The organism is Vibrio sp. EA2 (assembly GCF_033042495.1).
GTDB lineage: Bacteria > Pseudomonadota > Gammaproteobacteria > Enterobacterales > Vibrionaceae > Vibrio.
Genome location: NZ_JAWLID010000004.1, coordinates 113887 through 171509, shown reverse-complemented (window position 1 = coordinate 171509; position 57623 = coordinate 113887). Strand labels below are relative to the sequence as shown.

General features: G+C 46.3%; 44 protein-coding genes and 2 pseudogenes (1 of these 46 running past the window's edge). 14 read left to right on the top strand and 32 right to left on the bottom strand.

Annotated elements, in window-relative coordinates; translation table 11 throughout:
* From galT to RXX31_RS11630, 9 genes are all read right to left on the bottom strand, one after another.
* A partial coding sequence (gene galT, locus RXX31_RS11670) for a galactose-1-phosphate uridylyltransferase (protein WP_411197980.1) occupies positions 1 to 444 on the bottom strand: 444 nt, incomplete at its 3' end.
* Between the two features lie 14 nt (positions 445 to 458).
* On the bottom strand, positions 459 to 1475 hold the full coding sequence (galE, locus tag RXX31_RS11665; RefSeq protein ID WP_317589523.1) for a UDP-glucose 4-epimerase GalE: 1017 nt from the start codon (positions 1473 to 1475) through the stop codon (positions 459 to 461).
* A gap of 3 nt (positions 1476 to 1478) precedes the next feature.
* A complete protein-coding gene (locus tag RXX31_RS11660) occupies positions 1479 to 3104 on the bottom strand; it encodes a SulP family inorganic anion transporter (protein ID WP_317589521.1) in 1626 nt (541 codons plus the stop codon).
* A gap of 874 nt (positions 3105 to 3978) precedes the next feature.
* Positions 3979 to 5652 (bottom strand): ABC transporter ATP-binding protein, encoded by a 1674-nt coding sequence (locus RXX31_RS11655; protein ID WP_317589519.1) that lies wholly within the window; start codon positions 5650 to 5652, stop codon positions 3979 to 3981.
* Between the two features lie 10 nt (positions 5653 to 5662).
* A complete protein-coding gene (locus tag RXX31_RS11650; RefSeq protein WP_317589518.1) occupies positions 5663 to 6838 on the bottom strand; it encodes an ABC transporter permease in 1176 nt (391 codons plus the stop codon).
* 16 nt (positions 6839 to 6854) lie between these two features.
* Positions 6855 to 7850 (bottom strand): ABC transporter permease, encoded by a 996-nt coding sequence (locus RXX31_RS11645; protein ID WP_317589517.1) that lies wholly within the window; start codon positions 7848 to 7850, stop codon positions 6855 to 6857.
* A 113-nt stretch (positions 7851 to 7963) separates the two neighbouring features.
* Positions 7964 to 9883: an ABC transporter substrate-binding protein gene (locus RXX31_RS11640; RefSeq protein ID WP_317589516.1), complete on the bottom strand. Its 1920-nt coding sequence runs from the start codon at positions 9881 to 9883 to the stop codon at positions 7964 to 7966.
* Positions 9884 to 9950: 67 nt separating this feature from the next.
* Entirely contained in the window at positions 9951 to 11672 is a 1722-nt protein-coding gene (locus tag RXX31_RS11635; RefSeq protein WP_411197978.1) for a DUF2264 domain-containing protein, read from the bottom strand.
* Between the two features lie 348 nt (positions 11673 to 12020).
* Positions 12021 to 13223, bottom strand: a complete 1203-nt coding sequence (locus RXX31_RS11630; protein ID WP_317589514.1) for an anaerobic sulfatase maturase — start codon at positions 13221 to 13223, stop codon at positions 12021 to 12023.
* Positions 13224 to 13358: 135 nt separating this feature from the next.
* Between RXX31_RS11630 and RXX31_RS11625 the strand changes: the two genes are divergently transcribed.
* Together RXX31_RS11625 and RXX31_RS11620 are read left to right on the top strand one after the other, a co-directional pair.
* Positions 13359 to 14855, top strand: a complete 1497-nt coding sequence (locus tag RXX31_RS11625) for a sulfatase (protein WP_317589513.1) — start codon at positions 13359 to 13361, stop codon at positions 14853 to 14855.
* Entirely contained in the window at positions 14852 to 16318 is a 1467-nt protein-coding gene (locus tag RXX31_RS11620; protein ID WP_317589512.1) for an arylsulfatase, read from the top strand. Before RXX31_RS11625 ends, RXX31_RS11620 begins: the two co-directional genes overlap by 4 nt.
* 113 nt (positions 16319 to 16431) lie before the next feature.
* Here RXX31_RS11620 and RXX31_RS11615 read toward each other — a convergent pair whose 3' ends face one another.
* The 15 genes from RXX31_RS11615 to RXX31_RS11545 form a co-directional block, all read right to left on the bottom strand.
* Positions 16432 to 16845 (bottom strand): hypothetical protein, encoded by a 414-nt coding sequence (locus tag RXX31_RS11615; protein ID WP_317589510.1) that lies wholly within the window; start codon positions 16843 to 16845, stop codon positions 16432 to 16434.
* A 37-nt stretch (positions 16846 to 16882) separates the two neighbouring features.
* Positions 16883 to 17197, bottom strand: a complete 315-nt coding sequence (locus RXX31_RS11610; protein WP_317589509.1) for a hypothetical protein — start codon at positions 17195 to 17197, stop codon at positions 16883 to 16885.
* 24 nt (positions 17198 to 17221) lie between these two features.
* Positions 17222 to 17446, bottom strand: coding sequence for a hypothetical protein (locus RXX31_RS11605; protein WP_317589508.1), 225 nt, complete (start codon positions 17444 to 17446; stop codon positions 17222 to 17224).
* An 18-nt stretch (positions 17447 to 17464) separates the two neighbouring features.
* Complete coding sequence (locus RXX31_RS11600; protein ID WP_317589506.1) at positions 17465 to 18505, bottom strand: matrixin family metalloprotease; 1041 nt, start codon at positions 18503 to 18505, stop codon at positions 17465 to 17467.
* Positions 18506 to 18947: 442 nt separating this feature from the next.
* Positions 18948 to 19871: a Fe(3+) dicitrate ABC transporter substrate-binding protein gene (locus tag RXX31_RS11595; RefSeq protein WP_317589505.1), complete on the bottom strand. Its 924-nt coding sequence runs from the start codon at positions 19869 to 19871 to the stop codon at positions 18948 to 18950.
* Between the two features lie 85 nt (positions 19872 to 19956).
* Positions 19957 to 22095, bottom strand: a complete 2139-nt coding sequence (locus RXX31_RS11590; protein ID WP_317589504.1) for a TonB-dependent siderophore receptor — start codon at positions 22093 to 22095, stop codon at positions 19957 to 19959.
* Between the two features lie 102 nt (positions 22096 to 22197).
* Positions 22198 to 24246 carry a TonB-dependent siderophore receptor gene (locus RXX31_RS11585; protein WP_317589503.1) on the bottom strand — a complete coding sequence of 683 codons (2049 nt, stop codon included), beginning with the start codon at positions 24244 to 24246 and terminating at the stop codon, positions 22198 to 22200.
* 276 nt (positions 24247 to 24522) lie between these two features.
* A complete protein-coding gene (gene yjfF, locus RXX31_RS11580; RefSeq protein WP_317589502.1) occupies positions 24523 to 25521 on the bottom strand; it encodes a galactofuranose ABC transporter, permease protein YjfF in 999 nt (332 codons plus the stop codon).
* Complete coding sequence (ytfT, locus tag RXX31_RS11575) at positions 25514 to 26539, bottom strand: galactofuranose ABC transporter, ATP-binding protein YtfT (RefSeq protein WP_317589500.1); 1026 nt, start codon at positions 26537 to 26539, stop codon at positions 25514 to 25516. The genes yjfF and ytfT overlap by 8 nt, the downstream gene beginning before the upstream one ends.
* A gap of 7 nt (positions 26540 to 26546) precedes the next feature.
* Positions 26547 to 28055: a galactofuranose ABC transporter, ATP-binding protein YtfR gene (gene ytfR / locus RXX31_RS11570; RefSeq protein ID WP_317589498.1), complete on the bottom strand. Its 1509-nt coding sequence runs from the start codon at positions 28053 to 28055 to the stop codon at positions 26547 to 26549.
* Between the two features lie 52 nt (positions 28056 to 28107).
* A complete protein-coding gene (gene ytfQ / locus RXX31_RS11565) occupies positions 28108 to 29067 on the bottom strand; it encodes a galactofuranose ABC transporter, galactofuranose-binding protein YtfQ (RefSeq protein ID WP_317589497.1) in 960 nt (319 codons plus the stop codon).
* 388 nt (positions 29068 to 29455) lie between these two features.
* Positions 29456 to 30436, bottom strand: a complete 981-nt coding sequence (locus RXX31_RS11560) for a porin (protein WP_317589496.1) — start codon at positions 30434 to 30436, stop codon at positions 29456 to 29458.
* A gap of 753 nt (positions 30437 to 31189) precedes the next feature.
* Complete coding sequence (gene araH / locus RXX31_RS11555; protein ID WP_014235069.1) at positions 31190 to 32179, bottom strand: L-arabinose ABC transporter permease AraH; 990 nt, start codon at positions 32177 to 32179, stop codon at positions 31190 to 31192.
* A gap of 17 nt (positions 32180 to 32196) precedes the next feature.
* Positions 32197 to 33714 carry an L-arabinose ABC transporter ATP-binding protein AraG gene (araG, locus tag RXX31_RS11550; protein ID WP_317589494.1) on the bottom strand — a complete coding sequence of 506 codons (1518 nt, stop codon included), beginning with the start codon at positions 33712 to 33714 and terminating at the stop codon, positions 32197 to 32199.
* 59 nt (positions 33715 to 33773) lie between these two features.
* Complete coding sequence (locus tag RXX31_RS11545) at positions 33774 to 34772, bottom strand: arabinose ABC transporter substrate-binding protein (protein ID WP_317589492.1); 999 nt, start codon at positions 34770 to 34772, stop codon at positions 33774 to 33776.
* Between the two features lie 381 nt (positions 34773 to 35153).
* Between RXX31_RS11545 and RXX31_RS11540 the strand changes: the two genes are divergently transcribed.
* The 4 genes from RXX31_RS11540 to araC all read left to right on the top strand — a co-directional run bounded on the left by RXX31_RS11540 (position 35154) and on the right by araC (position 40424).
* A complete protein-coding gene (locus RXX31_RS11540) occupies positions 35154 to 36857 on the top strand; it encodes a ribulokinase (protein ID WP_317589490.1) in 1704 nt (567 codons plus the stop codon).
* A complete protein-coding gene (locus tag RXX31_RS11535; protein WP_317589489.1) occupies positions 36850 to 37584 on the top strand; it encodes an L-ribulose-5-phosphate 4-epimerase in 735 nt (244 codons plus the stop codon). The genes RXX31_RS11540 and RXX31_RS11535 overlap by 8 nt, the downstream gene beginning before the upstream one ends.
* 63 nt (positions 37585 to 37647) lie before the next feature.
* Positions 37648 to 39150 (top strand): L-arabinose isomerase, encoded by a 1503-nt coding sequence (araA, locus tag RXX31_RS11530; RefSeq protein ID WP_317589487.1) that lies wholly within the window; start codon positions 37648 to 37650, stop codon positions 39148 to 39150.
* Between the two features lie 437 nt (positions 39151 to 39587).
* The gene (gene araC, locus RXX31_RS11525; protein ID WP_317589485.1) at positions 39588 to 40424 is read left to right on the top strand and encodes an arabinose operon transcriptional regulator AraC; all 837 of its coding nucleotides are present in this window, start codon (positions 39588 to 39590) and stop codon (positions 40422 to 40424) included.
* Between the two features lie 44 nt (positions 40425 to 40468).
* Here the strand turns inward: araC and galM are convergent, their stop codons facing one another.
* Genes galM through RXX31_RS11510 form a run of 3 tightly spaced genes read right to left on the bottom strand, consistent with a single transcriptional unit; the run spans position 40469 to position 43948 of the window.
* A complete protein-coding gene (gene galM / locus RXX31_RS11520) occupies positions 40469 to 41548 on the bottom strand; it encodes a galactose-1-epimerase (protein WP_317589484.1) in 1080 nt (359 codons plus the stop codon).
* A gap of 56 nt (positions 41549 to 41604) precedes the next feature.
* The gene (locus tag RXX31_RS11515) at positions 41605 to 42543 is read right to left on the bottom strand and encodes a glycoside hydrolase family 43 protein (protein WP_317589483.1); all 939 of its coding nucleotides are present in this window, start codon (positions 42541 to 42543) and stop codon (positions 41605 to 41607) included.
* A 10-nt stretch (positions 42544 to 42553) separates the two neighbouring features.
* The gene (locus tag RXX31_RS11510; RefSeq protein WP_317589482.1) at positions 42554 to 43948 is read right to left on the bottom strand and encodes an MFS transporter; all 1395 of its coding nucleotides are present in this window, start codon (positions 43946 to 43948) and stop codon (positions 42554 to 42556) included.
* Between the two features lie 292 nt (positions 43949 to 44240).
* Here RXX31_RS11510 and RXX31_RS11505 point away from each other — a divergent pair, with 292 nt between their 5' ends.
* Positions 44241 to 44486 (top strand): DUF3297 family protein, encoded by a 246-nt coding sequence (locus RXX31_RS11505; protein WP_014235079.1) that lies wholly within the window; start codon positions 44241 to 44243, stop codon positions 44484 to 44486.
* A gap of 163 nt (positions 44487 to 44649) precedes the next feature.
* Here RXX31_RS11505 and RXX31_RS11500 read toward each other — a convergent pair whose 3' ends face one another.
* From RXX31_RS11500 to RXX31_RS11485, 4 genes are all read right to left on the bottom strand, one after another.
* Positions 44650 to 45630 (bottom strand): ABC transporter permease subunit, encoded by a 981-nt coding sequence (locus tag RXX31_RS11500; RefSeq protein ID WP_317589479.1) that lies wholly within the window; start codon positions 45628 to 45630, stop codon positions 44650 to 44652.
* Positions 45630 to 46481, bottom strand: coding sequence for a taurine ABC transporter ATP-binding protein (locus RXX31_RS11495; RefSeq protein WP_014235081.1), 852 nt, complete (start codon positions 46479 to 46481; stop codon positions 45630 to 45632). The genes RXX31_RS11500 and RXX31_RS11495 overlap by 1 nt, the downstream gene beginning before the upstream one ends.
* Before the next feature lie 29 nt (positions 46482 to 46510).
* The gene (gene tauA, locus RXX31_RS11490; protein ID WP_317589478.1) at positions 46511 to 47542 is read right to left on the bottom strand and encodes a taurine ABC transporter substrate-binding protein; all 1032 of its coding nucleotides are present in this window, start codon (positions 47540 to 47542) and stop codon (positions 46511 to 46513) included.
* Between the two features lie 214 nt (positions 47543 to 47756).
* The gene (locus RXX31_RS11485) at positions 47757 to 49172 is read right to left on the bottom strand and encodes an aspartate aminotransferase family protein (RefSeq protein WP_317589477.1); all 1416 of its coding nucleotides are present in this window, start codon (positions 49170 to 49172) and stop codon (positions 47757 to 47759) included.
* 179 nt (positions 49173 to 49351) lie between these two features.
* Between RXX31_RS11485 and RXX31_RS11480 the strand changes: the two genes are divergently transcribed.
* From RXX31_RS11480 to RXX31_RS11455, 6 genes and pseudogenes are all read left to right on the top strand, one after another.
* A complete protein-coding gene (locus RXX31_RS11480; RefSeq protein ID WP_317589476.1) occupies positions 49352 to 50827 on the top strand; it encodes a PLP-dependent aminotransferase family protein in 1476 nt (491 codons plus the stop codon).
* 193 nt (positions 50828 to 51020) lie between these two features.
* A complete protein-coding gene (locus tag RXX31_RS11475; RefSeq protein WP_317589475.1) occupies positions 51021 to 51746 on the top strand; it encodes a TSUP family transporter in 726 nt (241 codons plus the stop codon).
* 19 nt (positions 51747 to 51765) lie between these two features.
* Positions 51766 to 52527 carry an SDR family NAD(P)-dependent oxidoreductase gene (locus RXX31_RS11470; RefSeq protein ID WP_317589474.1) on the top strand — a complete coding sequence of 254 codons (762 nt, stop codon included), beginning with the start codon at positions 51766 to 51768 and terminating at the stop codon, positions 52525 to 52527.
* Positions 52528 to 52785: 258 nt separating this feature from the next.
* Complete coding sequence (locus RXX31_RS11465; RefSeq protein ID WP_317589473.1) at positions 52786 to 53490, top strand: ABC transporter ATP-binding protein; 705 nt, start codon at positions 52786 to 52788, stop codon at positions 53488 to 53490.
* Positions 53477 to 55953, top strand: a pseudogene (locus RXX31_RS11460) (FtsX-like permease family protein). The gene RXX31_RS11465 and the pseudogene RXX31_RS11460 overlap by 14 nt, the downstream one beginning before the upstream one ends.
* Positions 55953 to 57062, top strand: a complete 1110-nt coding sequence (locus RXX31_RS11455) for a lipocalin-like domain-containing protein (protein WP_317589471.1) — start codon at positions 55953 to 55955, stop codon at positions 57060 to 57062. Before RXX31_RS11460 ends, RXX31_RS11455 begins: the two are co-directional and overlap by 1 nt.
* Positions 57063 to 57076: 14 nt before the next feature.
* On the opposite strand, the pseudogene RXX31_RS11450 reads toward RXX31_RS11455, so the two are convergent.
* Positions 57077 to 57289 (bottom strand): annotated as a pseudogene (locus RXX31_RS11450) (organic hydroperoxide resistance protein); the annotation flags it as partial.
* Between the two features lie 247 nt (positions 57290 to 57536).
* Between RXX31_RS11450 and ahpC the strand changes: the two are divergent.
* Positions 57537 to 57623: the 5' portion of an alkyl hydroperoxide reductase subunit C gene (ahpC, locus tag RXX31_RS11445; RefSeq protein WP_014235093.1), read on the top strand. The gene runs 471 nt beyond the window's last position; the window shows 87 of its 558 coding nt (coding positions 1-87); it begins with the start codon at positions 57537 to 57539; its stop codon lies beyond the right edge, outside the window.

Sequence of the window (57623 nt, the reverse complement as noted above, 5' to 3'; positions counted from 1 at the left end):
AGGATAACGCTGGCTCAGTTCTTCCGTTTGTTCTATCCAAGTAGTAATCACATGTCCAATTTCTTCCACGCTCAACTCTGGCAAAGTGCGGCTGTGATCAGGCGAGAAGCAGATCACTCGGCTTTCCCCTTTGGCACTATGAAGTTGAAAAAGAGGATCATCGCTCACTGGTGAATCAGGGGTTTGCTCTGTAAGGGCGGCAAAGTCGTTCTTAAACACGAACGTACCTTGATAATTCGGATTCACATCACCGCTGATTCTAGTATTTGTTGGGCACAAAAAGCATGAGTCATCATAATTCGGCAGGCTTTCAATATTGAGGGTTTCTTGTTGCCCTTGCCACGGTCTTTTCGCGCGATGAGGCGACACCAGCACCCACTCACCCGTAAGAGGATTAAAACGACGGTGAGGATGCTCTGCTACATCAAATGATTGAGACATTATGTTTCCTTAAAGAATTAAGATTGGTAACCATTCGGATTGCGCTGCTGCCAGTTCCAACTGTGCTCAACCATATCCATTAAATCGTGATTCGCGCTCCAACCGAGCTCTTTCTCAGCCTTATCCACTTCGGCAAAACACTGCGCAATATCACCGGCTCTTCGTGGCTCGATGCGCACTGGTAACTCTCGGCCCAGTACCTTATTCATCGCTGCAACCATATCTAATACGCTGACGCCATTACCCGTCCCAAGGTTGTAGACATGCAGCCCACTAACATTGCCTCGCTCTTCCAGTGCCGCCACATGGCCTTCGACGAGATCTTGAACATGAATGTAGTCACGCACGCCAGTGCCATCATGCGTTGGGTAGTCGTTACCGAAAATAGAGAGCGTGTCGCGTCGTCCAATCGCCACTTGAGTAATAAACGGCATCAGGTTATTGGGAATACCAGTTGGGTCTTCACCAATTAAACCGCTAGGATGAGCCCCGATCGGGTTGAAATAACGTAACAGCGTGATGCTCCAGTCTGGATTGGCAGCAGAGAAATCTCTCAAACAACTTTCGACCATATGTTTACTCGTACCATATGGGTTGGTCGTTGCGCCGGTTTGGGCAGTTTCAGAAATAGGAACCGTTAGAGGATCGCCATAGACCGTCGCCGATGAACTGAAGATCAAACGGTAAACATGTGCGGCTCTCATCGCAGCCAACAAATTTAGCGTGCCTGAGACGTTGTTATCATAATACTCAAGCGGTTTAGCCACCGACTCGCCGACTGCTTTAAGCCCGGCGAAATGCATCACGGCACCGATTTTGTGCTGTTCGAAAATGCAATCAAGCGCGAGGCGATCACGAATGTCGCCCTGATAAACAACCAATGGACGCCCAATCAACTTCTCAATACGAACCACAGCCTTAGGGTTACTGTTGCTGAAGTTATCCAGCACAATCGGTTCATGTCCTGCAGCAGCCAGTGCGACACAGGCGTGACTACCGATATAGCCGCAGCCACCCGTCACTAATACTTTCATGAATTACCTCTTACAAATGAGCTTTAACAATGGCGTCAATCGATCGGAAAAATGTTCTTCTCGTACCGACGTTGCACCATTTAATAGTGATGCTTTGGCGTTCGCTTTAAAGCGACAGAAATAGACGCTCCGCCCACTGGTTGACACATAATCATCGAGCATCTGTACACCAAGATGGTCAATGAAGTTGATCCCTCTTCCTAAAATAATCAACTGCTTAGAACTGATCTTCTGCAACTCTTGATGGAGGTATTGAACGCAACCAAAGAAAATCGAACCATTAATACGAACAACCGCGATATCTTGCTGATCGTCAATATTCAGCTCATCGCAATTGAGTAACTCGATAGTTGGTCGCGACGTTCTGCGTAGATAGAAGAAAAGAGAGGCGGCTACGCCAACATAAATAGAAAGTTCAAGATGAAGAAAAATCGCAGCTAGGCTGGTCACAACCAAAATAAATATCTCTTTACCATCATGTTTTGCAATCACTTTAATGTGATGAACATCCACCAGGTTCCAGGCAACAACCAGCAACAACCCCCCCATTCCTGCAATCGGTATATAGGCTGCGTACGGAGCAAACAGCACCATGATGATTAATAAGAATAAGCCAGCGAACACCGCGGCTAGTGGGGTTTGTGCGCCGCTACTGTAATTCACGCCGCTGCGGGTGAAAGAGCCCGAGGAGACATAACAAGAGAAGAACGAGCCAACCATGTTTGAAATTCCCTGGCCGATAAACTCTTGATTGCTATCAAGCTGTTGGCGAGATTTCATCGCCACTGAGCGGCTAATTGAAATCGCTTCAACCAGACCCAACATCGCAACCGCGAAAATACCGTCAAGCATGGTAGATATATGGCTAAAACCAACAAAAGGAGAAGACAGGCTTAAATAGTTACTGCTTACTTGGCTCACCATCAAAACCTCGTTACCGGCATGATTCATCCAAGTCGCAAATCCCATCGCCACCAAGGTCGCGAATAACATGTGGGGTAGTTTTGGCCAAATGCGTTTACACAACACACAAACTGCGATGGTAACAATGCCTACTAATAGCTCTTTACTATTTAATCCATTGATATTACTGACTAGCAGTATGATATTTTCAACCGCCGTTTCGCCCGAGTCATATTGTAAGCCCAATACATGTTTAAGCTGGCTGACCCCGATAACAATCGCCGCACCTAAAGTGAACCCAAGCACCACAGAGTGAGACACAAAATTGACCACAACGCCAAAACGCAACAGTCCGAAAAGCAGTTGAATAATCCCGGCACACAGGGTCAACGTAAAACACAGTTGGATGTAAAGTGGCGTTCCCGGATCAGCGAATTGACTTATGGTGGTAAAGACAATCACCGAAAGAGCCGCTGTCGGGCCCGAAATCAAATGATGCGATGAGCCAAACAGTGATGCCAAAATAGCGGGAATAATTGCCGTATACAGACCAAACTCAGGCGGCAAACCTGCAATCATGGCGTAAGCAATACCTTGGGGGAGCACGATAATTGCTCCTGTAAGTCCGGCTAAGATATCCGCTTTAAGAGTTTGAGAGTTTACCTTGGAAGACCAGCTTAAAAACGGAAACAGAAGGGACAACTTGCGATGTTCAACAGCGCGCATCACGATTCCTCTAACAACAGTCGATTTATGACGGGAAGATGATCACCTCGCTTTCCTGTACTCACCCAGAAACTAAAAATTCATACAGAAGCAAAATGAGCACAAAAACTATAAACAATCGCCCCGATGCAATCAACATCAAATGAAACGTCATTTCATTTTTAATTTTTATCATTTTCAATTATGTGACACAGATTATAAAACATCGTTTCAAAATTGATTTATCACTCCATAGTGATACTATTTAGCTGTGAACGCTAGTTAGCTATTAGTTGTTCTTATTTTATGAAATATTTCTTCACTATCAGATTAATGTTTTTAATCCAAAGATATTGAATATGAGTCATTTAAAATACGATGGTTTTAATGAGGTTAATTTAGCAGCATTTGAAACTTAAAGTCTTTGATAGCTCAAAGTAAGTTTTAACCGGTATTGGCCCTACGAAAGTAGTTACTGGTTGAAATAAGATATAGCTTTATATTTCCTAAGATATTGTTTGCATACTAAAAGAGCCCTTATGGGCTCTTTCTTTTTATGTAAATAAGATCAATTAACTTATTCATCAATAATTATCCCTTCTATTAACATCTAACATCGCCTTATATCCCTATAAAACAAAATACACATTAAAATATCACAACACCCATTTATCTTTTCCGATCTTATTTATTAAAAAATAAAACGACATCTTATTTAAGCAGCAACAAGGTAAAGCCAATGTAGATACGTCTAACAATGGACAGATCTTGCCAAAACTTCATAGGAACCTTTTTAATATTTTTACAAATTACGAATTCTGAAAACAAAAAAGCCGCATAACGCGGCCTTTATAGATAACTTAAAGTCACCATGAGTTAGAGTAACCAGTGAACTTTACGCCACTTCTTTAGGTAGTTCGGCAACAGGAACCGCTGCAATCAATTTTTGAGTGTATGGTTCTTGTGGGTTATGAATTACCTGCTCGATGGTACCCTGCTCCATTATTGTGCCGTGTTGCAGTACGATCACTCGATCACAGAAGTACTTCACGGTTGCAATGTCATGGGTGATTAAGATGAACGATGTGCCAAATTCGTTTTGGAACTCAATCAATAGGTCCAAAACCTGTGCACGCAATGATACGTCCAATGCTGCGGTCGCCTCATCTGCAATGATGAGTTTAGGGATCGTCGCCAGTGCGCGAGCAATAACAATTCGCTGGCGCTGCCCGCCAGAGAATGCGTGTGGATAGCGGCTTGAGAACTCCGCTGGCAAACCCACTCGACGCATCATATTACGTACGCGATCTTTACGTTCTTGCGCGCTCATCTCTGTGCGAAGCAGTTTCAGCGGCTCTTCAATGATATCCGCAACCGTCATACGTGGATTTAAAGAGGACCATGGATCCTGGAAAATCAAACGCAGATCGGCAAACAAAGGATCGCGTTTCACACGCTTGTAGTCAGCAAGCTCTAGCTCGATGTCGCTATTTTCGTCTACGTAACGAATGTTACCTGACGTTGCTGGCTGCATACCTAAAATCGCTCGACCTAAGGTACTTTTGCCCGAACCGGACTCACCAACAATTCCCAAAGATTCACCTGGGTGCAGCGTTAACGTCGCATTGTTCACCGCCGTCATAAATTGTTTTTTCTCGAACAACTTGCCCGGTTTTTCAAACACTTTAGTGACGTTGTTGACATCTAAAAGTGGCGTTTGCCCTGCGTAAACAAACGGCTTTTTCACCTTAGAAGGTAGCTCAAGCGCACGCGTCGCATTCATCAGCTTAATCGTATATGGGTGCTCAGGTCGCTCGAAGATTTGGCGCACATCACCTTGCTCGACAACCACACCTTTTTCCATAACGACGACACGGTCCGAGATTTGTGCCACTACCCCTAAATCATGAGTAATGAACAAAATAGCCATGCCTATCTCTTGCTGCAGTTTGGCAAACAGTTCCAAAATTTCAGCTTGAGTGGTCACATCTAACGCCGTTGTTGGCTCGTCGGCGATTAGTACATCCGGACGACTGGCAATCGCCATCGCGATGACAACTCGTTGACGCTGACCACCAGATAACTGGAATGAGTACTTGTTAATCAAACTTTCCGGCTCAGGCATTTGCACCTGAGTCAAAAGTTCAATTGCACGTTCATGCGCCACTTGTTTCGTGATGCCTGGGTCCACAAGACAAAGCACTTCTTTAATTTGATCGCCAACCGTATGAACCGGGCTCAGTGCTGCCATTGGCTCTTGCGATACCAATGAGAAGTTAAAGCGACGCAAATTACGCATTTCTTCACTACGCGGATACAACGTGGTGATATCCACCTTGGATCCATCGGTATGATAAAGAATTTCCCCTGAATCGATTCGTCCTGGTTTGTCCAGCAGTTGAAGAATCGCGCTGGTTGTCACCGATTTACCAGAACCCGACTCACCGATGACAGACAAGGTTTCCCCACGATTTAAATGAAACGATACGTTTTTAACAGCGTGGAAGGTTTCCATCGTTGTCGGGAAGCTGACGTTCAGATCTTTAACTTCAAGAATTTTTTCCGCCATTTTAAATACCTTATTTTGCACCTTGTTCATGGTAAGGGTCGCAGGCGTCACGTAAACCGTCACCTACAAAGTTCATCGCTAGAATGGCAATAACCACACTTGCTGCTGGAATTAACAGCCAGATCGCATCCGCTAGAGCACGGATATTTTGGGCTTCTTGTAACAATACCCCCCAACTCACCATGGGTGGTTGAAGGCCTAGACCTAAGAAGCTAAGCGCTGTTTCGCCCAAAATCATGCCCGGAATCGCTAGTGTAACCACTGCGATGATATGGCTCAGGAAGTTTGGCACCATGTAACGGCGGATAATTTCAAATGGCGAGTTGCCATCTAACCATGCCGCTGCAACATACTCTTCGCTCTTCAATGACATAAAGCGGCTGCGCACGACGCGAGCCATATCTGGCCATGCAACCAAACCTAAGATAATGGTGATCAGGAAGTAACGCTGCAACGAGCTCCAGTCATTAGGTAATGACGCACCTAGCGCCATCCAAAGTGGAAGCGTTGGTACCGATTTAACAATCTCCATGGTACGTTGGATAAAGTTATCTACTCTGCCACCAAAGTAACCGGAGATACCACCCACCAAAATACCGATGAAAAAGGTAAAAAATACACCAATTAGACCCACCGACAGCGAGATACGCGCACCATGAATCAGTCGCGATAACATATCGCGTCCCATTCGATCAGAACCAAGGATGAAGAAAGGATCACGTTTATTTTTCGGCGCAAGTAACTTGTACTTCATCGGAATGAAGCCCGCTAACGTGTACGGTTCTACCTCACCAAAAAATTCAAAATAAACTTTCTTGGCAGGATTTTCGGTGTAATGACGTTTTAGCGAACGTAGGTCGGTTTTGACTGTGTAGCCGATTAAATGTGGAGCCCAATCCCAACCTTCAGCGGTTTTCTCAAACAGATTTATCTCTTGCGGAGGCGCATACGTGTATCGACGCCAGTTGTCGCTTGAGTTAAACGGTGCAAAAAACTCCGCGAATGCAGCGACAAAATAGATTAGCGCTAAGAACCACATACTGTACCAAGCCAGTTTGTGACGTCTTAATTTAAGACCAATCAATTGCCAGGCGGTTGCTTCCGTTAGGTCAATCTGTTTTTTCTTGCGCTTCCATACTCGAGCAAACATGCTATTAGCAGGAGCAGTTTGAATATTAGCTGTCATGATGATTACTCCTTGATTACAGACCAGCGCGGACGCGAGGGTCTACCCAATACATGATGAGGTCAGAAATGATGGTGCCGATAATGGTTAAGGTAGACATCAGCAATAGAATGTCGCCAGCCAGGTACATATCTTGGTTACGCAATGCGCTAAGCATGGTTGGTCCCATTGTCGGGATGTTCAACACCTGGCTTACAATCACGTCTGCACTGATAAGAAGTGGTAACTGCCAACCAATCGTCGCAGCAAGTGGTAGACACGCGACACGTATTGGGTACTTAACTAGAAGCGTAAATTCTTTTTGGCCTTTAGCTCGTGCAGTTTTTACATAAGGTTTAGTTAATTCATCGAGTAAGTTAGCACGCATAATACGAATGATACCCGCCATACCTGCGGTACCAGCAACGAGAATATACAGCCAGCTACGACTAACCCCGTCCATGAATTTTTCGAAACTCATCGGTTGAGAGATATACTCTGGCGAGTAAAGGCCAGACAGCATCACGTCAAAAGAGTGATAACCAATTAGCAAGGCAACAATCGCAATAACAAAGTTAGGCGTTGCCATACCAATGAAGCCAAATATGGTTGCGATGTAATCGCCAAATGAGTATTGACGCAGAGCAGAGTAAACACCGATTGGAATAGCCAACGTAAACTTGAAAACCAATACTGCACAGGCGAGAAGAATGGTAGGTAATAACGTAGGCTGAATGTTATCCCAAACCGGTTTATTGTTAACCAGAGAAAGCCCTAGATCACCTGTAAGTAGACCTCCCATCCAACTTATGTAACGCTCATGCAACGGTTTATCCAAACCAAACATTTCACGCAAAACAAGGATCTGCTCGGGGTCGACATCTTGACCCATAGCGGCCATTTCTGCGATTTTTGCAGAAGCAAAATCACCTGGTGGTAAATCAATAACGACAAAAACTAAAATAGACACGACCAGCAAAGTGGTAAACACCGCCGCTAATCTTTGTCCTATATACAGAAAAAAACTGCTCATAAATATTCCTACATTTGCAACTTCGCAAACAGTTAAAACAAGAGATTCGTTAGCCGCAGCTGCTAGTGACTGCGGCTAACAGGTCTGGTTTAACCATACCTAGTTCAACGAAATTACTTTGATTCCTTCCAAAGTTGAGCGGTACGCATTGGACCTGGCGACGCGATACTGTATGAGTTTGGAACCTCAGTATCAGCGTTGCGAACGCCTTTACGAATGATCACACCTTCATCCAGAGGTTGAACCGTACCAATCACATAGAAGTTTTCTTTCGCAATATCAATAATTTGCTGCATCAGCTTAGACTGTTCTTCATGAGAAGACGTTTTACCCATAGCTTGGTAAAGCTCAATTTGCTGCTTAACATGTTCAGGTGGCTCAACAGCATTAGCGTGTGCAGTATCGGTCATCCAGTAGTAGTAGCCTAAGCCCCAGGTAGACTCTGGGTTTTGAGGTGCATAGCTGCGGAAAGTATCCAACACACCGATACCACCATCACCTTTCGCTGGCGCTAAATCATATTCATTCGCCAAACGTTGAGTTTGCAGGTAAGAACCTTCAACGATACGGATATCCAGGAATACACCCACGTCTTTCCAATCGTTTTTCACAAGTTCAAGAATGTCTGTAGTTTCGCCAACACGTTGTTGGTTAACGAGCGCTTCGACGCGTAAACGGTTGCCAGTTTTATCAAGTCGGTAGCCATCGTCGTCTTTCTTGTTCAGACCGACTTTGTCTAACAGTTGGTTGGCAAGTTCTGGGTTAAACTCTGTGTATTGAGTTGCAAATTCCTCATCGTAGAATGCACTACCCTCTGAAGGCGCTGCTTGGTATGGCGCAACGACACCTGAGAAAATAGTCTCACTAATACCTTCACGATCAATTGCGTGAGAAAGTGCTACACGGAAATCTTTGTTAGAAAATAGTTCACGCTTGACGGGATCTTTGTGTGTTTGGTTTAAGCCAAGGATCAGCGCATTCATGGTAGTGCTTGGACGAGTCGCGTAAGTGTAGTCACCCTTCTTCTCGTTTTCGATGAGCATTGGGCGGTACTTAGCTACGCCAATATGACGAGTTTGGAAGTCTGTCTCACCAGCGGCAGCGCGAAGAACCATCTCTTCTTTATTCTCAGAGTAAGAGAAGTAAACCGTATCCAGGTAAGGTAATTGGTTACCCGCCGTATCGACTTGCCAATAGTATGGATTGCGTTCCCAAATTGCATATTGCGTTTGCGGACCTGGAGCGACTTTTACTTTCCAGGCGTTTACTGTAGGGCGGTCTGGGTTTTGGTAACTTTCCTGGAAGTAAATCGCACGACACTTAGTTTGGAAGTATTGCTGCCAGCTATCAAAGCCAGCGGCTTTTGCTTCTTCAGTCACTTTAGCGTTTACTTCAGGCAAAAATTGCTCACAGTAATGTTTCGGGAACTGAACGATGTTAGAACCATCCGTGTTCGCCAATTTACGAATGAACATACCATCGGCATTTTTTAGCGTGATTTTGATTGTGTGTTTGTCGACAACGGTACCGACTGCATCACCTGATTGACGAGCATAGAGTGGTTTGTTGCCAGACCAGTCTTCACGGTTAATTAAATCTAGGTAGAACTTGATGTCTTCCGCTGTAAACTCTGTTCCGTCAGACCATTTAACGCCTTTGCGCAAGCTGATCGTGTACTCTGTAAGCTCTGGGTTTACTGTGTAGCTAGTCGCTAGATTTGGCTCAATACCCGTGTAGTGACGGTTAAAGTTAAATAAGTTGTCGTACTTAAGCATACGCATGCGGTGACCACGGTCCGCTTTTAAACCAAGCAGACGCAATTCACCACCGTATTGACCGATAGATTCAATCGGCTCAACAACAAGTGGGTTTTCAGGCAAACGCTCAGAAACAGGGGCTAGTTGCCCAGCTGCCACCAACTCTTTTAGCTGTGGGGCTTCGTTGTACGTATCCGCCAAAGCAGAAAAAGAGACAGAGGCTGCAACCGCGATAGCGACTTTGCCAAGTAGAGGTAAGCTATTCTCATAACTCATCAGTAACTCCATGATTTGTATACAAATATAAAAATTAATTCTTTCGCACTTCGCGTAGCCATTTAACTCAGCGAGGCACATTGCCAGCGTTCACGGCGACAATATACTGGTGTGTACCGGGTTCGATACGACCAGTAATGGCCGGAACACTAGCTTGGGGATAAAGTAAATTGGTATTGGGTGCGCATGGGTAGACTCGGGTTTTCCCCTCACCTTGCAATAAAATCAGTTCACTAAAGAGCCGCTCAGACTCCACTCGTGCAGGCTGAATCACCTGATGGCTAAACCAAGCTGACCAGCCATCTACGGCATACCCGGTCATCACAAATTCCAAAGCAAAGTCTGTGGTGATCTCATGGCTGCGAAGTTCACCCTGCTCAGTAAATTGTTGGCGCGTTTTCACCACACAACCTTCAAACGGCTGCCATAAAGAGACCAGTGCATCGCCTTCGCGATAGCTATTGATATTTCGGGTGCGACTAAACCATTGACGAGTCTGTGGATGAGCAAAAGCAAAAATATTGTCTCCCGCCCAACCCTGATCCAACCAATTCGTTGATTCAACACACAGCCCGTGCGCGGAGCTGTAGGCAAACTTGCTGTATTTGTCATTACAATTACGCAGCTCGTTTGCAGGTGCGCTATTAGTCAGCAGATAACTACCCTGACGGCGGGTAATCAGGTGGCGATCACCAATCCACGTGGCGGGCATGCTGCTCGATAATGGTTGTTCTTCTACCGTCCAAAATGGATGCTGTTCAGGCAGGTAGAGGGCGTTAAAGGCTTTAAGTGCCAGCATCGGTGACGCGTAACTGGTATAGAATTCACTCACGAGCAAGTTAGGGTAAGCAAAGCCCGGTAACAACTGTGCCTGTTGATCCAAGATTGGCTGATTCGCCCACCAGCGCATGGTTTGCATCCAGTAGCTTTTTGCCATTGCGATATCAATATCAGGATGTTCAGTACGCGCCAATTCCGCCCAAAAAGCAGCACCAGCAAAGCGATAATTCAACGAGCGGCCGTAGCACAGAGGCTGACCATCTTCGCCAAACCAATATTGATAGCGATGAGAAAACTCTATTGCACGGTCAAGCAAAAGCTGACTGCCAGCACTATGATAATTGTCCCAGCGGGCGTACACCAATGCGTAAAGTTGGAAAGCAAACGGGTTGTAATAGTCCACCACACCTGTGAGACCATCTTGATACCACCCGTTTGTTAAATGCATTTCATCAATAAAAGCGAGGTCTTGTTCAAGCACCTGATGCTGAATTTCCACACCCAGTAACGATAGCGCTTTTAAGATCAGAACCCTAAACCAGCGCCAGTTGTTTGGTGGCAGCTCTAAATCGGTGACGGAATTTAACCAAGTCACAAGGTTAGTGCGCTGCTCGCGATCTAACGGCTGCCAGTAAAATTCGTTAGCATCGATCAACGCCACGGCAATCGATGACATCTCCACAACACGTTGGTCATAATTGCGTGGAAACTGCCAAAAGTCTGGGTGCATGGGATTGCTACCATTGGCGATCAACTGGCGCAACTCGGCATGCTCATCTTTCAGCGCTTCTCCAGCTGGCACTGCGCCCCACATCAAACGACAAACATGTTCGATACCCGCGACGCTTTCTGTATAGTGCGCCGCGCTATTAAAGTGCGGCACGTCTTGTATTGTTCCACGAACAACATCCATTTGGCGCTCTACAATCGCTTTTAGCATTTTCAGCGTTTCAGAACGGCCTGTGCATCCTTGCGCCGTATTTGCCAAACAATTCAAACTTATTGCCACGGGTTACTCGCTTAACAACAAAATCATCAATGAATGAATTAAAACCCATAAACCATAATTATTGAAACGCTTTTTTATATTTTTGATATAAAGATCAAAACTACGTTTTATTTTTTTAGTTCAATGCCCACCTGGCTCACAAAATTGAACTACCAAAAACAATAAAATTAAAACGCCGTTTCATTTATTAACGATTTGCTTTCTTAGCATAGAGTAAACAGGTTCTGATGAGCGGGGCTGATAGGACTACGGAATTGAAAGCACGCTGAAATAGAAAAATTAGCCTATGACAGCGTGTTCTTTAACAATGCCAGCAGAATTGCTCAAAGGATGGATGCGCACACCAGCCTAGGGATGGCGCATAAATCGAGCGTAATAGAGAGGTGGCAAGCCACGTTGTAAACATCGCCCCATCGCATCAAGGTAAGGGCGAAGATGAGAGAAAAACTGATAATACCCGTCACACAGATAATGCTTTGCGGATATGGACAACTCCCCGTTTGCATCGATCCGCTGTGCAGGGCAAGCGCCATGACAAAGCGAACGTTGGTCACATCGCTGGCAATGGATTTGGCTACCAGTTGGCTTGCGGGTAGCAAATTGTTGCTGGATCGGTGTTTCTATCAAGTCAGGGTAATCTCGCTGGTTGATATTCCCCACTTTAAATTCTGGATAAACAAAATGGTCACAGCTATAGGCATCACCATTGTGCTCAATCACAAGATTCTCCCCACACTGAGGGGCGTGTACACAAATAGAAGACGGCATACCCAAATGCATGCCGAGCGCATTATCAAAATGGCTGACGTACACTTTACCAATGTCACCTTTACGCCACTCTTCAAACACATCCACCATAAACTGGCCAAACTGCTCTGGAGATACACTTCGCTCCGAAACACCTTTGCCTTTTTCCGGTTCGACAATTGGAATGAACTGAATAAATGTCACCCCAAGTTGTTTCAGGTGCCGATATACTCGTTTACCATGATTGCCGTTGTGGTTTTGAATCACAGTCAGCACATTGGTATCGACCTGATACTTTTGTAGCGTCTGCAAACCTTGGATCACCTGACGATAAGAGCCCTTCCCACTGCGTGTTTTGCGGTAGTAGTCATGCAATTCTTCATCACCATCAATACTGATCCCAACCAAAAACTCATGCTGTTTAAGAAACTCGGCCCAACTGTCATTAATCAGTACACCATTGGTTTGCAGCGTATTGATGATCTTCATTCCCGGACGGGCATATTTTTTTTGCAGCGCCACTGCCTGACGAAAAAACGCCAACCCTCTTAATGTCGGTTCCCCACCCTGCCAACCAAACGTCACTTCCGGACAACCAACAGGCTGGCTCTCTATGTAGCTTTTTATGTGTGCCTCAAGTGTCGTGTCACCCATATCAAACTGTTTGGTTTGCGGGTAATAGTCGGTTTTGTCGAGATAGAAGCAGTAGTCGCAATCTAAGTTGCACAAAGGTCCAATCGGCTTGGACAAAATATGAAACGGACGCTTTGCTTTCGCTTTACTGATGGGAATAATAAGTGACACCGTAACCACACCTTGTTATTAGTTGACGAATTATTTTAAAACGCCATTTTAATTTATCATCAATCCGTGATCACAAACAACATTTATAAAACGACGTTTCAATATAATATTTCAAACTCTCTACTATTGTGAATCATGAAAAACCCCAATTTACTCTATGTATTCCCCGATCAATTTCGCCTGATGTCGTTAGGTATCTGGCAAGATCCAAACTATCGTGACTTAATTCCCGGTGTGGGGGACCCTGTCCATACACCCAACCTTGATGCGTTTATCCAACAATCAACGTTGCTGAACAACGCCGTAAGTAACTGCCCAGTTTGTAGCCCACACCGCGGTAGCCTGATGACCGGGCAATTCCCGTCACGCAGTGGTGTACCGCTGAACTGTAACTCAGACCGCGTTGATTCCGAGTTGCCAAAAACCGCGATTTGTTTCACTGATGTCCTGTCAATGTCAGGCTATCACGTCGGTTATATCGGCAAATGGCATTTGGATGTACCGACACCAAATGATCCAGTGCAGCCCGGTCATTACGTTGACCCGAATATACCTGCCTGGGACTCGTACACCGAACCACAGCGCCGCCATGGAATAGATTATTGGTATGGATACGGCACGTTTGATGAACACAACAATCCCCACTACTACGACAGCGATGGCCGCCGTCACGAACCAAAGGTATGGTCGGCAGAACATGAAACCGACAAGGCGATTGAGTATCTGAAGAACGAACAAGGCCAGCGCGACGCAAACAAACCTTTTGCGCTGTTTATGTCGATGAACCCGCCACACAGCCCATATGACAGCCTTGACGATTGCCGTATGGAAGACTGGTTACGTTACAAAGACACGCCTGTTGATGAGCTTTTATTGCGCGAAAACGCTGATACGAGCCTCGAAAAAGCCAATAGCGCGCCTTATTACTTTGCCAATGTTACAGGCACCGACAGTGAGTTCGGCCGTCTGGTTGAGACACTGAAAGCGATCGGTGAATGGGACAATACCATCGTGGTATTTACCAGCGACCACGGAGAAACCTTGTGCAGCCAAGGCGTAAATGATGCCAAAAACTGCATCTATAACGAGGCATTTTCAGTACCTTTCATTGTAAAAGCTGCCGATCAGAGTCAGGCAAATCAACACCCAGCCTTTTTGAGCAGTGCTGATATTATGCCAACTGTCTTGGGATTGATGGGGCTTTCATCATCTTGCCCAACCAATATTCATGGCCGCAATCTCGATGAGATTTTCCGCTCAGGTTCGATGGATACCAGCCCCACTTACGCTCTCTATCTGAAGAACATCAATACCGCGCCAGGTGCAGACGGTAAAATCCGTGGCTATTTCGCTTCAGTTCGAGGCATTAAGACTGAGCGCTACTCCTTAGCACTACATATTGATGATTTCGGCCAAGTCGAAAAAACCCAATTTTTCGACAACATCCAAGATCCCTACCAAACCAATAATCTAGCATTCGACCCTGAACAAGCAGACCTTCGTCGCCTATTGCGCGCCATGGCAGAAGAATTGGTTCGAACCGACGATCCATGGGCTGACGGCCGAGTGCTTGATCACTTGCTTCCATATGACTTGTTCATTCACAGCGGAACCGATAAGGAATTCTCATGAGTAACGATACACTCCCTAATGTAATTATTATGTATGCCGATGATCTCGGTTTCGGCGATTTGAGCTGTTACGGTGCCAACGACATTCCAACGCCTAACCTGGATAAACTGGCTGAAGAAGGGCTTAAGTTCCATCAAGGTTATGCCACGGCGGCGACGTGTACGCCTTCGCGCTATAGTTTACTGACTGGCTCTTATCCTTGGCGTAACCCTAACGCAGCTGTTTTACCTGGCGATGCCCCGCAGATCATCACCATCTCTGATTTCACGATGCCAAAAATGTTCCAAAAGGCTGGCTATCGCACCGGCATCGTCGGTAAATGGCATTTAGGGCTCGGCAATGGTGAACTCGATTTCAATCAAGAAATTCAGGGAACACCAAACGATGTCGGTTTTGACGATTCCTACATTATGGCTGCGACCAATGACCGTGTTCCATGTGTCTACATCGACAATCGCCATGTTGATAACCTCGATCCTTCAGACCCGATTGAAGTGACCTACGATTGGGATCAAGCCTTTGATGACGTACCTACAGGCCGCCACAACCCAGAGCTTCTGGATGTCATGTACGATCATGGCCACGACGGCACGATCATCAATGGCGTTAGCCGTATCGGTCACATGCGCGGCGGTCAATCTGCTATCTGGGATGATGAAACCATGGGCGAAGTCTTTGCTGACAAAGCCATTGAGTTTATCGAGCAAAACCAAGATCAGCCGTTTTTCCTTTACTACGCCTTGCATCAACCGCACGTACCGCGTATTCCGAACCCTCGCTTTAGAGGCGTGACACCTCACGGTGTTCGCGGCGATGTAATCGTCGAAATGGATTGGTGCATTGGGCAGGTCCTCGATAAATTGGAAGAGCTGCAACTGGCTGATAATACGATCGTGATCTTCTCCAGCGACAACGGTCCGGTATTAAACGATGGCTATAAAGATCAAGCAGTTGAGTTCAACGGCGAACATCGAATGGCTGGCCCACTGCGCGGTGGTAAATACAGCCTGTTTGAAGGTGGAACACGAGTGCCATTTATTGTCCGCTGGCCAAACGGCGCTACCCGAGGAGAAACAGAAGCCTTGTTCAACCAAGTCGACCTTTATCACTGTTTTGCTCAGCTAACCGGCAGTGAACTGCAAGAGGAAGAAGCGCCAGATAGCCAACCACTGCTGGACACGTTACTGGGTAAGGAACCTCAAGGCCGAGACAATATGGTGCTTGAAGGGATGCAATACAAAAAGGTATTCAGAGACCAGCGTTACGCTTATATTCCGCCGCACGATGACGATTTTATCTGCCAATATACGGGGAATGAAAAAGGCAATCTCTCCAGCGCTCAGTTATTTGATTTGCACGATGATATTGGCCAGGTTGTTAACCTCGCCGAGCAGTATCCCGAAAAAGTAGAAGAGTTAGCTGCTCTGCTTGAAAAGAGTATTAAAGCACCACGCACTCGTTAACGACTGGTTGTTTATCACCACTTTCGTCACGAGACATAAGCTAAGCCCCGAAAATTGGGGCTTTTTAGCTAAATTAGCCACTTTGCGAAATAGCAATGGCACGAATCCAGAAACTAATAGGCCAGAACATAAGTGGGCTCAACGGCAGTCCACTCACCGTTACCTCTTTCAAAGGTTGCTACTATGGCGCCAAGTGCAAGAGGCTCTACATCATCAAACCCAATCACGAGCTGAAGACTAAGGCTGATTTGGTTGTCCTGAACACTGGGCTGCTGGAATCGCAAGAAGTAAAGCGGACCAAGCTCTGCAGCCTTTTTCGAGACTTCAGCCTCGGGAAGAGTTTCGGCCAAATCCGTCAGCATGTCGGGCTGAATAAGATGGTCAGACGAGACATACTTGATCTCTGCCTCCCGCAAGGTAGCAAGATCGGGAAAGTCGAGATCGCAATCAAGACCGGGCAGTTTAACCCCCTGGATAGCAACGCGTACCATAAGGAACTGAAGCTGTGCGAGATCTATTTTGTTCACAGGACTCCCCCTCTCATTTTTTTGTTTGCTAATGAACCTAGCTCATCTGTTCGAGTCGAACCAGAGTATCCATATCCATAGGCTCGGGAGCGACATCTTCTTCGACATCTGAGGATGACATTATATTTAACTCTAAAGGTTGTGGCGGAGCCTCATCCTTCACCGTTTCCATTTCCGCTTCCATCATGGGTTCCGGTGGTGCAGATGCATCGGCTAAAGTGGCTTCAGATCCTAGCGGCAACGGAGTCGGCGCTTCATTTTCACCAGACACGTCTGAATTACTTAGTTCCGCCAGTTCCAGGGGAGTTGGCCCATCAGAAAAATCATCGTTGTATAACGCTGAGTTAATCATTTCCGATCTCCTCTTTTGACTCTGTTATAGATAAACCTGGGTGATAAACTTGTCATCGGAATCCGTAACGGCAGTGACAACCTTGCCGTTAGCACGGCCAGACGTTAGCGCGATATGTACATTTGTGCATCCATCCGCGTTACCAGTCTTGACCTTTTTCCACCCAACACCGGACAAATAAGCCCAGTTGTTCTGAGAATGGTAAGTAGTAAAAATACGGCTGATGAGCTTATTGCTATGAGTAGCCATTGTCATATCTCCTTAAACTTAGACGTAAAGTTGTTCTATTTCGCTGGCGGTAGTTAATGCATTCACCGTCATTCCATTGGCTCGCGCCTCGCAAGCAGCATAAAACATTGAAGTAACTCCCTCCGGAGTTGCGGGCTTGATTTTTCGCCACCCGACATCTTGAATGTATGCCCAAGCGTTCTTGCCATGGTAACTGGTAAACACTTTTAGAAGTTGCTTGTTATTGGCCCATTGCTGCACGCCATAGATAGACTGTATACCGTCAATATCGTCTTGGTGCAGGTACCGATGTGGTCCTCCATAGTACGGTGCCATAAGAGCACCGCTCACTGAGGAGTGTCCGAGCCCTAACGCATGGCCAAATTCATGAGCAGCCACCGTGTAGAGATCTATGTTTGACGCAGGTAAATCGATTGACCACGTTTCAGCATCATCAAAGTGAGAATCTCCTGAGATTGCCCCTTGTTCCGGGTAGAAAGCATGAGCCAGAACTCCGCCACCACCATCAAAAGGACTGCCGTCACCATGGTCTCCAGTTACGAAGCGGATGATGATATCGGGACTTGCCGACATGGCCACTTCTTGAAAACTCAGAGGCGTGACCGCAGCCCAGTAACCAAATGCCGCACTAATCGCAGTGCGGATTTCAGCTGGCGTCAGATCACCAGTGAACTCCCGAAACGCATAGGTAAGGTTGTTACTGTTCCATTTTCGCCCGCTGTCGTTGTATTCACCACCTTCTATATACCCACAGCGTTTGTGGCTCATCTTATCTAGTGTCGCTTGATCTAACTTCCCAGTCGGGACGAGACCGTTGAACTCTTGAAACTTGCGTAACGCATGCTCTGTCTGTTCACTAAACTCCATTTCATTAGGAGGTGGGGCCACCGCATCCTTCGCCGACATGCCATAACGCGCATGGATGCCATTGTCGAAATAGCCGAACTTGCCCAAGTACTTGTTCAACCTTTCGACATTATCACCAAACGAACCAAACTCTGCTCCGGCTGATTTAGGTGTCACCGCATCATCTCGCGGTGCTTTTTTTCCTGAAACCATGAAAGAACTCCTTATTTCAAGAATTTTCTTTATGAGTGTCCGGCACTTACGTGTTGCCTTAAGGCAATCGTTTCATATGCCCCCTGTTTCATTAAAAATGAAGTGTAGAACAAGATCACAAAAGTGAACACCATAAAATACAAAATTATCAATAAAGTTTTATCGAGAAGCTTATACAGCAGGGTGAGAGAGACATAAAACCGAACTAAGGCTCTAAAAATCCAGTAAATTTTCCATGCTAGAAGCGTATGGAAGAGAACGAAATTGATCCACTAATCTCTATTTATCGTTGACTCGAATAAGCCGTGATTAAAGTTTCGTAAAGGGCAAACACTTATAAGATACAGATATACAAAACAATTAAACCCCGCAGGTAATAGCGGGGTTTATTATCATTATGACAGCACCTAGTTCGAATTCGGCTCTGTATTTAAACGCGATGTTATGACTTCTCTAATATCTTTTTGAGCGTTAGAGCAATCTCCTCCGCTGCCAGCATACCGCGATTCAAAGACCACAATTGCGGCGAAACCTCAACAACTTGCTGCTTTTTCACCGCAGTCAGCAATTTGAACAATGGATTTTTGCGCCATTCATCCACAACATTAGGCGTTGAATATAACCCAATCAGCAGCCAGTCTGGGTTAGCTTTGAGAAGAAACTCAAAACTTGTCGGCAAATAAGCCGTTTGCGTTTTATCTTCCAGAGGACTATTGAGCCCCAGAGTCGTCAAAACTCCACCAGCATAAGACACCGGACTATGTAGCCACATACCTTTGTCGGAAACAACACCAAACTGTATGGTGTCTTGGGTAGAAAAAACCTGTTTAAACTTTGCCATCGTTTGCTGATGCTGCTCGACTCGCTGCATCATTTGTTCTTGTTTGCCAATCGCGATACCAATTTTTATTGCAGACTCAAGGTTCTCTTGATACGTCTCACCCCGACTTTTTAGCAGCAATGTTGGCGCAATTCGCTGCAAATCCTGATAGATAGTGCGATGACGTTCAGCGTCAGCAATGATGAGATCCGGCTTGAGTTGTGCAATCACCTCTAAACTAGGCTGAGACCTAACGCCAACAGACTGCCAAGGCTCGACTTTGTCTCGAACAGCAGAAATGACGCGTGTTGGCTCTTTATCATCAGCGACACCGATTGGCGACACGTCCACTGCGGCTAAGGCATCGACGAAAGAGAACTCTAAAACGACAATACGTTCTGGAATTGTTTTAATCTCGAAGGTGCCCTGCTCATCTTGAACTGTACGCATCTGAGCCATACTCGAAAACGAAGCAACAACAAGCATCAGCAACACCAACGCAAGCACATAAAAACGGCCACTGCCCAATCTATTTAAATTTTCCATATCAATACATTCTCCAATGCTAAGATCGGCAAAGTCGCCAACCTAAGCTGGCGACTTTTCTTTCAGAGTGGGTTCAACAAACCACTTAAAACTGGTAGTTCAGATCAAGCGTGTAGGAACGTCCCGGTGCCGGGTAGCGACCAACCGGGCTGGTATCAATGCCGCGGAAGTAATAATCCTCGTCGAACAGATTATTCACGGCGACATTCATGCGCAGCTTACCCTGCTCGTCCTTGTATAAGTCAGCACCCAAATTAAAGTTCCAAACCATATACGACGGAACTTTACCAGTCGCTCCAGTACTATCCTCTGAGCGAGTATTGGCATTATCAGTGTACGCGTCACTAAAGTAGAATCCGGATAAGGTTGTATCTACGCCAGAGAATACATAAGTCGCATCCCAGCCAAGTTGGTGCTTAGAGGTGAACGGTAGCTGATTCCCTTTGTTATCACCGTCTTCTTCGAGTGTGGCATCTAAGTAATTATAGCTGGCACCTAAGCTAAGCAGAGGCAGTGATTCCGGAACATATCGAGCGGATAGCTCTATACCTTGATGTAACGTTTTACCGATGTTGTCAAAAGTTTGTGTCGCACTTTGCCATTGCAACTGGTCTTCAAAATCGATGCGGTAAACTGCCGCGTTAAAGCTTGTCTCGTTTTGAGTGTAACGCGCACCCAGTTCGTAGTTCCACGCTAACTCACTCCCCTCCTCACCTAAACCGCGGATATAGGCAATCTGAGGAGCTCGCAGAGATTTTTGTGCGTTAGCGTAAGTCACCCACTGTTCATTAACACTATACGCTACCGTCAAGCCTGGTAACCATTCTGTCACTTTGTTATCCGCGCTTTGTTCTTTTCCAAGATCGTCAAAGCTCATATCAACCGATTCAAAACGCAGTCCAGGAGTGATTTTGAGTGTATCGTTGAATAGACCAATTTCATTACTCACGTAACCTGCAAATGCATCGGTATCCAGATGCCAGTCACGCGGTACATTAGTGCTGCCGCCAGAGATAGGGGTCTGCGTCAGTTTGTAATCAATATCTTCATTGACGTAACGCGCCCCAATAATCCAGTTTTGAGTAATCGATTTCCCTTCACCAAAGTACATTGCCAGTTTCGGCTCAAAACCATACACCGTAAATTCACGTGGGGATGTACGAATATCGGTGGATGGCAGCGCAGGGTCCGCCCAGTGTCCACCAGCACTATTAAAGCCCCACTGGAAAAAACGCTCTGACTGATGACCAAAAGTAAGTAACTCAAGTTCAGCACTGTCTGCAAACGCTAAGTCTTGGATGTATTTGACGCTCCAACGCGTCGATTCACCTTGATACTCATCGTATGAACGCTTCGACTGATGACGATCTTGAGCATAGTCTTCTGGTGACAAAGCACCCGGCATTTGCGTATCCGCTTCATAACGCTGAACAAAGGCTTGCAGCTCTTGCGTGTCACTAAGCAGCCACTGCATTTTGGCTTGGAAATTCTTTACATCCGTGTCTGAATGTTCGCGAAAACTCTCGCCTTTGAGAAAGTTCCCCTCCAGTTGTAAGGCAAAACTATCATTCAACCAACCACCCGTCCTCAGGTAAAAATCGTTTAGCGGTGTATCTCCGCCTTCAAATACTGTGAGACGATTACTTATCTCCGCCTGCCAAGTGTAAGGAATCGGTTTAGTGACCAGGTTGATGACACCTCCCACGTTGTTCGGTCCGTACGGAACCGCCGCTCCGCCACGAACAATGTCAATTCGTTCAATCATAGACAGGGTGGCAGGGAAAATAGACTGACCAGTATGACCATACGGTGCGAGAGTAAGAGGAACCCCATCCATTAAAAATTGGGCATGACCACTGCGGCTCGCTTTTAAGCCGCGCACCGAAATATTGGGTAGGACACCAGTTCCGGTTTCATCCTGAACTTTAATACCCGGAACACTTTGCAGAGCGCCATCAATCGAGCTTGCGGCGGTTTTTTCGATTTGTTCACTAGTAATAATGGTTCGTGCTCCCGGGTACTCTCTGACGTCCTCAATTTCAGAGTTACCTATCACACTGCCCTTAACGACAACGGTTTCCATTGCTGACGAACTGGATTCTGCATCGGTAGCAGCGACAGCGTTTATTGATATGGTAGACGCGATAGCAATGGCGAGAGCACTATAGGTCGTAGACAATCCCGCACCAACACGCTCCTTGTTGTTCAAGTTTCGGTAAGACATTATTTTTCCTTTATAAAATAACTAAGCCGCGATTAACACCTTACTCACTAGCTTTCTGGGCTAATCGCTCTCAATATAAAAATCAGAGATCGTGCAAAAACACTAAAACTGGTAACCGTAGCTGAGCATGAACTCTGCTGGAGCACCGTAGCCAATCTGGTTCAAACCAGAGCTACCACTGGTCGCGCCAAGAATGTATTTTTCATCCAGAATGTTGTAGGCATTAGCCTGAAATTTATGACGTCCCGTTGTGTACGCCGCCATAATATCCACCGTGGTGTAATCGCCTAGCGCCACCGCTTCATCATTGCCAGCATATCGATCACCGACGTATTTCACACCACCACCTAAGCGCCAATTGTCATCCAGCTGATAAGTGCTCCAGATGGAAAACAGATGATCTGATACATCATTTGGTTTCTTGCCAGTGGCTTTATCTTCTGCGTCCAGATAGCTGTAACCAACCGAAAGATCCCACTGATTAGTGATCTTGCCGCGTGCTTCTAATTCAATACCTTGGTGACGCACTTCAATTTTGTCGATCACATCACCGTCTGTATTAGTTTGAGGCTGCTCTTGATCGATCTGGAAAAGTGCCATATTGAGCATTAATGCGTTATCAAGTAAGTAAGCCTTTGCACCCACTTCTTTAAGATCGGTATGGAAGAATTCCGCTAATTTTGGATTGATGTAGATCCCCGCGTAAGGTAATTGCCAAGAGCGCGCTAAACTGGCGTAAAACGATGCATCATTATTCATGCGGTATACCAAGCCAGCTCTATAACTGACTTTGTCATCGTCCATTTTTTCTTTCTCAGAACCCACTTTGCGTTGTTCCAAATCCATCGAATCGTAACGTACGTTACCAATCACAGACAGGTCGCCCATAGTATAAACATCCTGTACATAAACGCCTGTAGTAGTGGTGGTATTGTCACGAAATGGCTTGAAGCCTGGGTTTGGTGTAGGCTTGCTATCCGGATTATAAATATCTTGCGATGGAAGGTTAGAATCACCAGCCAGAAGAAGGTCGATATCAATCTGGTTAAAGTCAGCGCCCAACATCAGTTGGTTTGAGTTAGCATCCCAAATCAGCTCGGATTGAAGAGTGGTCGTGGTGCGCGGATCATAGCCGAAATTATTAACAGTTTGAGAAACGGTAGTATCCGTGACTGTACCTTGACGTGTACCTTTCTGCTCTAACTCAATGTGATTGAACGCTACACGGTTATTCCAAACCCACTGGTCGTTGAAGCGCCACTCGTAATCCACAGCAACACGAATGCTGTCTGATTCCTGATAATCATTAGTGCCACCAAAGTAAGTGCTTACTGGTACATCAACTGGCTTACCATTTTTTGATGGTACACCGCGATAAGGAACCAACTCTTGATGCGCATATTCGACATCAATGTCAATCGTGTGCCCATCAGCAGGCAGAACTCGAAGCGTGGGAGCGATGAAGAAATCGTTTGAATCTACCTGGTCTACGTAAGAATCCGCTTCTCGGTACTCTAAGTTAATTCGTCCATTAACCTTGTCTGACAATACCATCGAACTATCGACTTGGCCGACAAATTGGCTGTTACTGCCAACACTGCCATTAACGCGGGTGAACGAGTCTCCCTTGGCGCGCTTAGTCACTAAGTTAATGATGCCGCCAGCAGAACCACGCCCATAAAGCGCCCCTGCAGGCCCTTTAACAATTTCGACTCGTTCGACGTTTGCTAAGCTTCGGTATGATTGCAACGTACCATCATCTCGTAGTCCATCACGGTACATATCATTAAGAGAGTCAAAACCACGGATCATGAACTGGTCTCGGCTACCCTCTCCTAACGTATTATTGACCCCAGCAACCCCATCTAATGCATCCACCAGACGCACGGCGCCGCGATCTTGCATTTCAGTTTTAGTGACAACCGATACTGATTGTGGGACATCGAGCCACTCAACATCCGTTTTAGTTCCCGATTGTGGCATGTACTCGGCATAGCCTTCGTACTGGTAACCGTAAACTTGAACGGTTTCCATCATTGATGAGTCGAAGTTCTTCTCCTCAGAAGCCAAAGCCATCGGCGCAACAGCGTTTGCTACTACTGCAGAACTTATCGCAACCGCTAATGGGCTTAGAGGCAATAATTTATTCATTCCATGATTCCGTATAGTTTAGTTAGATCTTACGGATGCAAATAAGAACAAATATTATTTCTATTTTCAATATTAATTAATGATTAATTCAATATTTCCTTTTCAGCCACCTTTAATAAACAAAATCACAACATAAAATACACAAACCACGTCATACATATTCATTAGCAACAGATAAATATAAAACCAAGTTTGTACTGGTCATTTTCTGCTTTTCAGAAAAACAAAACCCCGCCAGCTTTGACGGGGTTTTGTTTATGTTACGCAGGCTATCTATCAACCAGGCGCTGACTTCAATACGGCTGAGCTCGCGACATTCTTGCGTCGTTCACTCATAATCAGCAACAAGCGTTGCAGGCCGATAAAGCCAAACAGCAAGATGCCGACAATAATTTTCGTCCACCATGAGCTTAACGTGCCATCAAAGGTAATGTAGGTTTGAATCAGGCCCTGAATAAGCACACCAAATAGTGAACCTAACACTGTACCCACACCGCCAGACAGTAAAGTTCCGCCGATAACAACTGCAGCAATAGCATCCAGTTCAACGCCGACTCCTGCTAACGGATACCCCGCCGAGGTATAAATCGAGAACACAATCCCTGCGCAAGTAGCAAGAAACGTCGATAACATATAGATACCAATCACGGTACGTCTGACGGGAACCCCCATTAATCCAGCAGAAGTTGCATTGCCGCCAACAGCATAAACGTTGTTACCAAAGCGAGTTCGGTGTGCAAGCAACATACCGACAACTACCACCATCAGCATGATGACAGCCATTAAGCTCAAACGACCGCCTCCCCATATATGCCAGGCGGTACGGGAGAGCTCTTTGTACATAGGGTCCTGAATCGGGATCGACTGCTCGGAAATCAAAAAGCTTGCCCCACGTAAGAAAAACATCCCGGCAAGTGTGACGATAAACGCCGGTATTTTCAGCGTATCGATAATCCAGCCCATAAAGCCGCCAAACAGCATTCCCATCACCAGTACCGTGAACATGGCCATTATTGGATCCATATTCCAGTCGCCGATCATTTTTGCCAGAAAGACACCAGTAAAAGCCACGACAGAACCCACCGAGAGATCAATACCACCAGAGAGGATCACAAAGGTCATGCCGACAGCAAGAATGCCAAGAAAAGCATTATCTGTCAGAATGTTACAAATCACTCTGGTTGTCATAAATGCCGGAAACTCAAGCGCGCAGAAGACATAACCGATGAAAAATACACAGATAGTAATGAACAGAGGAAAGTTACGTTTAATCATGATGGAATTTCCTCTTAAAGGCTTGAATCACTGTCGGAGACTGCATCACCAACACCAGTAAAACGACAACGGATTTAACGATGTGGTTCCACTGTGGCTGATAACCTGAAAGTAAAATCCCCGTGTTAATGCTTTGAATAATAAAGGCTCCTACCAGCGCCAGCAGCAGGTTAAATCGACCACCCATTAACGACGTACCGCCAATAACGACGGCGAGGATCGCGTCCATTTCGAGCCACAAACCAGCATTATTCGCATCGGCACCTTTGATATCGGCTGCGACAATAATCCCGGCAAGCGCGGCCATCAGGCCACTCAGAACATAAACCGACATTACTATTAATGGGGTATTAATCCCGGCGTTTTTTGCCGCTTTAATGTTGATGCCCACCGATTCAATAAACAGACCTAATGCAGTCTTCTTGGTTAAGCACCAAATACCTATGGTGGCGATGATCAACAGGATTATTGGTGTGGGCAGAAGTAAAAATGAACCGCTCCCGAACCAGGACAAGGTGTCGTTGGTAAAGGTGACGATTTGACCTTGAGTGATCAGCTGTGCGACACCTCGACCGGCCACCATGAGTATAAGAGTGGCGACAATCGGCTGGATCTTAAAGACCGCAACAAGAAAGCCATTCCATAGACCACACACAACACCTGAGAGCAGCGCGCAAACTAAAATCGTTGCTGGCGCGTAGCCCTGAGATGCCATACTTGCCATTACCGCTCCGCTGATAGCCATTACCGCCCCAACTGACAAATCAATACCGCCAGTGGCGATTACTAACGTCATCCCTATTGTGAGCAGAGCAACAGGGGCTCCTCGATTAAAAATGTCGATCACGCTGCCAAACAAACGCCCATCCTGAATATGGATAGAAAAGAAGTTATCAGCGATGATCGCGTTGACTAAAAACAGGCACAGAAGTGCCAACGCTTGTGGCGCACCTTTCGGTAGACTAAATCTGGATTTCGAAGATGCGCTTGTGCGAGTTGAAGGATTAAATGTTGTCATTGGAACCTCACATCGCTATCGCTTGCATAATGGCAGGCACGGATAAATCTTCTGTTGGGATTTCCGCTACCTGCTTACGATCCCGGAGCACAATAACTCGGTCGGCATAACCGACTAACTCTTCCAGTTCGGATGAAATAACCAATAACGCCAGGCCATTGGCACACAAGGATTCAATAAGACGGATGATCTCTGCGTGAGCCCCAACATCAATCCCACGGGTAGGTTCATCGAGAATTAAAAATTGGGGTTTCGTTAACAACCAACGAGCCAGCAACACTTTTTGCTGATTTCCCCCAGAGAGAAACTCAATCGGCTGCTCGATGTTCGGCGTTTTGATGTCTAGTTGTTTGATAAAGCGCTGAGACATCTCCTCCTGCTCGGCTCGGGATATGGGTCTAAACCACCCGCGCTGAGCCTGCAACGCCAGAATGATGTTTTCCCGCACTGATGCGGCTCCAACAATACCGTCGGTTTTGCGATCTTCAGGACAAAACCCAAAACCATTTAGTGACGCTTGCCGCGCAGAGCTCACTTTGGTTGGTCGATTTTTTAACTTACAAGTACCACTATCATTCGCCTCGATACCGAAAATAACCTTGGCAGTCTCGGTGCGGCCGGAGCCAAGTAAGCCGGCAAGCCCCACGATTTCACCAGCATGGACTTTGAGGTCAAATGGTTCAATCGTGCCACGCTTACCATAATCAGAAAACTCGACGACAGGTTCATCACTGAATTTGGTTTTCCCAGCACGTTTGAGAGCGTTATCCTCCAGCTCACGTCCTAGCATCCACTTAACCAGCTCAATCTGTGGCAACTGGCTTGTTTCCCGAGTTCCGACAAGTTCGCCATTTCTCAATACAGTAATGCGATCACTGACTTCATACACCTGATCGAGGAAATGGGTGATGAATACCAAACTAATACCTTTCACACGTAGATCACGCATGATGCCGAATAACATCTCTACTTCACTACTGTCCAAACTGGCGGTGGGCTCATCCAGGATCAAAATGTTTGCCGAAAGCGACACGGCTCTGGCGATCGAAATCACTTGCTGAATCGCCACAGAAAAACTATTCAGTGGTTGAGTGACATCCAGATTCAGACCATAACCGGTCATGATTTCTGTCGCTTGCTGAGCCATGCGTTTGCGATCAACAAATCCCCATTTTTTCGGCTCGTTACCAATAAAGAGGTTATCCATAACGGACATATTAGGCAGCAGATTGACTTCCTGATAAACCGTACCAATCCCGAGTTGCTGTGCATGAGCGGTGTTCTGCGGTGAAATGGATTGCCCATTAAGGAAGATATCCCCCGCGTCTCGTTGATAAACCCCAGTGAGCGTTTTTACTAAAGTTGATTTTCCCGCCCCATTCTCGCCGAGCAAGGCCATGATCTCGCCTTTTTTCAACGAGAAATCGACATTCTGTAGTGCCTTAACCCCAGGGAAGTGTTTGCTAATCCCTTGTGCACGTAAGACAACGTCATTGTTACCTAGATCTGAAGACATACAAACTCCAAAACCTCTCATCACAGTGTGATGAGAGGTTTTTAGCTAAAGATTAATAACCAAGGTCTTTTTTCATTTCGAGCTGTGACTGTGCATCTTCAGGCAAGTAGAGTTTTGACTCTGTCACTATTTTCTTCGGTGGTGTTGCACCGTCTTTCTTATAAGCGAGTAGAGCATCAAACGCTGGGCCTGCCATATTTGGCGTGAGTTCAACGGTCGCATTCGCTTCACCGTTTATCATGGCTTTAAATATATCTGGTACGGCATCAATAGAGACCACCAAAATATCTTCTCCAGGTTTTAACCCAGCTTCTTTAATGGCTTGTATTGCTCCAATGGCCATATCATCATTGTGAGAGAATACTGCGCAGATATTTTTCCCGCCACTTTCAGCTTTAATAAAGCTCTCCATGACTTCTTTACCTTTACTGCGGGTAAATTCACCAGACTGGGTACGCACAATATTGACATTTTCGGCCTGGCTAATGGCGTCGTTAAAGCCTTCTTTACGGTCAATGGCCACGCTAGCACCAACCGTCCCTTGCAATTCAACCACGTTACAAGGTTTATCTTTTACTGTATTGAGCAGCCATTCACCCGCAACTTTACCTTCTAGGACGTTATCAGCGGTCACGGCTGTCATGTAAAGTGAATCATCATCTACGGTGATACCACGGTCGAGAAGAAAGACCGGAATATCATAGTCTTTTGCTTCTTCAAGCACCGGCCCCCAACCCGTTTGTACCACAGGCGCAATAAAGATCGCATCCACACCTTGAGCAATAAAAGAGCGGACTGCTTTGATTTGGTTCTCTTGTTTTTGCTGTGCATCAGAAATTTTCAGGGTAATCCCACGCTTTTCCGCCTCCGATTTAGACACCGCCGTTTCAGCAGCGCGCCATCCTGATTCTGAACCAATTTGGGAAAAGCCGACTGTAAGAGTGTTAGCAAATATTGACGCAGACATACATAGACTACCGATCGCAGTCGCCAAGGTAAGTTTTTTTAGCATAATCGTTCTCTATCTATTTATTTTATCGTTTCACATTTAGGTATTGGTAAGATATTGCATTTAAGTGCATTTTTTATGCTAAATGAGGATAGGTAACAGATTTTTCAGCCGATTAGATCTTGGTCACAGCGGAAGGGAGATAGCTGTAAAGTCCATTCTAGTAGCAATTTAATACATATTTTAGCTTTTATTAATATTACTTTTTCCAACTTATCGTAAATAATATAAACGCAAAAATTTCCCCTTTTAAACAAGATAAATCTAGATACGTTAAGAAATTGTCTATGGCTCTTTACCGATCTTGCAAAAGCAAAAAAACCCGCATTCAAACCGGAATGCGGGTGGCTTTAAGTAAGGTAAAGCAGTGGATTAATAATAGAACTGGAAATTAGAACGAGTATTTCGCTACAAACTTAAGGCCGTAACCGTCTTCCTTCGTTCCGTCTGGCTTTTCTACAGAGCCAGTTTGAACGACAAAGTCTGTTTTGAATGAGTCAGTGACATCGTAGCCAAGACCTACGTACGCAGTTTGCGCTTCTGCAGCCGAACCTTGTACATCAGCGTCTGCGTATTGAAGTGAACCGTAAACTTTAAAACAATCAAATTCGTACGCTGCTGCTACAGAGTAAGTTTGACCGTCGTTTGGAATTAGCTTATCAAGACTAAGTTCAACACTGTCGCTTGCTTTCAAGCTCGCTGCGTTTTCGAAAGAAATGAATGCTGCGCCAAATTTGAAATCACCTACAGTTACGTCACCAGCTAAACCGACAGAGTTCGCTTTGTCACCGTCAGAACCGTAAGCTACCGCTGCAGAGAAATCGTCTACTTTGTAGTTCACAGATGTAGCGAAGTTTGCGTCGTTATTTGAATCGCTGTCAGTTTCGTAGTTTGCAGAAAACTCAAGATCGTTGATTGTTTTCTTGTAACGGATGCCTTGCCCGTCTACACCACCTTGACTGATTTGGTATAGGTTAGAACCTTCACCTTGCTTCGCTTTTCCAAGTACACCGAATGAGTTACCTGTATCACCGAAAGAGAAATTACCGTAAGTGGTGTGGTCAAATTCTAATTTAATATCAGCGAATTCTGCATTACGGTTTTCTTTTGTCACACTGTCGCCAGCATTAATTGCAAAAGAACCGATTAGTTTCGCATCTTCATTCAGCTGATGCGTACCTTTAACATTTAGATGTGCATCGGTAAATACATGTGGTTCTTTCTTTGTATCATCAGCATTAACGTAGATTGCGATACCTTTTGCCCAACCTGACATTTCAACTGTATTTTCGTCTGATTTGTAAATTTCACCAGCTGCCGCTGCACCAGTAAATAGAACAGAAATTGCAATAGCTAAAGGTTTGATGTTCATATCGTACTCCATATGTTGCATAACTTCATCGCAACTAATTGTATTAAAAGTATTTATAGGCTAAGAGATTACATTCTTATGCTGAATGTGTTTCTGAGATAATATTATCGAAATAAATTTAATTTAAAATTGAAATGTTATTTCAATTTAAATAAATAGGATCGAGATCATAGTTAAACCTATATTTGCAAAGTAACGATATGCAGTTTTATGCATTTAAATTATTAGTTTCGGCGTATTTTATTGATTAAAATCAAACGAAATATCACTCATTATTGAGGTGGCAGGGTTTGATATATAAATATGTTTTAAAAACAACCAATACAGTGATGATAAAATTGTGAAATAATAAAAATAAAAATTAGATATGAATCGCAATTCTATTTATAGATATATTCTTTATTATTTTAAAAATGCTAAGAGCGGAATCGGATATATAAATATATCTCTGAACATTGATGATAATTGATTTCGCATCTTTGAGGATTATGATTTTCACATGAGTGAGACGCTGGCTAAACAGCAGACAAAAGCCCTAAATCCAGCATGATGCTCGAGTGCTTGCGCGTATAAATGCTGTGTTCCAGGTTTCTGAGGTTGGGATGTTATGATGAGTTCGTAAGCTTTGCAGATTCTACCAACCAGCAATACTCAGTAGATCAAAGGGTTTTAAGATAGACAAAACAAAAGAGTCCCTACATCATGCAGGGACTCTTTCTAGTGATTTGTAGCGTTCTTAGGTCAGCAATTCATTTATGCTTTTGCTGTCTGTTTGTAGCGGTCAAAGATAACCGCTGCTAGTAGAATTAAACCACGAACAACGTATTGAGAAAACGGAGACATGTTCAGGAGGTTCATCGCGTTTTCTACAGTACCCAGAATAAGTACACCAGCGATAACGTAAGAGACTTTACCGATACCACCTTTTAGAGATACACCACCCAGAACACAAGCTGAGATAACCACCAGTTCAAAACCAACCGAAGTCATTGGCTGACCAGAAGTCATACGAGCTGCCAGAATAACACCCGCTAGTGCAGCCATGAAACCAGAGATGGTGTAGATCATCATCTTGGTCTTAACCACGTTTACACCTGCCAGACGTGCAGCTTCTTCGTTGCCACCAATCGCTAGTGTATTGCGGCCATAAACGGTACGGTTCAGTAGGAATGTGAAGACAGCGAATGTAATCAGTGTTAGCCAAATTGGGGTCGGAATACCGATAAAAGAAGAATTACCTAGCGCGAAGAAACTCTCTTCTGTGATACCTACCGCTTTACCGTCAGAGATGATGTAGCCTAGACCACGAGCGATCTGCATGGTTGCGAGCGTCGTAATTAGTGCGTTGATTTGCAGTTTGGCGATAACAAAGCCGTTTAACAGACCAAATGCCACACCAGAGAGTAGGCCAGCACCCACGCCCAGAACGACGCTGCTGGTCGCGTTGATAGCCACAGCCGTTACAACACCTGAACATGCGATGACTGAAGCAACAGAAAGGTCAAGGTCACCACAAGCAAGACAGAACAGCATGGCACATGCCACCATGCCACTCATTGAGATAGCCAGGCCTAAGCCTTTCATGTTAATGAAGGTTGCAAAGTAGGGAACGAAAAGGCAGCAGAGTATAAACAGACCTGCAAACACCATTAGCATTCCGAATTTATCCCAGATTTTACCGAAGCTAAAGCTGCCAGTTTTTGGAGCTGACTCTATCGCTTTTGTAGGGTTAGAAGTAGACATAATGATATTCCTTAATTTTAAGCGGCTGCCGACTCTTCTTTATCTAGCATGGCTAGACGAAGTGCGGTTTGTTCATTAAATTCGTCGCGTTGCAGTTCACCGGTTACCGCGCCGTCTTTCATAACAAGTACACGGTCAGAGATGCCCAACACTTCTGGTAAATCGCTGGAAACGACGAGTACCGTTACTCCGTTCTCTGCCAGCTTAAAAATGAGTTCGTAAATTTCAGATTTGGCGCCCACATCGATACCACGAGTAGGTTCATCCAGTAAGATGACGCTCATTGCGGTTGACAACCAACGACCAAGAATCACTTTCTGCTGGTTACCACCTGATAGCTTGCCAATTGGCTGCTCCAGCGAAGAAGCTTTGACATTCAGCGCTTCTTTTTGCTTCGAGGCGTTGTTCTTTTCCCATTCGAAATTAATCAAGCTCTTGAATTTTAAATGCCAAGGGCGAGCACTGATGTTAGTGTTCTCTTGTACCGACATGATAGGGACGATGCCGTCTGCTTTGCGGTCTTCCGAACACAGCGTAATGCCGTGACGAATTGCTTCTTGTGGGGTTCTGACGCCAATTTTGACATCGTGTAAGTAAAGATCGCCACCTGTCTTTTTGTCTGCACCGAAAATAAGGCGAGTAAGCTCAGTACGACCAGCCCCCACCAATCCAAACAAACCAAGGACTTCACCTTGTTTGACATCCAGTGACACCGGAGCGGTTAACCCTGGGCCTTCGAAGTTTTCGATGCGTAAACCACTCTTACCATGTTCACGCGGGCGATAGTTGAAGATGTCACTAATTTCACGGCCAACCATCAGTTCAACTAAGCGATCGTTAGTCAGCTGTGAAAGGTCGGTAAATGACTGCACGTGCTGGCCATCTTTGAAGATAGTTAATGCATCACACAGGTCGAAGATCTCTTCCATACGGTGCGATACATACATAATGATTTTGCCCGCATCACGCAGTTCACGGATAACCTTGAATAAGTTTTTAATTTCACGCTGTGACAAACTACTGGTTGGCTCATCAAATGCGATAATTTGTGCATTTCGGCTCAAAGCTTTGGCAATTTCAACCATCTGCCATTGGCCAATAGACAACTCTTTTAGCTGGCAAGATGGGTCGAATGTTTCACCTAAACGCTCTAACTGAACTCGTGCGTTCTTGTTGAGGGTTTCTGTATCCACTCGGCCACCCTTGGTCGGTAATTGACCAAGATAAATATTTTCCGCAACGGTTAACTCAGGAACCAAGTTGAGTTCTTGATAAATAATGGCAATACCGTGTTCAAGCGCATCGTTGGTTGAATTCAGCGCCACTTCTTTACCATCAATAGCGATGTGACCTTCCGTAGGCGTATGGAAACCACTTAAGGTTTTGAGTAACGTTGATTTACCCGCACCATTTTCACCCATCAAAGCGTGAACACTGCCCGCATCGGCGCGGAAACTCACGTTGTTCAATGCCTTAACACCAGGGAAGTGCTTCGAGATATTTCGAAACTCTATGTAAGAGGGGGACTTCGCCATGACATTCTCTCCGTTAAATCAGTTGGTGACGACCAAGCTGGCCGTCACCGAAAGTGAACTTACAGCCCTTTTTTCGCTAGTTCGTCTTTGAAGTTGTCACGAGTGATAAGAACAACGTCAGTAACTTCAACAAATTTCTCTGGTTGAACGTCTTCTTTTACCCACTTGTATAGAGACTCGATACTCTTATAGCCGTGTACGTCCGGGCTAGGTAGTAGTGAACCGTAGAAACCGGTCGGTTGAGATTTCGCAAGTTCGTTAACCGCATCCACACCATTGATACCAATGCCGATTACGTTGTCTGAACCGAAGCCCTGACCTTCCGTAGCACGTACGCCGCCTAATACTGTGTTGTCGTTCATACCAACGATTAGCCATTGCTTAACGTCAGGGTATTGAACAAGTAGAGAGTTCGCTGCGTCTAATGCACCTGGGATATCGTTCGTTTTCGTTGGTACACGGTAGATTTGGTCTCCAGGGAAGCCAGCAGCTTTAAGTGCAGAAATTGAACCATCTACACGACGACGCGCCGTATCAAGCTCATCCGCAGTGATTGCCATCACACCAGTTACAGAAGCATCCCAGTTACGCTTCTGCATTTCTTTGTACAGCTCTGTACCTTGGCGTTCACCGATAGCCGTCGCGGCCATCATCACCAATGGTACGTCAGTCATTGGCTCGCCTTTCGCGTTTAGGAACTGGTCATCAACCGTGACCACTTTCAAATCATAGCTTTTTGCCTTCGCCATGATTGCAGGACCTAATTTAGGGTCAGGAGTACAGATAACGAAGCCTTTCGCGCCTTGCGCCGCGAGAGTGTCGATAGCATTCAGGGTTTTTTCGCCATCTGGCACGGCCATTTTTACTACTTCAAAGCCTAAATCTTTACCGGCTTTTTCAGCAAATGACCATTCGGTTTGGAACCATGGCTCTTCAGGTTGCTTAACCAGATAGCCAAGTCTCGTTTCATCATTTGAACCAAAGAATGCATTGGCCGAAGCACTAAGCATAGTTACGCCAGATAGGGCAGCGATTGTGAGTAGTTTTTTTAGTTTCATTGTTATCCATCCACTGGTAGAGGTGAGTGTTCGCTATACATATTTGTGGATTTACGCACATTTGTTAGTGACAAAAATCACAGCGGAAAAATGTAGCGAATTTGTCCATTCATTTAGCCAAAGGGGCTATGACACAGATCTCAATTATGCGACCACTGTTCTAAGTTTTGAGTAAGCGACCCAATACGAGCCTAATGCAAACGTTGAATTCGCTGGTTTCTTGCCTTTCCGACCAGACAGAAGAAGGTGTTAAAAAGAACACAAAAAATCGTCCATGACGTTTTTGTCCATAAAGTTAGCAGACCTCTTTATGGGATAACGTCCCTCCTCTAGCTATAACAACAAGTAGATTTAGTTTGCTGACCAAAAGCTGGAGCAGTCATGGACACATTAAACACACAACAACAGCATGTCATTGGTTTGGACTTCGGTTCAGACTCCGTACGTGCCCTTATCGTAAATGCACAAACAGGCAGTGAAGTATCTTCGTCTGTCGTCTATTACCCGCGATGGATGAAAGGGCTATATTGTCAGCCTGCTCAATCTCAATTCAGACATCATCCTCAAGACTATTTGGATGCAATGACCAATGCGATCCAAGAAGTGCTAACGACGGTTTCGCCTGAACTCGCTTCTTCCATTGTTGGTATCGGTGTCGATACAACAGGCTCAACACCAGCCCCAATTGATGAAAACGGCAACATCCTGGCATTGCTACCGGAGTTCGAGAACAACCCAAATGCGATGTTTGTCCTTTGGAAAGATCACACGTCGGTGACAAAGGCGGATCTGATCAACGAGCTTGCCCACTCAGGTGATTTCACCGATTACACCCGTTACATCGGTGGTATTTATTCATCGGAATGGTTCTGGGCTAAAGCCGCTTGGGTCAGCGAACAAGACGAACAAGTCGCTAAAAGCGCCTACAGCTGGGTAGAACTTTGTGACTGGATTCCGGCGATTCTCGCCGACGCTCAGCATCCACAAAAACTGCGTCGCGGTATTTGTGCTGCCGGACATAAAGCCATGTGGCACGACAGCTGGGGCGGCCTGCCTGACCAAGCGTTTTTAAGCGCGATTTCTCCAACACTGGATGGCATACGCGATCGTATGTTCACGGAAGTGTTCACTTCGGACCAAGCTGCTGGTTACTTGTCAAAAGCATGGGCAGAGAAACTGGGCTTGCCAGAAGGCATTGCGATTGCAATTGGCGAATTTGACTGTCACATGGGCGCGGTGGGCGCCGGTGCTGGCGCCAATGATTTAGTTAAAGTAATTGGCACCTCTACGTGTGACATCTTGATGGTTGAAGCGGATCAGGTTGGTGATCGCACCATTCACGGCATTTGTGGCCAGGTTGAAGGCAGTGCGATGCCAGAGTTACTGGCGCTAGAAGCAGGACAATCTGCATTTGGTGATATGTACGCTTGGTTTAAGAACGTTCTGATGTGGCCATTGCAGGCTTACGCTGAGCGCAATCCAGACTTTGCAAAAACCGCTGACGAAATTGCATCTGACTTATTGCCAATGCTTTCGCAAGCCGCTGAGCAGCAGGGTATCGACAAATACACACCTGTCGCGATGGACTGGCTCAATGGCCGACGCACACCATACGCCAACCAACGATTGAAAGGCGCTATTTGTGATTTGAACCTTGGCAGCGCTTCACCAGCTATCTTCTCTGCATTGGTTGAATCAACGGCTCACGGTGCCAAAGCGATTGTGGATTGCTTCATCGAGCAAGACGTCAAGGTTGAACGCGTGATTGCCATCGGTGGTATTGCGCAGAAATCCCCGTTCGTGATGCAGATGTGCGCGGATGTGATTGGTCGCGAAATCATCGTGGTTGAGTCGGATCAATGCTGTGCATTAGGCGCAGCGATATTTGCGGCAGTCGCAGCAGGTGTTTACCCAGACACCAAAGCAGCACAAGACGTCATGGCAAGCCCTGTTCGTCAAACATACTCACCAAACCCACAAGTGCAAGCACTGCGAGCAGAGCGCTACGCGACGTATCGTCAACTCGGTCAACACATGGAACAAATGGCAGAGTTCCATCAATCTCAGGAGCGTAAAGATGTCTGAACAAACAACATGGAATGACGTGGACTCATTCGCTGAACGTATGAAATCCCTTCGTCATCAAGTGTGGCAAGCCAACATGGATCTTCAGCGTCATAACCTCGTGACCTTCACCTGGGGCAATGTGTCAGGCATTGATCGCGAATCAGGTTTAGTGGTGATTAAGCCAAGTGGCGTCGAATACAGCGAACTCAGTGCGGAAAACATGGTGGTTGTGGATCTGCAAGGCGAAATCATTGAAGGCAACCTGAAACCTTCTTCTGATACCGCGACGCACCTAGAGCTATACCGCCAATTCCCGTCAATTGGTGGCATCGTGCATACCCACTCGTCTTATGCGACATCATGGGCGCAAGCGGGCGCGGCGATTCCCGCATTCGGCACCACTCACGCGGACTATTTCTACGGTCATATTCCTTGTGCCCGCGCTTTGACTCAACAAGAGATTGAAAGCGACTACGAGCTGAATACCGGCAAAGTCATCGTTGAGACGATTGGCGCAACTGATCCTATGGCGATTCCCGGCATCTTGGTTCGCGAGCACGCGCCATTTACCTGGGGAACCGACCCACATAACGCCGTACATAACGCCGTAGTGGTGGAAGAAGTTGCCAAAATGGCGTTCCGCACCCTGAGCATCAACCCGAGCACGTTACCGATTCCACAAACCTTGCTGGATAAGCACTACTTACGCAAGCACGGTAAAGACGCGTACTACGGACAAAAATAATCAACAATTGTCGCCTGGCAACTGGCGAGGCGACCAATGCGACACAGAATAACAGAGGCACTTATGAAAGATTTAACAAACAAATCTGTATGGTTTATCACCGGTTCACAGCACCTTTACGGTCCTAAAGTATTGGAGCAAGTGGCAAAGAACAGCGAAGAGATCGTGGCTGGTTTCAACCAGAGCGACGATGTGTGCGTGCCTGTTGTATGTAAAGAAACAGTGAAATCGCCAGAAGAAATTCTCAACGTTTGCCAACAAGCAAACAACGATGAAAACTGTTTGGGTGTGGTGCTTTGGATGCACACCTTCTCGCCAGCGAAAATGTGGATTTCAGGTCTTAAGCAACTGAATAAACCGTTTGTTCATCTCCACACCCAGTTCAGCGAAGCGCTTCCTTGGGAAAGCATCGACATGAACTACATGAACCTGAACCAAAGTGCGCACGGTGACCGCGAATTTGGCTTTATCGGTACGCGTCTTGGTCTAGACCGCCGCGTTATCGTTGGTCACTGGCAGAAGCCTTCTGTACGTAAGCAGCTCGACCACTGGTGTCGCGCGGCAATTGGCTGGCACGAGAGCCACACTCTGCGTGTCGCTCGTTTTGGCGATAACATGCGCCAAGTAGCGGTAACTGAAGGCAACAAGGTTAGCGCACAAATCGAGTTTGGCTTTGAAGTACACGCCTACGGTTTAGGTGAACTGACTGAGGTCGTGAATAAAGTCGAAGACAGCGCAATCAATGCCCTGCTGGAAGAGTACCGCTCAACGTACCGAATCGCTCCGGAAATTTTTGAAACACCAGAACAGTTGGAAATTCTTAAGAATGAAGCGCGTCTTGAACTAGGCATGGAAACCTTCCTACAAGAGCGTGGCTGCATGGCATTTGTAAACACGTTTGAAAACCTGACGGGTTTGACTAACCTACCTGGTTTGGCAACGCAACGCTTAATGGAAAAAGGCTATGGTTACGGCGGCGAAGGCGACTGGAAAACGGCCGCGTTGACGCGCATCATCAAAACCATGGGTCAAGGTCTACCAGGCGGCACGTCGTTCATGGAAGACTACACCTACAACCTAACAGGTGAAGGACAGGTACTGGGCGCACACATGTTGGAAGTGTGTCCAACTATTGCCGCTGACAAACCATCGATTGAGATTCATCGCCATACTATCGGTAAAACTGACGATGTCGCACGTGCGATCTTCAGCGCCAAAGCGGGCCCAGCATTAGTGGCAACCCTGATTGATTTGGGTAACCGCTTCCGCTTGTTGGTGAATGAAATTGATACCGTGACACCGCCATCAGATCTACCGAACTTGCCAGTGGCACACGCGCTTTGGGAACCTCAGCCAAACCTAGAAGTGTCGGCGGCTTCATGGATTCATGCAGGCGGCGCGCACCACAGCGTGTACACGCAAAACGTCACCTTAGAGATGCTAGAAGACTTCGCTGAGTTTGCGGGTATCGAGCTGGTTGTGATTAACAAGAACACCACCATTCGTGACTTCAAAACAGAGCTGAAACACAACAGTCTGTTCTACCGTTTTAGCAACGGTATCTAAAAAAATAGCATACGCCTATTCGGCTGAGGGGGTCAGCTGAATAGGCGTTTTGCTATATTTCTAACCTCCGGTTTCCCGTACATCATGCCATCCTCCCTACTTGCCTGAACAATTCCCTACCTCTCGTTTTCGTTACCTATTTTTCTACTACGCAAAGTGATCGAGTAGAATTGGTGAGTTGTGCTCAGGCCAAAGGAACAAGGATAGCAGTGCGGTCTGTGACAACTATACTGATAATGCCGAGCTTAGAGCATAGCGGGTTGTGGTGTAACGATGTGATATGCCGAATGAAGCGCGTACACTCGCAACAACATATCTACAACCGATAATCATGGTGAAGCGTTAAAACAACGACTTAGACAACGCTTCCCACTCTGGTTTATTTTTTCGCCGCGCGATTTTGCGGCGCTTATTAATGCTGTTATACGGAAACGAGAATGCAAAACGATCCATTGAAACCTGGATATGACTTCAATGCTCATTTGGTTGCAGGCTTAACGCCAATCTCAAAAGGCAACGAGCTAGACTTTGTTATAGACCGGCCACATGGGATGAAGGGCTTTATCATCAACTTGACTGTCAAGGGACAGGGTACCGTGTTCCGCGGTAAAGAATCCTTTACGGTCAATGAAGGCGATTTACTACTCTTTCCTACTGGTGTACCACACTACTACCATCGCTCAGAAGAGGCCGAACACTGGCACCACCGCTGGATCTATTTTCGCCCGCGCGCCTATTGGATAAACCGTCTTAAATGGGAAAACTGCATCAACGGCGTGTTTATCACTAAAGGTGTCGAGATCGATGCACAGGAAAAGCTCGACCTGCTGTTTAAGCAGATTGAAGATCTAAGTAAAAAGGACGAGCCATACAGCGATGAATTGACGCTCAACCTGCTCGAGCAATTGTTGATTCGCTGTAAGATGAATCAGCCAAACCTGATCAAGAAACTCGTTGATCCGCGAATTACCAACGTGTTGAACTATATGGCGAATCACCTCAATGAGGATTTCAGCAATGAAACATTAGCCGATCTGGTTTGTTTGTCACCTTCTCGACTGGGGCATTTATTCCGCGATGAAGTCGGGATGACAATCATCCAATGGCGTGATGACCAACGAATCAGCCGGGCCAAACAGTTGTTGGTGACGTCGAACTATTCCATCAACCAAATCTCTCGCTTGATAGGCTATTCGGATCCACTCTATTTTTCACGTGTGTTTAAGAATAAAGCTGGGCTAAGCCCGAAACTCTATCGTGAGAAAGTGATGTAAGCGCAAAATCGGGCAGGATTCTCACCTGCCCGAATCATTTCTGATTATTGAAAGTTAAACTGGTAACTGGTTTGATGCTGGTAGAACGACTTTTGAGTAATAAAGCGTTTATTCGCCTCTGGCCACTCCGGGTGGTTAGGGCAATCCGGTAAGAACTGAGTTTCAAGCGCAAGCCCCTGATAATCCTGATACTCTCCACGACGTGATGGCGTTCCTGCCAAGAAGTTGCCACTGTAAAACTGAATCGCAGGTTTATCAGTAAACACAGACATCACCACCTGTTTATCTGAACTTGTCAGGCAAGCGATCGTGCTCTCGCCATCAACTAATTCTTCAGGCAAGATAAACGCGTGATCATAGCCTTTGGCGAGCTTTTGATCTTCACCTTGCAGCATACGGGAACCGATTACCTGAGCGGTATTAAAATCAAAACTGCTCCCCTGGACCGCTTTCAGTTCGCCAGTTGGGATGAGCTGTTCGTCAGTGGGCAAGTATTCGTTGGCAAGAAGTTGCAGCTCATGGCCAAGAATGGTGTGGCCCGACTCTGCGCCATCAAGGTTAAAGTAGGCGTGGTTGGTCAGGTTAATCGGGCAGTCCTGATCACAGATAGCCGAGTATTCAATACATAGCTGATTGTTTTCCGTCAGCGTATAAGCGACTTCAGCAGTCAGGTTCCCCGGGAAGCCTTGGTCTCCATCGGGAGACATCAAACAGTAAGTAATGTGTGAATCGCTTTTGTCTTTCACTAACCAGCGGCGTTTGTCAAAACCTTCAACCCCGCCGTGGAGGCTGTTGCCATTATTGTTGCGAGTAATGGAATAGGTTTGTCCGTTTAAGTTGAACTGTCCATTGGCGATGCGGTTGGCAAACCGGCCAATGGTCGCACCTAAAAATGCCGAGTGAGACTGATAATCGCGCAGTGATGTCATGCCGAGCAACACTTCACGTGGTCCAGATGAAGTGGGAAGCTGACAACTTAGCCACGTTGCACCTATGTCCATAAAAGTGGCCGTCATGCCGTGATGATTACGTAAGATATGAACCTTGGCAGGCTCGCCATCGGTGAAAAGATCGCTTTCGATTGCGGATTTGATTGAGTCAGGTGGGATTATACTATTGGGCATAGGGGCTCCTTTAAAAAACACAGTACCTGCAAAGCGCAGGTACTGAGATAACAGGATTAGATCGCTTCGCCAAAGAGTGGAAAACCGTCTTTCCAAATGAGGCGTTTGATGCGAGTGTGGCGGTTCGGGTCCCAAAGTGGGTCGCCCTCAATTTCGGTGTAATCGCGTGCGTGATAAACCAACAAGTCATGGCCTTCTTCATCAACGGTAAAGCTGTTATGACCAGGCCCGTAGACCTTTTTCTCCCAGTTAGTTTTGAATACTGGCTGCTTGGCTTTCACCCAGCTTTTCGGGTCAAGCAAGTCACTGTTTTCATCCGCGTATAGTAGCCCCATGCAGTAGTTTTCGTCTGTTGCACTGGCGGAGTATGTCATCCAGAATTTACCATGACGGTGGATAACCGATGGCCCTTCATTAACCCAAAAGCCGATCTGTTCCCACTCAAACTCTGGAATGGTCAGACACTGTGGTGCGGTGCGCAGTTTGGTTGGCGTTTCTAATTCCGCGATGTACAAGTTGGAGTTACCACCGATGTCGTTGTCTTTTTGCGCCCAAACGTAGTAATTAACGCCGTTGTGACTGAAAGAGGTCGCATCCAGACAGAACGTATCCATACCAGTATCGATTTGCCCCTCAAATGTCCATTCCGGTGTAATAGGATTCGGGTTCGAATTAGAAATCGCATACATACGATGCTGGAACAAACCATCCACAATTTCTCGTGACGGTGCGGCAGCAAAGTAGACATACCAAGCGTCATCGATAAAGTGCAGCTCTGGCGCCCAGATTAAATCACTGTATGGACCTGTATCAGGCTTGTACCATGCGTTGATCAGTTCGCTGGTCGTATCGAGCTCCGCGATGGTCTTTGCTCGACGAATCTCAATGCGATCATATTCCGGTACCGAAGCGGTGAAATAGTAGTAGCCGTCCGTGTGTTTATAGATGTGCGGGTCGGCGCGCTGTTCGATAATGGGATTGACGAAATCGGTCATACTGCTTCCCTTAATTTGCGTAATTTGATTGAGGTTTTGAAGATTGAACGTCGCTTAGGTTTTTCTCTTCTTCCAGGATATTCGTTGCTGTCATCGACTGATAGTACTTGTCGGTCACCTTGTATTTGAACATCAGTGAGCCCATCAAGAAATGGAACAAGCCAGGGATAATCGTCAGCATCAGTGCGATACCAGTCAGTGCGTAGTCCGATTGTGCTTCATTTGGTACGTAGTTAAAGAATGTCAGTAGCCAACCTACGACCGCACCACCGATACCCATACCTAGCTTCTGGCTAAATGAGATACCGCCAAATGCAAGTCCAGACACACGCTGACCGGTTTTGTATGCGCCGTAGTCGACTGCTTCTGCAATCGCTGACCAGAATACCGGAGCGTGTAAATCCACCACGAACGAGACTAAGAAGTACAACACGAATGCCAGTGCCAGGTCGTCACGACCGACAAACAGGTAGAGCATCGCACTCAGTAGAAGTACGGCCACCTGGCTGTAGCGGAACAGTTTGATTTTGCAGTACGTTTTAGTAATCCAAGTTGACGCAACCATTGCCAGAATCGCTGCCCCTACACCCGTTGCAAGAAACGCTGAAATCGTGCTGGCATCACCACCGAGGTAGTACTTGGCATAGTACGCAGCAACGGAACCACGAATCACGTAACCGATAGTACCCGTTACACATACTCCGCAAAGCACCAGCCATTGGTCATTTTGCACCAGCAATTTCACTTGGTCTTTAAACGACTTTTTGTCGACCACGTGTTCAATACGTTCTTTAGTGGTCGCGAAACAGAACAAGAATAGTAACGTGCCCATTAGCCCCATTAGACCCATCGAGTATTGGTAACCCAATTGGATATTATCTTGACCCCAAACGGCTGATAGCTGCGGTACGATGATGGTGACAAGAAACGCGGCGATTTTAGCGAAGAATAAACGATAGCCATTTGCAGACAAACGCTCTTTCGGGTCATCGGTCAGCACACTGATTAATGAGATGTACGGAATCGTCACGGCAGTAAACATGATCGTGACAAATATATACGTCGCGTAAGCGTAAATCAGCTTGGTATTGTAATCACCATCTGGTGTGCTGAAAGCGAGGTAAACGGAGATACCGAAAGGGATCGCCAGAAAGAGTAGATATTGACGATAGCGTCCCCAACGAGAGGTAAACTTATCGGTAATCATACCCATCAGCGGGTCGGTTACCGCGTCAATAAGTCGCACGACGATAAATAACATCGCTAAATCTTCGGGTTTGATGCCAAAAATATCCGTATAGAAGAAGGTAATGATTAACATCATTGATGAAATCACCACGTTGACTGCCATGTCTCCGGCACCAAAGCCGACTTTCTCAAGGACAGGTAATTTATATTTATACATAGAGACGAATCCATTGTTTTCACGATGACATGGATACTACTTAGGAATCAGGGGTATGGCTGTTAAGGTTCTCATAGATAAATGGAGATAGCGGTTTTGTGCATGCCTTTAACCAATCTGTTTATGTAAGAGAATGGCGATAAAGTCAGGTAATACACAAGCAATACGCTTTGATAACAACAATACAACCATACAGAAAACAATCCTCCATGCATTGGAGTAACGTTATCTTGAACACTGCGCAGACACTGACTACAATGACGCACTTTCTTTACGGAATCCAGGTCAAAAAATGAACGACACTACTAAACCAGCTCTACCAGATCGCCTTGCCGGCAACCCACGTAGCCCATTCTTTGTAAAAGAGTGTTTTGATCACCAAATCGGTATCCGTTTCAACGGCAAAGAACGTACTGACGTTGAAGAATACTGCGTGAGCGAAGGCTGGGTAAAAATCGCGTCTCCAAAAGCAAAAGACCGTTTCGGTAACCCAATGCTGATCAAACTGAAAGGCGAAGTGGAAGCGTACTACGTGTAAGCCTTCCTTTCTGCTCATAAAGCCTGGTTTATCCAGGCTTTATTGTTTCTAGAACCACGTGTCTGTTTTTCTATGTTATTTGGGAAATAGAAAAGTTTAGGACATAAAAAAGGCCAGCTTTGATAGCTGACCTCTTCGATAAAACTCATCCACTAAGCGGCGCTTAATACCCCTTCCAAGGCACCAGCTTTTTCTCCAGATAACGCATAAACAAATCAAATGCGTAAGCAATCACACCGATAATAATAATGCCTGCGATCACAACGTCTGTGACAAGGAATTCTGCGGCATTGAGCACCATAAAGCCAATCCCCGCTTCTGCTGCCACCATTTCACTCGCCACCAGCGTGGTCCAGCCAAAGCCAATACCGATACGCAGCCCCGTCAGAATTTCAGGCATCGCACTTTTGATGATGACGTGATAAAGCACCTGAGCTTTGGAAGCCCCCATGGAATACGCCGCCTGAATCTGTTCGCTACGCGCTGAATTCACACCCGCTCGGGCACTCAATGCGATTGGCGCGAACATCGCCAGATAAATCAACGTCACTTTACTGGTTTCATCGATGCCAAGCCAGATGATCACCAAAGGCAGGTAAGCAAGTGGGGGTAAAGGGCGGTAAAACTCAATCAAGGGATCGAAGATGCCGCGAATCCACACATTAGAACCGATAAGAATACCAATTGGCACAGCGGTAACAACGGCGAGGATAAACGCCCCAAATACGCGCCCTAAACTTGCCGCCAGATGATCCGTGAGTGACACGCCAGAAAAACCATTGACCACCAAGTCACCAAAACGCTCTATCACTGCACTCGGAGCGGGCAAAAAGAGCGGTTTTACCCAGCCCATTTCGGTGACCAGTGCCCATAGTGCGATAAAGAAAATACTCGCAATAACCGACACTAATCGAGAGTCGCCCTGCCCCGGCTCACCATAATAGTTGCCCGGTACTAAAGTCTTCTTCTTTATTGCTTTGATAAGCGCATAAAAAGGGGGCGTTTTGTGAATCACACTATCTTGCGTGCGTTCTTCAACTGTCACTTGTTTGGTTTTGTCCTGTACGCGATCTTGTTTCATTTCCGTTTCTGCGGATGTTTCTGTAACCGCACCTGTTCCTGTAACCATAGCTGCTTGAGTCATTACGCCACCTCCGGTACTTCATCTTGGTGAATGATGGAAAGGATCTTTTCTCGCATCTCGATAAAATCAGGCATCGACTTAACGGCTCGTGCATCCCGACATTCCAAAAAGCGTTTGTTGAAGTCCAGGTCAAAGCTATGGGTAATACGCCCCGGTCTTGGCGACATCACGATGAGGCGAGATGCCATAAACAGAGCTTCTTCGACACTATGAGTGATAAAGAACATCATTTTGTTGGTGGTCTGCCACGCATCGAGAAGCAGCTCTTGTAAGGTCTCGCGGGTAAGCGCATCAAGTGCACCTAATGGCTCGTCCAGTAACAGAATGCTCGGGTCGTTCGTCAGAGCTCGGGCTATCCCAACACGCTGCTGCATACCGCCAGAAAGTTGATACACCTTGTGCTGATGAAAATCTTCCAAACCAACTAATTTCAGGTATTTGGCTGCGCGTTCCAGACGTTCTTCTTTGCTCACACCTCTCAGCTTTAAACCAAATGCTGTGTTTTCGATGACGTTAAGCCAAGGAAATAACGCATGTTTTTGAAACACCACGCCTCGGTCAGCGCTCGGGCCCACAATTTGGTCGCCAATATCACGCCCTAAGGCCACACGAGGTAAGCCTTCCACCGATGAGTTGCCCAAGGTTAAATACCCTTCTGTTGGAGTGATAAAGCCTGCCATTAAGTTCAATAGCGTCGTTTTACCACAACCCGAAGCTCCGAGTGCAACGACCAGATCCCCCTGTTCTATCTCTAAATTAACCCCCGATAGAGCAAGGACGGGTTCTCCTCCCTGACGATCTTCATACACGACCGACACGTCTTCTATTTTCAGTGTTTTCTCTGTAGACATACGATACTTCCTTGTATTTGTAGATGTGATTACTGAGCTTTCGCTGCTTCGGCGTAACTTGGGTTAACAAATACGCTGTAATCTGGCATCAGTGCCGATATCTTCTTCTCTTTCAACAGAAAAGCAGACGTTGCTTCGAGCGCCTTGCTCGCGCCGCCCTCTTTACCACAACCCAGCCATTGACATGACAACTGAGTATCCACATCCAGAAATTCATACAGGCTCATCGCGTCAACTGCGCTTTCTGGTTCACCACCAGCCAGTTTCGCGACAGAAACCGCCATTGGGTCTTTAGCGCTGAAGGTTTCTTTTCCAGCGCGGTATTGCTGATCAACATTCGCAACTACAGTGATAAATTTCGAAACGAACTCACCGTTTTCAGCTGCAAACTGCTTGTTCGCAATCATGCCATCGAATGTCGGCTTGCCCCACGAACTAAGTTGTTTTGAGCTAATAAGCACGCTGCCGTCTTGCTTGATTTTGCCCAAAGCAGGATCCCAGATAAACGCGCCGTCAATATCACCACGCAGCCAAGCCGCCATGATCGCATTCGGCTGCATGTTGATGAGCTTGACGTCTTTCTCGCTTAATCCAAATTGTTCTAGAGCAAATAGCATGTGAAAGTGGGTAGTAGAAACAAATGGAACCGCGATACGTTTACCTTTGAGATCGGCTGGTGAGTTAATACCACTGCCGTTTTTGACGACCAAGGCTTCGGCGTCTGCGATGTTTTCCATCACCCATACCAGTTCCATCTCAACGCCATTACTTGCCGCGCTCGCAATTGGGCTGGAACCGGCAACGGTCATATCAACGGCACCAGCCGCCATAGCCGTGATTGCTTTTGCGCCAGAATCAAACTTACGCCACTTGATGTCGTAACCCGTTTCTTTTTCAACCAGCTTCTGATCAATGGCATACTTCATCGGGTTGAACATTCCCTGGTAGCCGATCGTCACTTCTTTCGCTGCCCAGGTATTCATTGAACAAAGCAAAGTCCCCAGTAATACCGTTTTGCTCGCCAACTTGTTTTTCAGTGATTTATTCATCAGTGTCTTCATATCCACGTCCTTATGTGCTGTATGACATCTTCACATTACGAGTTGCTGTTGTGGTTAGGTAGTACCAGAGCATTTCTTTATTGGTCCAGTTACGCACCAATTTAGCGCACCATGTTAGTGCGTTTATTCTCGGGTTTAACGACGTAAAAAGCGCCTTGGCAATCCACTAGGGAGCACCAAGGCGCTGTTCATTTTTATTGGTTTTAAATAGACGTTAAGTCACTGGCTCTGCGATTTTTTCAGCAATCACCGCGTCAATAACATTCACGATTTCGTCAGCTTGCTCTAGGGTGAGTGTCAATGGTGGACTCAAACACAAGGTATTATTTAACCGTTCAAAGGATCGATTGGTACGCCCGATAAGCACACCTCGCTTCATACACTTAGCCACAATATCGGCAGCAACGGCTTCCTTGACTGGTTCTTTGCTCGCTTTGTCTTTCACCAATTCGAGGCCAAGAAATAACCCTTTTCCTCGCACATCACCGACCATTTCATATTTCGATTTCAAACGCTGAAGCTGCGCCATCAAATAGTCACCAACGTGAGCAGCGTTATTGATCAGGTTCTCTTCTTCAATGATTTTTAAGTTCTCTAATGCGGCGGCGGGTCCAATAGTGCAGCCGCCGAAAGTACTGATGTCTCGGAAGTAGCTGTACTTATCCGAAGGATCGTCTTTGAACTGTTGGAAGACTTCTTCTGTAGTCACGGTACAAGAGATAGCAGCGTAAGCCGATGCAACCCCTTTCGCCATCGTCACGATGTCTGGCTTGATACCATAATGTTGGTAACCGAACCATTTACCTGTACGGCCAACGCCACACACCACTTCGTCAACATGAATCAAAATATCGTACTTTTTACAGATACGTTGGATCTCTTCGTAGTAGCCTTTAGGCGGGGTGATCACGCCACCACCCGCAGTGATCGGCTCAACGACAATCGCACCAACGGTTTCTGGCCCTTCACGCAGAATCACCTCTTCTAATTGTTGTGCTGCTTTGATGCCGTAGTCATCAACACTGCCAAACTGAGAGCGATACTCACAGCAGTGAGGGAATTCAACAAAACCCGGCGTAAACGGACCATACTGTGCTCTGCGTTCTTCTTGCCCGGTGGAACTCAGGCATGTGATGGTTGTGCCGTGATAGTCTCGCTCTCGGTAAAGGATCTTATGCTTTTTACCACCATACTTTTTGTGCGCAATCTGGCGTACGATTTTGTACGCTTTTTCATTCGCTTCAGAGCCAGAGTTAGAAAAGTAAACACGGCTCATACCCGGCATTTTTTCGATGAGTTTACTGGCAAACTCCGCCATCACTGGAGACCCAGCGGAACCTGCAAAGTAGTTCAATTGCAACGCTTGGTTTTTTATCACCTCGGCAATTCGCTCGCGTCCATAGCCGACATTGACACACCACACACCACCTGAGCTCGCGTCCAAATAGCGATTGCCTTTAATATCCCAGATATACTCGTCTTTACCATGGGACATGATAAGCGGTGACTGGCTTTCAAATGCGGCATGCTGTGTTAAGTGATGCCAAACATGCGCTTTATCCCACGCTTCAACCTGTTCAACATCGTGCTGGGCTGGCTGATACGCCAAATGTGTTTGTCCGTAATCCATAAACGCTCTCCTTCGGTTTCCTTTCACCTTAGACAAGCTCCCTGTCTGGCATATAGATCCAGTTGTAGCTTTTTATGGGGACAAAACAGATTGCAGTAACCAGTAAGAAAAAGAAAAGTTGGTATGGTTGATGCTTGGCCATTGTTAATAAAATAAAACAACAACGTTATAGGCGAGTTATGAAAAGTGAATATTTGATGCACATACAATTCTCTCCAGAGAGAAGCTTGCAAGAACAAATTAGGGAACACTTACTCGACGCAATGCGCAATGGCGTCTTCGAAGATAAAGCGTTACCCTCGTGCCGCAAGCTGGCATCAATGCTCAGAGTTTCTCGAAATACCGTTGTTCTCGTTTATGACAAACTGGTTGATGAAGGGTATTTAAAGTCGCAGGAGCGCAGTGGCTATTACCCAAATACAGAAGCTTTACACGCAGATTTAAATATCGACGACACATCGACATCGCGTAATGAAGCCATTCTTGGTGCAAAACCTGCCCATTTTTGGACCAACCGAATCAAGAAAGATCTGCGTAATCAACGCAATATATCCAAGGCCAAAAACTGGCAAGATTATCCTTATCCGTTTTTGTTCGGACAGCCTGACCACTCGATATTCCCTCTAAACCATTGGCGCGAATGCTGCCGCTTATCACAGCGCTCCGGTGTAGTAAAAGATTGGATATCAGATTCAATCGACAGTGATGACCCGGCGCTTATCAAACAGCTACAAAATAACGTGCTCACCAAGCGCGGTATAAAAGCCCATCAGGAAGAAATTCTGGTCACGATCGGGACACAAAACTCGTTGTATCTACTGGCAGAGCTGTTGGCTAATCAAGGAACGGCTATTGGTATTGAAGAGCCGGGCTACCCAGACGTGCGTAATATTTTCGCCTCTCGCGGTGCGCATATCGTGCCTATTGGCATTGATTGCCAGGGGATTGAGATCAGCGATGAGTTAAAACAGTGTGACTATGTCTATGTCACCCCGAGCCATCAGGTACCGACCAATGTCACTATGTCGATGCAAAGGCGACAAGCTCTGCTGGATGCTGCTGAAAAGTATGACTTTGTAATCATTGAGGATGACTACGAAAGTGAAGTCAATGTGCTGAGTCAGGCGAGCCCATCACTCAAAAGTTTGGATAAACACGGCCGCGTCATTTACATCGGTAGCTTATCCAAATCTCTATCACCAGGGCTGAGATTGGGCTACATGGTCGCTGAAAGGCCTTTGATTCAAGCGACACGCTCACTTCGACGTTTGATGTACCGCCATCCACCAGCGAACAACCAACGCACCTGTGCATTGTTTATTTCGCTTGGTCATTACGACACCTACCTACGCAAGCTGAAAAATTGCTATCAGGAACGCTGGACAGAAATGCGTAATTCAATAGAAAAGCACCTGCCGCAATGTGTGACTACAGAAACGATGGGGGGCAGCTCATTCTGGCTGAAATTGCCTCGACCTATCGACTGTGAAGCTTTCGCCAAAAAAGCTCAAGATGCCGGAGTGCTGGTAGAACCTGGAACCATTCACTTCGCCCGTTTCCATCTAGATAGCCGTCGATACATAAGACTCGGCTTCTCCGCGATAGACAAAGGCAAGATAGACGCCGGGATCCAAAAACTCGCCTCACTATTGTAAATCCGCCCGAAAGCAAGAGTTTTACCGAACCAATAACCATACATTACGAACTTAACTCGTGATGGGTTTTTTATTATTTTTCATTGCCTTACCTGTACCCATAAATAACCTCAACTGGTACTAAGGAATCCTTCCTAATCCAAGTAAATTAACATTAAGCATTACGGTTGGTTGATTAGAAAGGAAGGTCGCCGTGTCAGAATTTATCATTATTTCTACATTGATTGTTGCAGGTTTTATCAGAGGCTATACCGGCTTCGGTTTCTCAGCCTTGGTTATCCTAGTCCTTTCTTCTATGTACCCTGTTGCCGAAATGGTGCCTGCGGTACTGCTATTAGACTTACTGGTTTGCTTGCCTTTGGTCGCTTCGGCGTGGAACAAGACCGATTTCAAAACACTGACCCCACTGCTGTGGGCTACGGGTCTTGGTGTACCTTTTGGTTACCTACTCTTGCTCTACCTGCCAGATAATCAGCTTAAAGTGATCGTTCCGGGCGCGATACTTGCCCTTGCCGCACTCAGTCACAGCAAACATGCACTGACATTACAGCTATCACGGTCACCACTGTTATGTGGGTTTATGTCAGGCTGGACAACCAGTGCTGTGTCCGCAGGGGGCGCACCCGTTGTGATTTACATGCGCTATAGCAAGATGCCCATTAACGTGCAGCGCAATAGCTTAATCAGCTACTTCTTTCTTACTACCTGTTTTGTTGTCGGCAGTAGCTATGTGATGACCAAACAGTGGTACTTCATGCCCGATCACCCATTAGGTTATGCACTAATTGCAATGACGGCATTGATGGCAGGAAAACTGGCTTTTAAATACAAGAACTTAAACATCATTCATCAAGCGGCATTCTATCTGATGTTAATACTATCAGCTCTGGCGCTGCTCCGAGCAATTTGGATGCTCTAACGGAAAAAGGATATTGGCTATGAATCTACCTACTGTGTTTATCACTGGCGCAACATCGGGCTTTGGCCAAGCGGCAGCAAGATGTTTTGGTCACGAAGGCTACCAATTGGTGTTAACTGGCAGGCGTAAAGAACGTTTGAACGCGCTCGCGGATGAATTATCTCAAGACTGTGACATCCATATTGCGACAATAGATGTACGAGACGCTAAAGATGTGAAAGCGGTGATTGAACAATTACCAGAACAATTCAAGAACATCGAAATTTTGATTAACAACGCTGGCCTGGCATTAGGAGCAAGCCCCGCAAATGAAGCGTCACTCGATGATTGGCACACCATGATCGATACCAATGTCACAGGCCTGGTTAACGTCACGCACGCACTGTTGCCAATCCTGCTAGAGCAACCAAAAGCGACCATTATCAATTTAGCCAGTATTGCCTCCAACTGGTGTTATCCGGGCGCACACGTCTACGGTGCCAGCAAAGCATTTGTGGCTCAATTTTCACGTAATTTACGCTCGGATTTCGCAGGCACGGGGCTCCGTATCACCAGTTTAGAGCCGGGCTTGTCTGAAAGTGAGTTCAGTTTAGTGCGCTTTAATGGGGATCAGGACAAGTACAATCAAATATACAATGGCACTAACCCACTGCAGCCAGAGGACATTGCTGACATCATGCTGTGGATAGCAGAGCAGCCAAGCCACATCAACATTAACAGCTTAGAAGTGATGCCAACTAGCCAGGCCTGGGATAACTTTAAAGTCGTAAAACGCACTTAGCTTCGTATATAAAAACAGGGAGAAAAATTTGGAAAAACGAAACGCTCTGAATAACAACCGCCTACTCAAGTAGGTGGTTGAGATCGTAAACCCAAACTACCATCTCCCCGAACCACTCATCCATTCCCTTCTCTTTTGAGTACAAGTTGTCAGGAAGTCGACGTTAATCGCTATCTTTTTCAGTTTGTTGTCTAGAATTTTATAGATACAAAAGCGCCGAAAGAAACGACTCAAGTTGGTGAATTAAAGGGAGAGGAAATGGACAACCTACTTGTCGCACTCAAAAGTGCCAGCAAAAGCTTTGTGGATGGCAAAGAGACGCACCGCGTGCTGGAAGGTCTCGACTTCACTCTGACAAACAACGCAAGCGTGGCATTAACGGGCGCTAGTGGCAGCGGTAAAAGTACCCTGCTCAATATCATTGCGGGTTTCGAGCCTCTCTCCGATGGGGAACTGTGGCTAGATGGAGAAAACACCGCCACCTGGAAAGATGCGCAATGGAGCCGTTTCCGACATCAAAAACTTGGCGTCGTCTTCCAACAGTTCAATCTATTAACCCCTCTTAACGTCAAGCAAAACATTGCCTTCCCACTGCATTTGAACCAACTAAAATGGAACAAGTGGTGTGACTATTTGGTGGAATCCTTAGGTATCAGTGAGCTACTCGACCGACATGTATCTGCGCTTTCTGGTGGTCAACAACAGCGTGTCGCGATGGCCCGGGCCTTAGCCCACAAACCCAAACTCTTACTAGCTGACGAACCTACCGGTAATCTCGACCAAAAATCTGGTTTAGAGGTCATGAAGCTACTGAGTGAAATTGCCACCCACGGTAAAACCGCGGTGATATTAGTGACGCATAGCCCTGAATGTGCTGACTTTATGCAAACTCAGCTACGTTTGCATAATGGTCGCCTTGTCCTTACGCAGCAAAACCACGAGCCACACTATGAAGCAAACTAGGCTCACCCACAGTAAACTCGCACTTTACTTGTTTGCGGCTCATTATCGGCAGGCGCCGCTACAAGCCGCCGCCATTCTGATTGGTATCGTCCTGGCAGTGACCCTTTTTGTCGCGGTGCAGGCCATCAACCTCAATGCCAAGCGCAGCTATGCAGAATCCACTGAGCAGCTGAGTGCTCAAGCACAAAACCTGATTATCCCACCAGCTGGTCAACGCTATTTGCCCGAATCGCTCTACTTTTCACTTAGGCAAAAGGGGTTGAGCGCCTCACTGCCGGTGATTGAAGGTCGGGTCAGAGATGAACAAGGTCGTCGGTGGTCAGTGCAAGGAAGTGAACTCATAGCCGCAATCACCTCTGGAACACGTTATTCTTCTGATTCTGGTAACGAGAAAGATGTTTCCTTATTCGACAGCGCACTACCACTGCCTCAGCTATTGGCTGGCGAACCCATTGTGATGATGAGCCAATCCCAACACCAAAGCGTGGGTAATGCGGATGTCATGATTCTGGATGAAGTCAAAACCAATGTAGTTGTGCTGCCGGATGAGTGGCAACTGGGAAGTCGTATGTTGATGGATATTGGCTTCGCACAACAGTTACTCAATAAACCAGGCCAGCTGAGCTATATCGCCGTTTTTAGTACTGAAAGCAATGAGCTCACAAAATGGAAAAGCTTAGTCGGAGAACAAGGACAATGGGTTACCAACACCCAAAGCACTGATCTTGGATCGCTGACAGACAGCTTCCACCTTAATCTCACCGCGATGAGTTTGTTGGCGTTTTTAGTCGGTCTGTTTATCGCCTATAACGGCGTGAAGTACAGTTTACTCAAACGTAATCGCCTGTTGGTACAAATTCAGCAGGCTGGCATCGCACCGATAAATGTGTTCTCTGCGCTATTAGTTGAATTGACGATATTGGTGATGTTCGGAGCGTCACTTGGATTTTTCTTCGGTATCCAATTGAGTCACTGGTTACATCCAACGGTTGCCCTTACGCTTGAGCAACTCTATGGTGCAACTCTTCTTCCCGGCACTTGGCAATGGCAATGGTGGGCACAGGCACTGTTGCTGACTTTAGCTGCGGCTTTGCTCGCTTGTTGGCAGCACTTTAAACACCGAGTCCATCAGCCGCTTTCTTCACATAGTGGTCTTTATCAAGCACCAGAAACATCCAACCAGAATCAACTGTTCCTTGTCGGCTTGGTGCTCACCACGCTACCTCTGACAGGTTTATGGTTGAGTGACCATCATCGCCTGACCATGGCATGGCTTGGTGTGTTAGTGGTTTCAATTCCTTTATATCTACCGAAAACGCTCAGCGTATTAGCGTATTGGAGCGAGCAGCGAACCATACCTGGCTTGGTGCAATATCTGTTTGCTGAACTGCGTGAGCTGGTTTCTCCACTTTCTCTTGCGATGATGGCGCTGCTTCTTGCCGTGACCGCCAATATCGGTATGAATAACTTGGTCGGCAGCTTTGAGTCCACCCTAAAGCAATGGCTTGAGCAAAGGCTGCATGCGGATATTTACGTCAGCCCATCACAAGGTGAAATTGCGAATGTTGAGCAGGCACTGGAACAGTTCGACAACGTTGAGAAGGTCTATTCGATGATAACTTGCAAGGCTTGCCTATCCGGCTTGGAACCAAAGATAAAGACACCTTAGAGCAAACCATGGTGTTTAAGTCTCGTGTATCTGAGTTCTGGCCGCGCTTCTACCATGGAGAGTTGGCTGCGATCAGTGAACCAACCGCCGTGAAACTTGGTTTATCCCTTGGTAGTGAATTGAAGCTCGACGCGCTACAAGGCCAGACGCTGATCGTCGGAGCCATTTTCTACGATTACGGCGCACCCAATGGTGAAGTATTGCTTGCGCCTGCATTGTGGCAAGAGCGCGGTTTTACTGACTTGCCGATTAGTCTTGGAATTAAAGTCTCCGGCGACAAAAAAGCCATGTACGAGCAACTACAACAGCAACTCAACCTGCATCCAAGTCAGCTCTACGATCAGGCTCACGTCAAATCGGTCGCATTGGCGATCTTTTCACAAACCTTTGCCATCACACGCGCGCTCAATGGCGTGACCTTAACGGTGGCTGTGATTGGATTGTTTAGCGCTTGCTTTATGTTGCTTGATGCGCGCAAAGCCGCCATTGCAAGGTTGTATGCGCTTGGCGTGAGTCGTCGAAAATTGATGGCGATGGTGGTTGGGCAAATCGTCGCTTTGGTTAGCTTTACGTTGGTTATCGCCATACCACTTGGCGCAATGGTCGGCTATATACTGACTGACGTAGTAACCTTACGCGCTTTCGGCTGGAGCCTGAGCTACCTATGGAGTTGGAGTGATGCACTCAGTATCTGCGCCATCACCATTTTAGTTGCAGTAATAGCGACTTTAATCCCACTGTGGCGCTTGGTGAGCAAACCTGTGGTATCCAGCTTACAGAGTGAGGTACTGTGATGAATCGCATCGTAAAACATATCGCACTAGTGCTTGGTTGCTTAGCTCTTATAGGCTGTGAGGAGTCCCGACAACAAAATGTAGGGATGTTATTGGGAGGAAGTGAAGCACCAGCCCAGGCCGAGTCGTTCACTCCCGTAATGAAAGGCGTTGAGATCACCTTCCCTGACGATCATCAAGCGCATCTCGATTTTCGTCATGAATGGTGGTACCTAACGGCAAATTTAACGGATGAAAGGGGCAATCCACTCGGTGTGCAATGGACACAATTTCGCTTCTCTGCGGTACCACAGAAAGACAAACCAGAAGAAACAAAGGCCGTATGGCAAAGCCATCAAATTTACATGGCGCACAGTGCCGTCACCACCAAAGACAAACATTACGCCGATGAAAAATGGTCACGGGATCACAGCGAGCTTGCCGGAGTGGACACCTCACCATTTCGTGTTTATCTGGATGATTGGCAGTGGATCTCATCCACCGATGACTTGTTTCCCGCTACGCTCAATACCAACGCCAAGCAATTTGGTTACTCACTCAACTTAACCAGTAATGCACCCTATCAAAAGCAAGGCGAGCAAGGATACAGCACCAAAAGTGCCGATGGTCAGGCCGCTTCGCATTACTACAGTCAGCCATTTATTGATGTAGAGGGAGAAGTCACCATTGATAGCGAAACTCATCAGGTCTCAGGTAAAGGTTGGATCGACAGAGAATGGAGCTCACAGTACTTACACGAGTCACAGCAAGGTTGGGATTGGTTTGCGCTAAGGCTGGGTGAGGAAACAAGCCTGATGGTATTCCAACTTCGCGATGCAAAAACCGGACAATCCAGTTACTCGCATGCTAAGTTGATGAACCAAGATGGCAGCGGAACCGCGATTCAACAAAACGAGCTCCGCTTAAAAGCTTCCGGAAAAACGACTATTCAAGGTCGTGACTATCCAACTGAGTGGCAGCTTTCGATCCCCAATCAGCAAATTGAAATCACGATTACTGCACTCAATCCTAACGCACAAATGCCCCTGTCGGTAACCTATTGGGAGGGTCCGGTGACCATCGACGGGTCTCATTCAGGCACCGGCTATATGGAGCTGACAGGGTATTGAGCATTCCAACTCATTTAAATCGCTTCACCATTCACCGTTACGGCAACGCCGACATTACCGCGTACCGCATTTGAGTAAGGGCAAACCTGATGTGAAATACGAGTCATCTCAAGCTCTTGCTCTTGTGGTAACTCAAGCTCTACTACTAGGCTAACCATAAGAGCAAAACCGCCATCGTCGTTCTGACTCATGCCGACTTCGGCGGTTACTGGCGAAGGAAAGCAGTTAAAATCACGGGCTAAATCGGTTCCCAATGACCTGGCCTGCAAAATAACTCTGGAACTTGATGAACTGATTACTTTAAAGAATTTGTGCAACAATGATAGGCGTAATAGGTTTTCGCTATTTAGGAAAATAGGAATCGGCTATCAATAAGATAGCTACAAGCAATTTTATTTAAGCTAACTCAGGTGCGAATATACTTTCCGACAGCAAGATTTGCTAATCCAAAATAACCGAAAGGAAAGTAAAGTAATGATCAATACTAAAATCAAACCATTTACAGCTACAGCGTTTAAAGAAGGCGAATTCGTACAAGTAACAGAACAAGATGTTCTAGGT

Coding starts and splice junctions, on each gene's coding strand:
- araH (WP_014235069.1), bottom strand. CDS start 32,179: ATGTCTACTTCTAACCCTACAAAAGCGATAGAGTCAGCTCCAAAAACT.
- RXX31_RS11485 (WP_317589477.1), bottom strand. CDS start 49,172: ATGGATTACGGACAAACACATTTGGCGTATCAGCCAGCCCAGCACGAT.
- yjfF (WP_317589502.1), bottom strand. CDS start 25,521: ATGATTAAACGTAACTTTCCTCTGTTCATTACTATCTGTGTATTTTTC.
- RXX31_RS11595 (WP_317589505.1), bottom strand. CDS start 19,871: ATGGAAAATTTAAATAGATTGGGCAGTGGCCGTTTTTATGTGCTTGCG.
- RXX31_RS11500 (WP_317589479.1), bottom strand. CDS start 45,630: ATGACTCAAGCAGCTATGGTTACAGGAACAGGTGCGGTTACAGAAACA.
- RXX31_RS11600 (WP_317589506.1), bottom strand. CDS start 18,505: ATGGTTTCAGGAAAAAAAGCACCGCGAGATGATGCGGTGACACCTAAA.
- RXX31_RS11610 (WP_317589509.1), bottom strand. CDS start 17,197: ATGATTAACTCAGCGTTATACAACGATGATTTTTCTGATGGGCCAACT.
- RXX31_RS11540 (WP_317589490.1), top strand. CDS start 35,154: ATGGACACATTAAACACACAACAACAGCATGTCATTGGTTTGGACTTC.
- RXX31_RS11515 (WP_317589483.1), bottom strand. CDS start 42,543: ATGACCGATTTCGTCAATCCCATTATCGAACAGCGCGCCGACCCGCAC.
- tauA (WP_317589478.1), bottom strand. CDS start 47,542: ATGAAGACACTGATGAATAAATCACTGAAAAACAAGTTGGCGAGCAAA.
- RXX31_RS11585 (WP_317589503.1), bottom strand. CDS start 24,246: ATGAATAAATTATTGCCTCTAAGCCCATTAGCGGTTGCGATAAGTTCT.
- RXX31_RS11470 (WP_317589474.1), top strand. CDS start 51,766: ATGAATCTACCTACTGTGTTTATCACTGGCGCAACATCGGGCTTTGGC.
- RXX31_RS11605 (WP_317589508.1), bottom strand. CDS start 17,446: ATGGCTACTCATAGCAATAAGCTCATCAGCCGTATTTTTACTACTTAC.
- galE (WP_317589523.1), bottom strand. CDS start 1,475: ATGAAAGTATTAGTGACGGGTGGCTGCGGCTATATCGGTAGTCACGCC.
- RXX31_RS11480 (WP_317589476.1), top strand. CDS start 49,352: ATGAAAAGTGAATATTTGATGCACATACAATTCTCTCCAGAGAGAAGC.
- RXX31_RS11645 (WP_317589517.1), bottom strand. CDS start 7,850: ATGAGCAGTTTTTTTCTGTATATAGGACAAAGATTAGCGGCGGTGTTT.
- ytfR (WP_317589498.1), bottom strand. CDS start 28,055: ATGTCTTCAGATCTAGGTAACAATGACGTTGTCTTACGTGCACAAGGG.
- RXX31_RS11535 (WP_317589489.1), top strand. CDS start 36,850: ATGTCTGAACAAACAACATGGAATGACGTGGACTCATTCGCTGAACGT.
- araA (WP_317589487.1), top strand. CDS start 37,648: ATGAAAGATTTAACAAACAAATCTGTATGGTTTATCACCGGTTCACAG.
- araC (WP_317589485.1), top strand. CDS start 39,588: ATGCAAAACGATCCATTGAAACCTGGATATGACTTCAATGCTCATTTG.
- RXX31_RS11455 (WP_317589471.1), top strand. CDS start 55,953: ATGAATCGCATCGTAAAACATATCGCACTAGTGCTTGGTTGCTTAGCT.
- RXX31_RS11625 (WP_317589513.1), top strand. CDS start 13,359: ATGAAAAACCCCAATTTACTCTATGTATTCCCCGATCAATTTCGCCTG.
- galM (WP_317589484.1), bottom strand. CDS start 41,548: ATGCCCAATAGTATAATCCCACCTGACTCAATCAAATCCGCAATCGAA.
- araG (WP_317589494.1), bottom strand. CDS start 33,714: ATGGCGAAGTCCCCCTCTTACATAGAGTTTCGAAATATCTCGAAGCAC.
- RXX31_RS11465 (WP_317589473.1), top strand. CDS start 52,786: ATGGACAACCTACTTGTCGCACTCAAAAGTGCCAGCAAAAGCTTTGTG.
- RXX31_RS11655 (WP_317589519.1), bottom strand. CDS start 5,652: ATGGCGGAAAAAATTCTTGAAGTTAAAGATCTGAACGTCAGCTTCCCG.
- RXX31_RS11505 (WP_014235079.1), top strand. CDS start 44,241: ATGAACGACACTACTAAACCAGCTCTACCAGATCGCCTTGCCGGCAAC.
- RXX31_RS11590 (WP_317589504.1), bottom strand. CDS start 22,095: ATGTCTTACCGAAACTTGAACAACAAGGAGCGTGTTGGTGCGGGATTG.
- ytfT (WP_317589500.1), bottom strand. CDS start 26,539: ATGACAACATTTAATCCTTCAACTCGCACAAGCGCATCTTCGAAATCC.
- RXX31_RS11650 (WP_317589518.1), bottom strand. CDS start 6,838: ATGACAGCTAATATTCAAACTGCTCCTGCTAATAGCATGTTTGCTCGA.
- RXX31_RS11560 (WP_317589496.1), bottom strand. CDS start 30,436: ATGAACATCAAACCTTTAGCTATTGCAATTTCTGTTCTATTTACTGGT.
- ytfQ (WP_317589497.1), bottom strand. CDS start 29,067: ATGCTAAAAAAACTTACCTTGGCGACTGCGATCGGTAGTCTATGTATG.
- RXX31_RS11640 (WP_317589516.1), bottom strand. CDS start 9,883: ATGAGTTATGAGAATAGCTTACCTCTACTTGGCAAAGTCGCTATCGCG.
- RXX31_RS11495 (WP_014235081.1), bottom strand. CDS start 46,481: ATGTCTACAGAGAAAACACTGAAAATAGAAGACGTGTCGGTCGTGTAT.
- RXX31_RS11620 (WP_317589512.1), top strand. CDS start 14,852: ATGAGTAACGATACACTCCCTAATGTAATTATTATGTATGCCGATGAT.
- RXX31_RS11510 (WP_317589482.1), bottom strand. CDS start 43,948: ATGTATAAATATAAATTACCTGTCCTTGAGAAAGTCGGCTTTGGTGCC.
- RXX31_RS11545 (WP_317589492.1), bottom strand. CDS start 34,772: ATGAAACTAAAAAAACTACTCACAATCGCTGCCCTATCTGGCGTAACT.
- RXX31_RS11660 (WP_317589521.1), bottom strand. CDS start 3,104: ATGCGCGCTGTTGAACATCGCAAGTTGTCCCTTCTGTTTCCGTTTTTA.